General features: G+C 70.2%; 41 protein-coding genes and 2 pseudogenes. 27 read left to right on the plus strand and 16 right to left on the minus strand.

Going from position 1 to position 52,190, the window contains the following annotated elements; all coding sequences use genetic code 11:
* The 4 genes from ENSA5_RS22980 to ENSA5_RS22995 form a co-directional block, all read left to right on the plus strand.
* On the plus strand, positions 1–314 hold a 314-nt coding region (locus ENSA5_RS22980; protein WP_219906838.1), incomplete at its 5' end, for a hypothetical protein.
* Between the two features lie 119 nt (positions 315–433).
* Complete coding sequence (locus ENSA5_RS22985; RefSeq protein WP_106393836.1) at positions 434–1,267, plus strand: hypothetical protein; 834 nt, start codon at positions 434–436, stop codon at positions 1,265–1,267.
* Between the two features lie 87 nt (positions 1,268–1,354).
* Positions 1,355–2,392, plus strand: coding sequence for a DUF58 domain-containing protein (locus ENSA5_RS22990; protein ID WP_146156017.1), 1,038 nt, complete (start codon positions 1,355–1,357; stop codon positions 2,390–2,392).
* Positions 2,389–4,680: a transglutaminase TgpA family protein gene (locus tag ENSA5_RS22995; protein WP_106393838.1), complete on the plus strand. Its 2,292-nt coding sequence runs from the start codon at positions 2,389–2,391 to the stop codon at positions 4,678–4,680. Before ENSA5_RS22990 ends, ENSA5_RS22995 begins: the two co-directional genes overlap by 4 nt.
* An 11-nt stretch (positions 4,681–4,691) precedes the next feature.
* Here the strand turns inward: ENSA5_RS22995 and ENSA5_RS23000 are convergent, their stop codons facing one another.
* The gene (locus ENSA5_RS23000) at positions 4,692–5,054 is read right to left on the minus strand and encodes a DUF6122 family protein (protein WP_219906839.1); all 363 of its coding nucleotides are present in this window, start codon (positions 5,052–5,054) and stop codon (positions 4,692–4,694) included.
* Positions 5,055–5,162: 108 nt separating this feature from the next.
* Positions 5,163–6,377, minus strand: a complete 1,215-nt coding sequence (locus ENSA5_RS23005; RefSeq protein ID WP_146156018.1) for a DUF4215 domain-containing protein — start codon at positions 6,375–6,377, stop codon at positions 5,163–5,165.
* A gap of 378 nt (positions 6,378–6,755) precedes the next feature.
* Between ENSA5_RS23005 and ENSA5_RS23015 the strand changes: the two genes are divergently transcribed.
* A complete protein-coding gene (locus ENSA5_RS23015) occupies positions 6,756–7,322 on the plus strand; it encodes an endonuclease dU (protein ID WP_106393841.1) in 567 nt (188 codons plus the stop codon).
* A gap of 144 nt (positions 7,323–7,466) precedes the next feature.
* Here ENSA5_RS23015 and ENSA5_RS23020 read toward each other — a convergent pair whose 3' ends face one another.
* Together ENSA5_RS23020 and ENSA5_RS38095 are read right to left on the minus strand one after the other, a co-directional pair.
* Positions 7,467–8,129, minus strand: a complete 663-nt coding sequence (locus ENSA5_RS23020; RefSeq protein ID WP_106393842.1) for a hypothetical protein — start codon at positions 8,127–8,129, stop codon at positions 7,467–7,469.
* Positions 8,130–8,359: 230 nt separating this feature from the next.
* Positions 8,360–8,827: a MarR family winged helix-turn-helix transcriptional regulator gene (locus ENSA5_RS38095; protein ID WP_181198050.1), complete on the minus strand. Its 468-nt coding sequence runs from the start codon at positions 8,825–8,827 to the stop codon at positions 8,360–8,362.
* Between the two features lie 339 nt (positions 8,828–9,166).
* On the opposite strand from ENSA5_RS38095, the gene ENSA5_RS23030 reads away from it, so the two are divergent.
* The 4 genes from ENSA5_RS23030 (at position 9,167) to ENSA5_RS23045 (ending at position 14,438) form a co-directional block, all read left to right on the plus strand.
* On the plus strand, positions 9,167–10,372 hold the full coding sequence (locus ENSA5_RS23030; RefSeq protein WP_181198051.1) for an acetyl-CoA C-acetyltransferase: 1,206 nt from the start codon (positions 9,167–9,169) through the stop codon (positions 10,370–10,372).
* Positions 10,373–10,392: 20 nt separating this feature from the next.
* The gene (locus tag ENSA5_RS23035) at positions 10,393–12,549 is read left to right on the plus strand and encodes a 3-hydroxyacyl-CoA dehydrogenase NAD-binding domain-containing protein (RefSeq protein ID WP_106393845.1); all 2,157 of its coding nucleotides are present in this window, start codon (positions 10,393–10,395) and stop codon (positions 12,547–12,549) included.
* A gap of 522 nt (positions 12,550–13,071) precedes the next feature.
* Entirely contained in the window at positions 13,072–13,440 is a 369-nt protein-coding gene (locus ENSA5_RS23040; RefSeq protein ID WP_106393846.1) for a hypothetical protein, read from the plus strand.
* A complete protein-coding gene (locus ENSA5_RS23045; RefSeq protein WP_106393847.1) occupies positions 13,437–14,438 on the plus strand; it encodes a sterol desaturase family protein in 1,002 nt (333 codons plus the stop codon). Before ENSA5_RS23040 ends, ENSA5_RS23045 begins: the two co-directional genes overlap by 4 nt.
* 2 nt (positions 14,439–14,440) lie before the next feature.
* Here the strand turns inward: ENSA5_RS23045 and ENSA5_RS23050 are convergent, their stop codons facing one another.
* Positions 14,441–19,399, minus strand: a complete 4,959-nt coding sequence (locus ENSA5_RS23050; RefSeq protein WP_106393848.1) for a hypothetical protein — start codon at positions 19,397–19,399, stop codon at positions 14,441–14,443.
* Positions 19,378–21,201 (minus strand): ATP-binding protein, encoded by a 1,824-nt coding sequence (locus tag ENSA5_RS23055; RefSeq protein WP_106393849.1) that lies wholly within the window; start codon positions 21,199–21,201, stop codon positions 19,378–19,380. Before ENSA5_RS23055 ends, ENSA5_RS23050 begins: the two co-directional genes overlap by 22 nt.
* Before the next feature lie 278 nt (positions 21,202–21,479).
* On the opposite strand from ENSA5_RS23055, the gene ENSA5_RS23060 reads away from it, so the two are divergent.
* The 3 genes from ENSA5_RS23060 to ENSA5_RS23070 all read left to right on the plus strand — a co-directional run bounded on the left by ENSA5_RS23060 (position 21,480) and on the right by ENSA5_RS23070 (position 25,787).
* Positions 21,480–22,736, plus strand: coding sequence for an acyltransferase family protein (locus tag ENSA5_RS23060; protein ID WP_181198052.1), 1,257 nt, complete (start codon positions 21,480–21,482; stop codon positions 22,734–22,736).
* On the plus strand, positions 22,733–24,700 hold the full coding sequence (locus ENSA5_RS23065) for a hypothetical protein (RefSeq protein WP_106393851.1): 1,968 nt from the start codon (positions 22,733–22,735) through the stop codon (positions 24,698–24,700). The genes ENSA5_RS23060 and ENSA5_RS23065 overlap by 4 nt, the downstream gene beginning before the upstream one ends.
* Positions 24,701–24,791: 91 nt before the next feature.
* Positions 24,792–25,787, plus strand: a complete 996-nt coding sequence (locus tag ENSA5_RS23070) for a glutathione S-transferase family protein (RefSeq protein ID WP_106393852.1) — start codon at positions 24,792–24,794, stop codon at positions 25,785–25,787.
* Between the two features lie 83 nt (positions 25,788–25,870).
* On the opposite strand, the gene ENSA5_RS23075 is transcribed toward ENSA5_RS23070, so the two are convergent.
* The 5 genes from ENSA5_RS23075 to ENSA5_RS23095 all read right to left on the minus strand — a co-directional run bounded on the left by ENSA5_RS23075 (position 25,871) and on the right by ENSA5_RS23095 (position 32,442).
* Complete coding sequence (locus ENSA5_RS23075) at positions 25,871–28,189, minus strand: PAS domain S-box protein (RefSeq protein ID WP_106393853.1); 2,319 nt, start codon at positions 28,187–28,189, stop codon at positions 25,871–25,873.
* Between the two features lie 115 nt (positions 28,190–28,304).
* A complete protein-coding gene (locus ENSA5_RS38100) occupies positions 28,305–29,027 on the minus strand; it encodes a hypothetical protein (RefSeq protein ID WP_181198053.1) in 723 nt (240 codons plus the stop codon).
* Positions 29,028–29,101: 74 nt separating this feature from the next.
* The gene (locus ENSA5_RS23085; RefSeq protein ID WP_106393854.1) at positions 29,102–30,145 is read right to left on the minus strand and encodes a DUF429 domain-containing protein; all 1,044 of its coding nucleotides are present in this window, start codon (positions 30,143–30,145) and stop codon (positions 29,102–29,104) included.
* On the minus strand, positions 30,142–30,777 hold the full coding sequence (locus ENSA5_RS23090) for a UPF0158 family protein (RefSeq protein WP_106393855.1): 636 nt from the start codon (positions 30,775–30,777) through the stop codon (positions 30,142–30,144). The genes ENSA5_RS23085 and ENSA5_RS23090 overlap by 4 nt, the downstream gene beginning before the upstream one ends.
* 291 nt (positions 30,778–31,068) lie before the next feature.
* Positions 31,069–32,442 (minus strand): hypothetical protein, encoded by a 1,374-nt coding sequence (locus tag ENSA5_RS23095; protein WP_146156020.1) that lies wholly within the window; start codon positions 32,440–32,442, stop codon positions 31,069–31,071.
* 116 nt (positions 32,443–32,558) lie between these two features.
* Between ENSA5_RS23095 and prfA the strand changes: the two genes are divergently transcribed.
* The 8 genes from prfA (at position 32,559) to ENSA5_RS23135 (ending at position 40,374) form a co-directional block, all read left to right on the plus strand.
* Complete coding sequence (gene prfA, locus ENSA5_RS23100) at positions 32,559–33,632, plus strand: peptide chain release factor 1 (protein ID WP_106393857.1); 1,074 nt, start codon at positions 32,559–32,561, stop codon at positions 33,630–33,632.
* 10 nt (positions 33,633–33,642) lie between these two features.
* The gene (locus ENSA5_RS23105) at positions 33,643–33,957 is read left to right on the plus strand and encodes a cell division protein ZapA (RefSeq protein ID WP_106393858.1); all 315 of its coding nucleotides are present in this window, start codon (positions 33,643–33,645) and stop codon (positions 33,955–33,957) included.
* A 43-nt stretch (positions 33,958–34,000) separates the two neighbouring features.
* Positions 34,001–35,302 (plus strand): tyrosine--tRNA ligase, encoded by a 1,302-nt coding sequence (tyrS, locus tag ENSA5_RS23110; RefSeq protein WP_106393859.1) that lies wholly within the window; start codon positions 34,001–34,003, stop codon positions 35,300–35,302.
* A 205-nt stretch (positions 35,303–35,507) separates the two neighbouring features.
* Positions 35,508–36,524 (plus strand): hypothetical protein, encoded by a 1,017-nt coding sequence (locus tag ENSA5_RS23115; protein ID WP_106393860.1) that lies wholly within the window; start codon positions 35,508–35,510, stop codon positions 36,522–36,524.
* Between the two features lie 127 nt (positions 36,525–36,651).
* Entirely contained in the window at positions 36,652–37,749 is a 1,098-nt protein-coding gene (locus ENSA5_RS23120; protein WP_106393861.1) for a type III polyketide synthase, read from the plus strand.
* A gap of 12 nt (positions 37,750–37,761) precedes the next feature.
* The gene (locus ENSA5_RS23125) at positions 37,762–38,901 is read left to right on the plus strand and encodes an FAD-dependent oxidoreductase (RefSeq protein ID WP_106393862.1); all 1,140 of its coding nucleotides are present in this window, start codon (positions 37,762–37,764) and stop codon (positions 38,899–38,901) included.
* A gap of 46 nt (positions 38,902–38,947) precedes the next feature.
* Complete coding sequence (locus tag ENSA5_RS23130; protein WP_106393863.1) at positions 38,948–39,598, plus strand: signal peptidase II; 651 nt, start codon at positions 38,948–38,950, stop codon at positions 39,596–39,598.
* A 47-nt stretch (positions 39,599–39,645) separates the two neighbouring features.
* Positions 39,646–40,374 (plus strand): signal peptidase II, encoded by a 729-nt coding sequence (locus tag ENSA5_RS23135; protein WP_106393864.1) that lies wholly within the window; start codon positions 39,646–39,648, stop codon positions 40,372–40,374.
* A gap of 3 nt (positions 40,375–40,377) precedes the next feature.
* Here the strand turns inward: ENSA5_RS23135 and ENSA5_RS23140 are convergent, their stop codons facing one another.
* The 5 genes and pseudogenes from ENSA5_RS23140 to ENSA5_RS39920 all read right to left on the minus strand — a co-directional run.
* Entirely contained in the window at positions 40,378–40,689 is a 312-nt protein-coding gene (locus ENSA5_RS23140) for a polyhydroxyalkanoic acid system family protein (protein WP_106393865.1), read from the minus strand.
* Positions 40,690–40,789: 100 nt separating this feature from the next.
* Positions 40,790–41,491, minus strand: a complete 702-nt coding sequence (gene pgsA / locus ENSA5_RS23145) for a CDP-diacylglycerol--glycerol-3-phosphate 3-phosphatidyltransferase (RefSeq protein ID WP_106393866.1) — start codon at positions 41,489–41,491, stop codon at positions 40,790–40,792.
* Positions 41,488–42,192 (minus strand): hypothetical protein, encoded by a 705-nt coding sequence (locus ENSA5_RS23150; RefSeq protein ID WP_106393867.1) that lies wholly within the window; start codon positions 42,190–42,192, stop codon positions 41,488–41,490. The genes pgsA and ENSA5_RS23150 overlap by 4 nt, the downstream gene beginning before the upstream one ends.
* Positions 42,193–42,247: 55 nt before the next feature.
* Positions 42,248–43,513 carry a monooxygenase gene (locus tag ENSA5_RS23155; RefSeq protein WP_106393868.1) on the minus strand — a complete coding sequence of 422 codons (1,266 nt, stop codon included), beginning with the start codon at positions 43,511–43,513 and terminating at the stop codon, positions 42,248–42,250.
* Positions 43,514–43,795: 282 nt separating this feature from the next.
* Positions 43,796–44,230: pseudogene (locus tag ENSA5_RS39920) on the minus strand (lytic transglycosylase domain-containing protein); the annotation flags it as partial.
* 404 nt (positions 44,231–44,634) lie between these two features.
* Here ENSA5_RS39920 and nadB point away from each other — a divergent pair.
* From nadB to ENSA5_RS23195, 7 genes and pseudogenes are all read left to right on the plus strand, one after another.
* Positions 44,635–46,251, plus strand: coding sequence for an L-aspartate oxidase (gene nadB, locus ENSA5_RS23165; protein ID WP_106393870.1), 1,617 nt, complete (start codon positions 44,635–44,637; stop codon positions 46,249–46,251).
* On the plus strand, positions 46,248–46,952 hold the full coding sequence (locus ENSA5_RS23170) for a hypothetical protein (RefSeq protein ID WP_146156021.1): 705 nt from the start codon (positions 46,248–46,250) through the stop codon (positions 46,950–46,952). Before nadB ends, ENSA5_RS23170 begins: the two co-directional genes overlap by 4 nt.
* Positions 46,953–46,962: 10 nt before the next feature.
* Positions 46,963–48,150 (plus strand): SPL family radical SAM protein, encoded by a 1,188-nt coding sequence (locus ENSA5_RS23175; protein ID WP_106393872.1) that lies wholly within the window; start codon positions 46,963–46,965, stop codon positions 48,148–48,150.
* A gap of 406 nt (positions 48,151–48,556) precedes the next feature.
* Positions 48,557–49,054: a CarD family transcriptional regulator gene (locus ENSA5_RS23180; RefSeq protein ID WP_106393873.1), complete on the plus strand. Its 498-nt coding sequence runs from the start codon at positions 48,557–48,559 to the stop codon at positions 49,052–49,054.
* A gap of 149 nt (positions 49,055–49,203) precedes the next feature.
* On the plus strand, positions 49,204–49,647 hold the full coding sequence (locus ENSA5_RS23185; RefSeq protein WP_181198054.1) for a macro domain-containing protein: 444 nt from the start codon (positions 49,204–49,206) through the stop codon (positions 49,645–49,647).
* A 129-nt stretch (positions 49,648–49,776) separates the two neighbouring features.
* The gene (locus tag ENSA5_RS23190) at positions 49,777–51,165 is read left to right on the plus strand and encodes a hypothetical protein (protein ID WP_106393875.1); all 1,389 of its coding nucleotides are present in this window, start codon (positions 49,777–49,779) and stop codon (positions 51,163–51,165) included.
* Positions 51,162–52,190: pseudogene (locus ENSA5_RS23195) on the plus strand (hypothetical protein); the annotation flags it as partial. The gene ENSA5_RS23190 and the pseudogene ENSA5_RS23195, both read left to right, overlap by 4 nt.

Consider the following 52,190-nt stretch of genomic DNA (forward strand, 5'->3'; position numbering starts at 1 on the left):
GTCGAGGTCGCGGAGCTTGTCGGCGCGCTCGGGGTCGGGGGGCTCGGGAGCCGGGGCGCGCCGACAAGCTCCGCGACCTCGACGACATGTGCAAGGCGGTCGACCACGACTACGGCGACGGGACCCTCGGCGACTACTACCGCGGCCTGAAAGCGCGCACGGCCTGGGGCCAGGCTCAGCTCGCGGCTGGAAACGAGTCGATCACCCCGGGCCGCCTGCTCGAGAAGGCCGTCGCCGAGCTCGATCCCGGCGCAAAGGATCCGATCCTCGAGCACTGCCGGAAGTTGCTCGACTACCTCGACGACGTCGAGTGATGGAGCCAGATGTGAGGGCCCACCGCGAGGATATTCCACAAAGCGAGCAAAGAGTGACGCAGCGCATGTAATGATGCGGGCCCGACCCCGTCGAAGACCCCCAACGGAGCCTGACCCCAATGATGCGCAACACCATGTCTTTCCTCGCGGGCGCAGCTGCGCTCGCGACCGTGTCCCTCTTTTCGCCCACCGCCGACGCCGGAGGCCTCGACGCCTGCGGCGACATCTTCGTCGACGCTGGGGCCAACTGTGAGGTCCTGGTCGAGGGCGGCTGCACGGCCCAGTGCCAGCCCCCCGCGTTCACGGCCGCGTGCGCGGCCGAGGGCTCGCTGACCTGCTCGGGCGAGTGCAACCTCGACGCCGACGTCGAGTGCACGGCGAGCTGCCAGGGCTCGTGCGAGGCCGACTGCAACGTCGACCCCGGCTCCTTCGACTGTCGAGCCTCGTGTGAGGGCAACTGCTCGGCCGACTGTTCGGCCTCGTGTTCCGCCGCCAGCGACTCGGCCGAGTGCGAGAGCTCGTGCAAGGCGACCTGCTCGGCCGAGTGCGACGCGGGCTGCAACATCGAGCCCGGCCAGGCCGACTGCATGGCCCAGTGCCAGGGCTGCTGCGGCGGCGAGTGCCGGGCCGAGATCAACATGGACTGCCAGATCGGCTGCCAGGCCGATCTCTATGTCGAGTGCAAGGCCGACTTCCAGGGCGGCTGCGAGGCCCAGTGCGAGAAGCCCGAGGGCGCGCTGTTTTGCGACGGCCAGTTCATCGAGGCCAGCAACATCGACAGCTGCGTCAACGCGCTGCGTGACCTGCTCGACATCGAGGTCGAATTCGAGGCCTCGGCCTCGGCCTCGACCTCGATCTCGTGCGCGGTCACGGACGAGCCCGCCCGCGGTGGCGCGGCGCTGCTCGGCTTCGGCCTCCTGTGCCTCGCTGGCACCGGCCTGCGTCGTCGCTAAACTCGAAGACGGCGTCTGAACTCGGCGCAGATCCGCGCGGCCCGAACCACGGCCGCGCGCGCAACGAACGCTCACCGGGATCGTCGCTTGTCCACCGATTCGAGTCCGACAAAAAAGAAGCTGCCCTTCGTGCGGCGGATGCTGACCGCGCGCGGGCGCAGCCTCGAGATCACCAAGGCCGGCTACCTGTTCATCGTCCTGACCCTCGCGGTCGGCTTTGCGGCGATCAACTCCGGGGCCAACCTGCTCCACGTGCTGTTCGGCTGCCAGATCGGGCTGATCATCGCGAGCGGGCTGCTGTCGGAGAACATGGTCCAGCGGGCGATCGTTCACCGCCGGATCACCTCGCCCCTCCACGCGGGCGGCCGCGCGGCGCTGGCCGTCGAGCTGCGCAACAACAGCGCCCGCGGCGACATGATCTCGGTCAGCGTCGAAGACGACGACCGGATCGAGACCAGCGACACGACCGAGCCCGTGTTCAGCGTCGCGGTCCCCGGCGGCGGCTCCACGACCTTGCACTCGAGCGTGACGATGCAGCGCCGCGGGCTCCACCCTCTGCCCAAGGCCGTGGTCGCGACCCGCTTCCCCTTCGGCCTGTTCGTCAAGCGCCGCGAGCTGCCGGGGCGCGAGCGGGTCCTGGTCTACCCTCGCATTCACCCGGTCGACGCCACCGCCCTCGAGGAGGCCCGCGCCGGTCAGGGCGAGGCTCGCGGGGCCCGAGACCGCGCGGGTGAGTTCTTCGGGCTCGCCGAGTACCGCCAGGGCCAGGAGCTGCGACGGATCCACTGGCCCGCGACCGCGCGGCTCGGCAAGCCGGTCGTGCGCGAGTTCGAGGCCCGCGGCGAGGCCGAGCGGATCCTGATCTTGCCGCCGGGGGTCGCGGGCGAGCGCAGCTTCGAGGCCGCGATCGAGGAGCTCGCCTCGCAGGTCGTCGCGCTGCTGCGCGAGGGCCGGATCGCAACCGGGCTCCGCTACGGCGACGAGCTGGTCGTCGAGCCCGGGACCGGGTCGGGCCACGAGCGACGCCTGCTCGAGTTCCTCGCCCTCGTCGGGCTCGAGCGCGCGCCCGGTCCAACCCCGGCCACGAGCGGCGAGGCCTCGCCCGGATCGGAGCGCGCCGCGTGAAGTGGCTCGAGCGCCTCGCGGCCCTGTTCGGCGGCAAGCGCCACGGGCTCCTGCGCCTCCGCGACACCCTGAGCCTGCTCCAGGCCGCGATCGCGGTCACGGCGATCACCCTGGCCAACTCCGCGAGCCTGTGGGCCGTCGCGCTCACCGTGCTGCTCGCGGCCCTGGCCATGATCCGGCCGCTGCCCGAGGCGTCGAGCCCAGTCTCCCAGACCCTGGGGCCCGAGCGCAGCGAGGGTGTCGGGGCGCAGCCCCGAGGCGTCGAGACGACAAAGAATTTCTCGCAGGTCCTGTGGACCGCGGGCATCGTCCTCGCGCTCGGGCTCAGCGCGATCCGGGCGCTGGTGTTCGGCGGTGAGCTGCTGATCTGCGGGGTCGACTTCTTGTTGCTGATGATCGTCCAGCGCCTGTTCAACCGTCAGCGCTGCCGTGAGCACATGCAGCTGCTGATGCTCGGCGCGGTCTTGATGATCATCGCCGCGGTCATCGACGCCGAGCTCCACTACCCGGTCCTGCTCACGCTCTACCTGCCCGCGGCCACCCTCGCGCTGATCGTCAACCACCTCCTGTCCGAGGGCGAGCGCCTCGGCAAGCGGGTCGAGTTCGAGGTCGACCGCTACGGCACCCGCGAGCTGTCCCGGCTCGGGCGCGCATCGATTCAGGTCGCGCTGATCGCCGCGGCCGGGGGCCTCCTGACCTTCATGGCCTTCCCGCGCTTCGGCGTCGGCGTGTTCTTGCGCGGCAACCTCTACGGCGACGATACGGTCGGCTTCTCCGACACGGTCCAGCTCGGTGGCTTCGGCACGATCAAGAGCGACGCCACGGTGATCATGCACCTCGTGCCGCTCGACAGCGATCCGCCCGAGACGCGCCTGACCTGGCACCTGCGCGGCAGCGCCTTCGACAGCTATCAAGACGGCCGCTGGGGCCGATCCCACGACGCGCGCCCGGGCCAGCTCAGCCGCAAGCTCGGCTACTACCTCGTCGGCGAGAACGGCGAGCCGCCCGGCGAGGTCATCGCCGCGCCTTACCGCTTCGGCGGCAGCTCGGGCACCACGATCGAGCCCCGCCAGATCCCCGGCTTCGCGGGCGCCAACCAGACCGTGCGCGTGCTCGTGACGATGGAGGACATCGGCACCGATCTGTTGTTCGCGGCCGGCAGGCCCCTCGCGTTCTCGCTGACCCCGCGCGGGCCGATCGAAGCCCGCAACCGGCTCGGGATCGACGTCGACGACCAGGTCCGGGTCCTCGATCGTCAGCCCGGGCCGCTGCAGTACGAGTTCGTCGGGCGGATCGGCCGGCCCGATCGCAGCGAGCTCCGGGCGATCGGCGACCCCGAGGTCTCCGAGCTCTACCGGGCCTACGTCGAGCGCGCGCAGCTGCGCGACGAGTTTCACGACCTCGCCGTCGAGATCACGGCCGGCGCCGACACCCGCCTGGCCAAGGTCGAGCGCGTCCAGGCCTACCTCCTCAACAACTACAGCTACAGCCTCGACCAGCCCCTGTCCGAGCGCGTGCGCGAGGGCGAGCTCGACCCCGTCGAGGGCTTCTTGTTCGAGACCAAGGCCGGCCACTGCGAGTACTTCGCAAGCGCGATGGCCCTGCTCCTGCGCGAGGTCGACGTGCCCACGCGCAACGTCAACGGCTTTTACGGCGCGCACTACAACAACCTCGGCGACTTCTACGCCGTCCGCCAGGCCGACGCCCACTCGTGGGTCGAGGTCTACTTCGACGAGCTCGGCTGGGTGACCTTCGACCCCACGCCGCCCGCCGGGCGGACCGCGGGCGACGACGCCAGCTGGTTCCCGCGCCTCGCCAACGTCGCCGACGCCCTGCGCGACGCCTACCTCGAGTACGTGATCGACTACGACCTCCGCGACCAGCTCGAGGCCCTCGAGCAGATCGGCGTCGAGCGCCGCGATCGCGGGGTCTCGATCGACTGGCGCCAGCTCGCGCCGTGGCTCGGCGGCGTCGGTGGGCTCGGGTTCTTGGTCGTGATGACGCGACGCTGGTGGCGGCGCCGACGCGAGCCCGACCTGCCCGAGGTCAGGCTCTACGAGCAGCTGCTCGCGACCATGCAGCGGCGCGAGCGGGGGCGCCGGGACCACGAGTCCGCGCGCGCGTGGGCGGCGAGGCTCAGCGACGAGGGCGCGCCCGAGGCCGCCGCGCTGCGCGAGTTCGCGGCCCGCTACGAGAACCTGCGCTTCGCCGCCGAGCGGCCGAGCCCCGCGATGCTGCTCGAGCTGCGCGAGGCTGCCCGCGCGGTGCTCGACACGCCGCGGTCCTGAGGTCTGGGCAGCTACATTCGCTGGCAGTCAGCCCAGTCGAGCGCCATGTGGATCAACAAGCCCAGCCCGACGAGGTGCAGCGCCAACCCGACGCCCCGGAGGCCCCGGGCGTCGATCTTCTCCCTGCCCGCCCTTTGGCCCAGCACGAGCGGAAGCGTGAACAGGGCCACATAGAGCGCGATCGCGGGCCCGGTGTGCAAGGGGTGAAAACCGATCGAGCAGCGGTTGGGGTCGTAGATCGGGTCGGCGAGCAGGTGATCGAGGTCGACGAGCATCGTCGCGATCAGCGCGACCGCGGCCCGCATCCAGTGGCGACGGTAAAACGCGAGCGCGACCACCACGGGCACCGCGACATGCAGGGCGATGTGGACCACCGCGCGCAGCTTAGCAGCCCGGGGTCCGCCCTCACCGGTCCAGAGCCACGAAAAACAACGAGCGCCTGACCCACCGGGGCCAGGCGCTCGTTCAGCAGGCGCCCTGGATCAGGGCAGCGCGCCGTTGGTCGTCGTGATGTTGTCGACCCAGACCGTGTCCGAGCCGGAGCTGACGCTGCCGTCCTTGTCGTACTCCCAACTGAGGGTATGCTGGCCAGCGGCGACCGGGTAGGTGAACTCGGCCCAATCGTTGGTCCCGGACCACTGCTGCTGGAGGTTTCCGTCGATCCGGAACTCGAGATAGTCGAAGTTGCTCTCGGTCGAGGTTCGGCGCCAGAAGGTCACGTCGCCGTCCTCCGCGAAGTCGAGGGTGACCTCCATGACCGAGACCTGGCTGTTGCCAATGTTACCGCACTCGGCGTTGGCCGCCCCCTCCTGGGGCATCGTCGCGCTCACAAACCAGTTCGCGCTGCCCGACAGGTCCCACTCGGGCTTCATCATGTCGCCGCCCTCGAAGTCGTCAAACCATGAAACGACCGGGGTCGTGCAGTCGTTCTTGCACTCGTCGTCGTCGTCCATGTTGCCGTCGTCGCACTCCTCGACCATGGCCTGGACGAAGCCGTCGCCGCAGACCGCCGCGAGGCAGCCATCGACGCAGTCGTCAGTGTCGTCCATGTTGCCGTCGTCGCACTCCTCGACCATGGCCTGGACGTAGCCGTCGCCACAGGTCGCCGCCACGCACATCCCGACGCAGTCGTCGGTGTCGTCCATGTTGCCGTCGTCGCACTCCTCGACCATGTCCTGGGTGTAGCCGTCGCCACAGGTGGCGGCGACGCAGGTGTCGAGGCAGTCGTCGGTGTTCTCGAGGTTGCCGTCGTCGCACTCCTCGACCATCGCCTGGATGTAGCCGTCGCCGCACGTCGCGTTGAGACATGCGGAGGTGCAGTCATCGGTGTCGTCCATGTTGGCGTCGTCGCACTCTTCGCCGTCGTCCACGACGCCGTCTCCACAAACGCCGCCCGTGTCGCCGTCGCCGTCGCCCGTGTCGCCGTCGCCGTCGCCCGTGTCGCCGTCGCCGTCGCCCGTGTCGCCGTCGCCGTCGCCGTCGCCCGTGTCGCCGTCGCCGGGGTCGCCGTCACCGTCGCCGGGGTCACCGTCGCCGTCGCCCGTGTCGCCGTCCCCCGTGTCGCCGTCGCCGTCGCCATCGCCGTCGCCGTCGCCGCTGGTCTCGGTGTCCGCGTCGGTCGTGGAGATATCGTCGGTGCAGCCGATCGCCAAAGTGAAGGTCAAGGTCGTGAAGCCCAGAAGTAGCTTTTTGCTCATGACCGGGGTTGTATCCGACTCTTCGCTACACGCGATGGCCAATTTCGCCCAATCACAAAGACCCGATCATTTTAGTTCACCACGCTCCGTGCGCAGCCAATGAGTCAAACCATCAAAGGCGCCACCACAGACGGCCCTGGGTCGATCGCTGGCTCCCAACCCATCTTCAATTGTGAACGCAAAGTCACCAAATTGTGTGAGCACGGTCGCGCTCGGGCTGTAGGGCGGCCTGCGCGGCCCCGGACACGCGCAAGGTCCGCGATTCCACGTAATTTGGCGCTGGGAACGCTCTTATGATTCGCGCTCTTGGTAGCTCGTCGCCGTCGACCGAACCGGGCGCCTTGCGCGACGCGCCCCCCCCTGCTTCGATCCACCTTCGTGGCCCGACGCCTGAGCAACTCGATCGGCATCGACGACGCCCCCTTCGACCGGCGCCACCGCGGCGACGTGGCGATCGTCGGCGTGGTCTTCACCCGAACGCGGCTCGACGGCGTGATGACCGGCAAGCTGCGCAAGGACGGCGCCAACGCGACCACGGCGATCGCCAAGCTGATCGAGGGCTCGCCCTTCTCGGCCCACGCGCAAGTCGTGCTGCTCGGCGGCATCACCTTCGGCGGCTTCAACGTCGCCGACATCCACGCCCTGCGCGAGCGCCTGTCGACGCCGGTCCTGGTCCTCGCGCGCAAGCGTCCGCGGCTTCGGGTGATCCGCGAGACGCTGCTCGAAAAAGTCCCCGGCGGCGCACGCAAGTGGGCGCTGATCGAGAAGGCTGGCGAGATGGAGCCGTGCGCCGGGCTGTGGGTCCAGCGCGCCGGGCTCGAGCTCGACCAGGCCGCGCAGGTCATCGAAGATCTCGAGGTCCACGGCAAGCTGCCCGAGCCGATCCGCGTCGCCCACCTCGTCGCCGGGGCCTACGCCGAGGGCGTCAGCCGTGGGCGCGCCTGAATCGGGGGCGGCGATCGATCCCTTTGGAGTCGCGTCCTCAGCTCCCGACCCCGCGTCAGCCTGTCGGTCGCGCCGAATTCGGCGGACCGAGCCCCGGGCATCGCCCCACGAATATCACGCCCGCGACCACGCGAGCAGGCCGCGCTACGGCGACGATAGCCACCAGCGCGCCCCGTGAGCGGGCCCGTCGCACTGAGCGGTCCGCCCTTCGACCCGCCGCTTGATCCCCAGCAACATCTCGCGCACGAGGGCGAGGTCCGCGAGGCGCAGGCCTGGGAGCGCCAAAAAGCGCAGCGCCCGGGGCCCGATCTGCGCCCGCATCCGCAGGGTCAGCCGCGTGCGCCCGTCGTCGAGGCGCTCGAGCATGAACACCCAGCTGAACTCGCCGTACGCCGCCAGCGGCGTGTTCCACAAGAACTTCGGCGTCAGGTAGCGAATGTGGGTGGTCGAGAGCAGCGCGAGCACGCGCGACGCGTCGAGGAGCTCGACCGTGAAGTACGCCGACCCCGGCGGACCGTCCGGCACAATGTCGCCAATCTGCAGATCCTGGAGCGAGGGGTCGATGTGGTCGAGCGGCGGCCGGAAGGTCCCGCGCGCGTCCTTGGGGACCATCAATGGCCAGACGTAGCGCTGGATCGCGCGATCCCACCAGGTGTCGATGTACCAGCCCCCGCGGTGGTAGCCCATTTGAACCAGCCACGGCCACACGCCCTCGGGGCTGGCGCTCAAATCGACGCTGCGCTGGGCGATGTCCGTCGGCGCGGGCACCAGATCGTCACCAGGATAGTTCGCATGAAGGCTGGCCATATTTAAGCGTGGCCGCTGCCTACCCCCTCGCCGCCAGGGAAAGTTGCGGCGAGCCGCCCGCTCCGCCGAGAACTTTTCCGCCGCGCTCGGCACCACGCTCAATTACATCAACAGCAATTCCGCGACCTGAGCCCAACGCGCGCCCCCCCTCGACCCTACAATAGCGATTCGCCATGACCTCGTCATCGCCACATTCGCGTATTCGTCGGCGGACAGGATTGAGCCCGGGCTCACTCCTCGACGACGACGTTCATCCGTACTCGCTCGACGAGCCGGCCGAGGGTCTCGACCTCTTTTTTGGTGAACCCGTCGAAGGCGACGTCGAGCAGCGCGTTGCTCACGTTCAAGAACCTCGGGAACGCGCGGTAGGCCTTGGTCGAGGGCCGGATCAGGATCGCCCGGGTGTCTTTGGGATCGGCCTCGCGCTTGACCCAACCCGCGCCCTCGAGCGCCCGCACGAAGCGGCCGACGGTGACCTCCGACAGGTTCATCTGTCGGGCCAGCTGGCGAGCGGTCAGCGGCGCCTTCTCCTGGAACAGGATCATCATCGCGTTGGCCTGGGCCGGGGTCACGTCGCGGAGCTTCTCGCCGTCGAGGAGCTGGTGGATGCGGCGCTCGATCTCGCGATTGATGCGAGACAGCTCGAGCGCGGCGTCCGCTTGCTTGCGTCGCTGGGCGATGTCGGCGCGGCTGGCCATGGCGCGCAGCTTGCCGGGCCGGTGCCGGGTGCCGCAACCCTGGACGCCGAGGCTGCGAAGGCCGGCTCGGGATCCCCGGTCGGCAACAGCCAGGGGTCGATCGACGGCCCCCTTTGCGAGCGCCCGAGGAGGCTGGGCCGGGTTGCCGGGTCCGTGGCCCGGCGGGCTCCAGCGGCCACAGATCTGGCCGAACACGCGCCGCGGGCCCCAAGCACAGGGCCAGCGAAGCTTTGGGCGCCCCGCTTGCCGAGAAACGATGCGCGCGCATAGCATCTCGATCGACGCTGACGCCGTCGCCTCCTCAGGCCCCGGCCGCAGCCTACTCAAAGGAGCCCGATTGTGTCCGAAGCGATGATCTTCGACGCCGTACGCACCCCCCGTGGCAAGGGGAAGTCGAGCGGCAGCCTCTACACCGTCCGCCCCGTCGATCTGCTCGCGACCACGCTGCGAGCGATCCGCGATCGCAACGAGCTCGACGCGGCCGAGGTCGACGACGTGATCGCCGGCTGCGTGACCCAGACCAGCGAGCAGGGCTCGTGCATCGCCCGCTTCGCGGCGCTCACGGCCGGCTACCCGCTGGTCACCTCGGGCGTGACCCTCAACCGCTTTTGCGCCTCGGGCCTCGAGGCCTGCAACCAGGCCGCGGCGATGGTCGCGGCCGGCTACGAAGATCTCGTCATCGGCGGCGGCGTCGAGAGCATGTCGCGGGTCCCGATGGGCTCCGACGGCGGCGCGATCTGGGATCCCCAGACCCAGTGGGAGGTCGGCTCGGTCCCCCAGGGCGTGTCCGCCGACCTGCTCGCGACCTTGCGCGGCTTCTCGCGTGAGGACGTCGATGGCTTCGCCCTCGCGAGTCAGCAAAAGTGCGCGGCCGCGATCGAGCGGGGCTCGTTCGACAAGTCGCTGGTCCCGGTCACCGATCGCAACGGCCTGACGATCCTCGCCAAGGACGAGTACCCGCGCCCGAGCACCACCATGGAGGCCCTGGCCAAGCTCACGCCCAGCTTCGAGCTGATGGGTCGGCAGTTCGGCCTCGACGCGCTGACCAAGCCGGTCTACCCCCAGGTCGAGCGCATCGATCACGTCCACCACGCGGGCAACGCCTCGGGCATCGTCGACGGCGCGGCCGCGATCTTGTTCGGCTCGCGGGCCAAGGGCGAGTCCCTCGGGCTCACGCCGCGGGCCAAGATCAAGGCCCTGGCCACGATCGGCTCCGAGCCGATCCTGATGCTCGACGGCCCGATCCCCGTGACCCGCAAGGTCCTGAAGCGGGCCGGCATGAGCATCGAGGACATCGACCTGTTCGAGGTCAACGAGGCCTTCGCCGCGGTCCCGATGGCCTACATCCAGGAATTCGACATCGACCCGGCCAAGGTCAACGTCAACGGCGGCGCGATCGCCCTCGGCCACCCCCTCGGCGCGACCGGCTGCATGCTGCTCGGGACCTTGCTCGACGCCCTCGAAGAGCACGACAAACGCGTCGGGCTGGTGACCTTGTGCATCGGCGGCGGCATGGGCGTGGCGACGATCATCGAGCGCGTGTGAGCGCGGAAGGGACACTCAACATGAACGATCAACACCGCAACGACGCGCTGATCTGTGAATTCGACGCCGCGACCGGCGTCGCAACCTTGACCCTGGCGATGCCCGGTCGGGTCAACGTCATCAACGACAGCTACGGGCTCGGGCTCCGAGACGCGCTCGAGTGGGCCAGGGGCCGCGAGGGCCTCAAGGGCATCATCCTGACCTCGGCGCACAAGGACTTTTGCGCCGGGGCCGACCTCGACAAGATCTACCGGGTCCGCGACGCGGCCGAGCTGTTCACCGCGGTCATGGACATGGCCAAGCTCTACCGCGCGTTCGAGACCGCGGGGGTGCCGGTCGTCGCCGCGCTCAACGGGACCGCGCTCGGCGGCGGCTACGAGCTCGCGCTCGCCTGCCATCGGCGGATTGCGATCGACGATCCCCGGATAAAATTTGGCCTCCCCGAGGTCCAGCTCGGCGTGCTCCCGGGCGGCGGCGGGACCCAGCGGCTGCCCCGACTGATCGGCATCCAACCCGCGGCCGAGGCGATCCTGCAGGGCAAGGAGTTTCGCGCGGCCAAGGCCCGGTCGGCCGGCCTCGTCGACGAGCTCGTCCCCGACGCCGACGCGCTCCGGGCCGCGGCGCTGAAGTGGATCGCCGAGAACCCCAAGGCCAGGCAGCCCTGGGACGAGAACAAGCCGCGGATCCCCGGCCCGCGCCCGGGCTCGGCCGACGCCCGCAACCTGTTGATGGCCGCGTCGGCGATGCTGCGCAAGAAGACCGCGGGCGTGTTCACGGCGCCCGAGGCGGCCCTCAGCGCGATCCAGGAGGGCCTGAGCCTCGAGTTCGAGCGCGCGCTCGAGGTCGAGGCCCGCTACTTCGTGGGCCTCGTCGTCGGCGATCAGTCCAAGGACATGATGCGGACGCTGTGGTTCTTCCGTCAGGCCGCGCTCAAGCACGAGGGCCTGCCCAAGCTCGACGAGGGCCAGGACGCGGGGATCCGCAAGGTCGCGATCCTCGGGGCCGGGATGATGGGCGCCGGGCTCGCCTACGTCTGCGCCGACGCGGGCTACGAGGTCGTGCTCGAGGACATCAAGCAAGACGCCCTCGACAGGGGCGTCGCGCACTTCGAGGCCGAGCTCGCCAAGCGCAAGCGTCACCTCGACGACGCGGGCCGCGAGGCGATCCGCGCTCGGCTGACCCCGAGCACCGAGCTCACCGCGCTCGCGGGCGCCGATCTGATCATCGAGGCCGTGTTCGAGAACCTCGAGCTCAAGCGCAGCGTGACCAAGGAGGCCGAGCCGCAGCTGAGTGAGGGGGGGATCTGGGCGTCGAACACCTCGGCGATCCCGATCGCCGACCTCGCCGAGGTCTCGGCCCACGCCGATCGCTTCATCGGGCTGCACTACTTCTCGCCCGTCGAGGTCATGCCGCTGCTCGAGATCGTCCGGGGCCCCAAGACCAGCGACGAGACCCTCGCCCGCTGCCTCGACTTTTGTCGCCGGATCAAGAAGCTGCCGATCGTCGTCAACGACGGCTACGGCTTCTACACGACCCGGGTGTTCTCCTCGTACATCATGGAGGGCGCGCAGCTGGTCGCCGAGGGCCACGACCCCGTGTTGATCGAGTGGGCCGCGCGCCAGGCCGGCATGGTCGTCGCGCCGCTGCAGGTCTTCGACGAGGTCACGCTCACGCTGCCGCTCAAAGCCGCCGCCCAGAGCCGCAAGTACCTCGGCGACGCGTCGGTCGACACCGACGGGCTCGCGCTGGTCACGACCATGGTCGAGCACCATCAGCGCGGGGGCCGGGCCGCGGGCGCGGGCTTTTACGACTACGAGGGCGGGCGCCGGGTGGGCCTGTGGCCGGGGCTGGCGGACCTGGTGTCGGGCCCCCCCGCGCGCACGGGGGTCGACTACCTCGCCCGACGGCTGCTGCTCGTCCAGGCCGTGCAGGCCGTCCACTGCCTCGAGGCCGGGATCCTCCGCAACGCCCGCGACGGCGAGGTCGGGGCAATCTTCGGGATCGGGTTTGCGCCCAACACAGGCGGACCCTTTGGGTTCTTCGATCGCCAGGATCTGGGCGCGGTCGTCCGTGAGCTCGACGAGCTGGCCGCGACCTGCGGCGAGCGCTACGCGGCGCCCAAGCTGCTGCGCGACATGGCCGAGAACAACCAAAAGTTCTTCCCCGACGCGCCCTGAGGGGCCCGGGGGGTTTTGACCCCCCCGGCCGTTTGCGGACCTTGCCATGCACGGCCGGCTGGTTTTGACCCCCACAGGCGTTTTCGCACTTTGCCATGCACGGCCGCTGCGCGGCCGGTCGCTACGTCGCTACGCTCCTTCGCTCGATGGGCTGGTATGAGCTTAGCTGGTTTAGACCCCCACAGGCGTTTTCGCACTTTGCCATGCACGGCCGCTGCGCGGCCGGTCGCTACGTCGCTTCGCTCCTTCGCTCGATGGGCTGGTATGAGCTTCGCGATCTGGGTGCGTGGCCCCCTGGAAGGGGGCTCGTTTAAGTCCCTCAGCCGCTTTCGGAGCTCGTTGTCGTCTCCGAGACTCGGGGCTGGGGGCCGACAACCTCGCTCCGCGAGGTCCCCAGGTCCTGGGTGACTGTCTTTGTCGTCTCCAAGACTCGGGGTTGGGGGCCGACAACCTCGCTCCGCGAGGTCCCCAGGTCCTGGGAGACTGTCCTTCGGCAAGGTTCTCGTGGCACACTTTGGCGTCATGCGTAGCTCCTTCGCCATCATGGTCGTATCCCTGCTCATCGTGTCCTGCCAGGCCGAGCCAGCCGGCGCCGAAGATGCGGTCCAAGGTGGGATGCTGCACAACAAGGGCGCCCAAAAGCTCCCGCCCAAGGGCACCCAGAAGATCGTCGCCCCCGACATGGTCCAGCCCAGCAAGCTCATCGGTGAGGACGGCAAGAAGATCGTCGCCCCCGACATGGTCCAGCCCAGCAAGCTCATCGGTGAAGACGGCAAGAAGATCGTCGCCCCCGACATGGTCCAGCCCAACAAGCTCATCGGTGAGGACGGCAAGATGATCGTCGCCCCCGACATGATCGTCGCCCCCGACATGGTTCAGCCCGGCAAGTGAGCCCGGACAGCTGGGGCACCCAGGTGTGGACGACCGCGCGCGGCGTGGCCGGCCAGTTCACGACCCCGAGCTTCTCCCTGTTTTGGGCCTATGTCCTGGGTGCGGCGCTGATCGCCGCGCTCGTTCATGTGGTCCGGCGGCGCAGCGTGATCGGGCTCCTGCGCTTCTTGGCCCCGCGCGAGGTCTGGCTGCGCCGCAGCAGCCTCAACGATCTCGCGCTCTTCGTGCTCAACACCCTGCTCTATTCGTTTTGGCTGCTCGCCCCGCTGAGCGTCATTGGCCAGACTTTGGCCAGCAAGACCTGGCTGGCGCTGCACCACAGCTGCGGCCCGATCGGCGCCCCGCTCTCGGGCCCGGCGGCGGCGCTCGGCCTGTCGATCACGCTCTTCGTCGTCGCGGATCTGGGCTTCTTCTTGGGCCACCTCGCGATGCACCGGATCCCGCTGCTGTGGGAATTTCACAAGGTCCACCACAGCGCCCCGGTCCTGCAGCCGGTCACGGTCCTGCGTCGGCACCCGGTCAGCATCGTGGTCGATGGCGCGATCACAGGCCTGGTCCTCGGCCCGGTCTATGGCCTCGCCGGCTGGCTCGGCGGCGGCCAGCTGCAGCCATGGACGATCGCCGGCGTCAACGGGCTGCTGGTCCTCGGGCTCCTCGCCGGGTTCAACCTCCAGCACTCCCACGTGTGGCTGAGCTTCGGGATCCTCGATCGCGTCCTGATCAGCCCGGCCACGCACCAGCTCCACCACTCGGCTGACCCAGCCCACCACAACCGAAATTTCGGCAATTTCCTGGCGATCTGGGATCGCGCGGCCGGCAGCTTGTTGGTCCCGCGCGAGGCCGTCGAGCCCGGCGAGCCCGCGCAGCTGCGCTTCGGCCTCGGCGACCCTGGCGAGGCGTGGGAGCGGGACTATCGCAGCGTCTGGCGCCTGTATCTGTGGCCCTTTTGGCGCGTGCTCGTGCGAGCGCGCGAGCTGTGGACCCGGCGACTCGGGTGAGCTCAGCCGCCGAGCGGCGGCTCGGGATCGAGCAGGCCGCTGAGCAGGTGCTCGGCGTGACCGGCGTGAAACAGCAGCTCGTGCGCGTCGGTGATCTCTTCGAGCCAGCGGTTGAGCGCGGTGTAGGCGACCGAGGCCAGGAAGCTGACCCAGATCGGATCTGGATCGTCGAGCGCCCGGACGAAGCGAGGGTGCGCGCTGTCGAAGATCACCCGCCCGTTGATCGACACCAGCTCGCGCCCGCGCCCCTCTTTGGCGTCGATGCGGTCGAGCCGACCCTCGGCGAGCACGACCTGATGGCGCTCGCGCAGGAGTCGGAGCTCCTCGCGCACGCGCTCGAGCAACTCGCCGACCAGATCGGGCTGGGGCTCCGGCTGAGGCTCCGGCGCGAGCTCTTCGGGCGGTTCGAGCTGCAGCGGCGAGAGCTCGAGCGGTCCGAGCTCCTCGTCGGTGTCGAGAGGGGGCTTGTCCATGGCGGTCACTGCAGCGGCGAGGTCCGTGGGCTCCGGGTCCGGCTCGGACGCCGGGTCCGGGTCCGCCGTGGGCTCGACCTTTGCGACGCCCTCGCCAGCGTCATCGAGCAGCAGCCTCGCGCGCTCGCTGGCGTCGAGCATCGGCGCGTTGGGATCCCAGATGTCGAGATAGGCCAGCTCCTGCGGTCGAGCCTTGCGAGCCACGGACACGCTGATCAACCTGCCGGTGGCCAGCCGCAGCAGCGGCTGCGCGTTCAAGCCCCGCTCGAGGTTGCCGAGGATCGCGTCAAAGGTCTCGCCGCGCCTCCGCGCCTGGCCCAGGGCCACGGCCGCGGCCCGCAGAAGCTCAAAGCGCACGGCTCGGCGCCGCGCGAGCTCGGGATCGACAAAGTCGACCGTGTCGGGGCGCGCGAGCTCGCGGCGGTGACGCTTGAGCAGCTCCGAGTACAAGGAGATCACCCGCACGGCGAGGTAGCGGCGCGCGGCCCCGGTGAGCTCGACCCGCTCGAAGCCGTCGTCGGCCTCGAGCGCGCCCCCGATCACGCCCTGGGCCCCGAGCACCGAGACGGGGTCGATGACCTCGACGACCTTGCCCGCGGCGCCGAGGATCACCCCGCTGTCGAAGGGGGAGCGGTCGGGCAGCCACAGCTCGCCCTCCATGTCGTGGTGCGAGACCGGAGCCACAGACAACGCTTGTTTGGGCGCGCTCGTCGGCGGCAAGGCCGGGGCCGCGCGCTTGCGCTGCTCGCCGTCGGCCCGCGCGCGCCAGCGCTGGCTGAAGTCCTCGAGCTTGGGGAACAAGTCGGCGAGCAGCTCGCGCTCGGGCCCGCGGGTCTCGACGATCGCAAAGGGCGGCTCGACCCCGTGGCCGGGGTCGCGCTCGACGTACCACAGGCAGCCCTGCGCGCGGTTGCGATCGATGAGCTCGATGAGCGAGCGCGCGGTCCCGTCGACGTCGCGAAACAGCTTCAGCCTCGCGAAGCGCTCGCCGACCTCGCTCAGGCGGCTGGGGTGCTGGCCCGCGTGCAGGCCGCTGCGCCGCCAGTCCGCGGCGATCCAGGTCCGCGCGAGGCTGCGCTCGCGCGGCTCGAGGCTGCCAAAGCGCTCGGCCAACGCGGGCAAGAGCTGATCCGAGAGCACCTCGCTGAGGACCTTGCGCAGCGCGGCCATCCGCGGCCCATCGGTCTCGACCTCGCTGTAGTCGGCGCTGAGTTCGGCGTGGGGATCGTCGACGATGCCCACGACCGGGAGCCAGCCGCGAAGCTCGATCTCCTGCACGATCCGACGATCGTGACACAAGGTGATCTTCATCGTCCGGCCCCCGCCCGCGGTCCAGCCCGGGACGGCCAGCTCTCCCTCGAAGTCGTCGCGCTCAAACTCGACGCCCACGAGCCGGGTGTGATCGGGCACCCGGATCTGCTCGAGCGGGGCCCGGGCCTCGAACTGCTGCTGGTGGCGGCGCTCGTGGATCCAGCCCGAGACCTCGGTGAACGCGTCGCGGCCGAACAGGCGGATGAGCCCGACCTGATCGATCTCGTCGGCGCGCACGATCACCCGCTCGTCGCCGTCCCAGCGCAGGGCGGGATCCTCGACATGGGCGATCTCGCCGGTCGCCTCGAACACCCTGGTCAAGCTGACGAGATCGATCGCCTGGCCCGAGACCAGCGGGATCAACGGGACGGACTCGAGCAAGCCGTAGCTGGCGAGGATCTCGCGGTGAAAGCCGCGCCCTCCCCCCGGCGGCGCGCTCGTGCGTCCGAGCACCGAGAGGAGCTCGGCCTGGGTCGGCAGGCGATCTTCCTGGATCAGCAGCGTGATGGCCTCGCGCAGCTCGTCGAGCGGCACGACTGGGAACAGCTCCATGACCCCGAAGTAGGCCTCGACCGCCCCGGCGTGATCGTCAGCGTGATGCTTGCGAAGGACCCGCCACGCCTCGACGTGCTCGACGCTGACGAAGGGCGCGACCATGGCCAGCCACAGCAGCCGGCGGGCGTCGTCGTTGGGCCGACGCGACTCGGCCACCGCCGCCTCGGCCAGCCCGCGGATGATCGAGCTCAGCCCGGCGTCGACCGCCTCGCGCAGCGGCGCGCTCGAGCCACCGAGGCCAGTCCAATTGGCGTTGACCGGCGCGCCATCCCACGCGAGCTCGGCCTCGGCCCCGGGCACCCAGCACCGCTCCTCGGTCACGCACAGCTGGCGCCCCTCGGTGAAGACCTCAATCGTCACGCGGCGAGGGTCGTCGGGTCGCCAGTCGCGGACCTGTGAGGCCCCGACGCCGACGTGTCCGCGGATCTTGCCGCCGCCTCGCGCCGGGCTGAGGTCGAGCTCGACGCTCGCCGTCCAGGTCGCCTGCGGCGGGCTCGGGCCGCGCCTGGGCTTGGCCTCGAAGCTGCGCCGACCGAGCTCGCGCACGTAGGCCGCGGTGTCGTCGTGGATGAGGCTGGCCCCAAACAGGGCCTCGAGCAGGCGGAGGTCGGCGGGGGCCGCGTGGACGAGGAGCTCGGCCACGGCCTCGGAGCTCGGCGCCGAGCGGTCGACGACCAGGATCTTGCCCTTCTCGCGCTCGCGCTCGCGTCGATCGTGATCGAGCTCGGCGAGCGTGACCAGGCGGGCGTCGACGGTCGTGAAGCTGATCGCCCGGGCGACCGCGCCGAGCGGCTGCCCGGGGGTCAAGCCCAGCTTGGGCACCAGCGGCGGCGCGCCGAGGCGCGCGACCAGCTGCCTGGCCGCGTACGTCTTGTAGCCGAACTGCTCGAGCCAGCGGCTCGCAAACATCGGCTGGGTCAGCGCGACGAGGCAGCGCTGGACGACGTCGCCCGCGAACTCGTCGCTGGCCCAGGCCTCGACGAGGCGCGGGAGCTGGGCGAGGACCAGCATCAGCGCCGTCGCAAAGCTCCGATCCCGGCGCACGCGGGTGTAGTCGCGGGCCGGCTCGAGGGGCCCGGTGATCACGGCGGACAGCCCGATGAAGCCGAGGTCGAGCTCGACCTCCATCAGCAGGCAGCCGTCGACGACCACGCGCAGGTTGCTGAGCTTGCCGGGCCGCAGGGCCACGCGCCCGCGATACTCGCCCTGCTCGAAGGCCATGGGGTAGCGCAGCACGCTCCGCGGGAGCTCGATCTCGTGAGGCCGCGCCCGCCATGCCCGACGCGCGAGCTCCCAGGGGACCTCGCGCTCGAGCGTCGCGCTCACGTCCTTGGCCCCGGGGTAGACGTGTCGGATCGCCTCGAGCTCGGCCAGGCCATCGACCACGTGGATGACCGGACCCCAGCCGAGCGGAACCACGCCGTCGAAGTCGCGGCGGCTGTACATGATCCCGCGCTCGGGATCGGCCTGCTCGGCCAGGGCCCGCGGGCTCAGCCACTGGCCGTCGACGGTCCGCCACAGCGGCAGGGCGCCCACGCGCCCGAGCGGGCCCGCGTTGGCACCCAGCCAACTCGCGTCGGCCCAGCGGATAAAGCAGCCGCGGAGCAGATCGAAGACCTCGTCGGCGGTCGGGCGGCCGTGCTCGCTGAACTCACCGGCCGCCCACTGCTCGACGAGGCGCTCGAGGACCTTGTCGCGGGCCCTGCCCACGGCTTCGAGCGTGTCCTCGTAGGCCGGATCGCTGCGCACGATGTCGCCCTGGGAGACATCCTTGCGAAAGCGCGAGGAGTCGACCCAAAACCACAGGCCCTGAACGCTGTCGACGAGCTCGTGGGTTGCGATCTCGACCCCATTCGAGACCAGGACCATGGCCGAGCGATCACGTCGGCCGTCGTCGACCTCGATCCCTGCGACCCCGCGCAGGTGCTCGGTCTCGAAGCGGACCCCGGCGACCGGCGCGAGCGGCAGCCCGCGACTGACCTCGGCCTCGTCGAGGGTGATCGAGAGCGAGGCCCAGGCGCAGCGCTCGCGGATCAAGACCTCTTCGGGGATCGACCCGCGCACGTCGTGGATGAAGCGGACCAGCAGCCCGGGCCGGAAGCGATCCTTGACGTGGATCGTGGTCCACGCGTCGGCCATGCCTTGCGGCGGGCTCGCCGTCGGCTGCTCGAGGCGGGTGATCTCGTCGTCGGCCTCGGGCCGCAAGGTCGCGGCGACGCCGTGGAGCTGCCCGTCTTCGCCGCGCGCGAAGCTCTCGATCCGAGCCCAGCGCGGGTTGAGGGCCATGACCGCGTTGCAGGCCAGGGCCAGCTCGCGCCGCGCACGGATCTCGACGGTGCTGCGATCGACGAACAGCGAGGTGTAGAGCTCGTCGAGATCCGCGTAGGACAGCGCCGCGTCGAAGCGCATGCGCATGTCGTCGCTGTCGATGTCGAACACGATCGTGGTCGCGCCCGAGAGCGAGGCGGCCTCGACCAGCAGCAGCACGTAGCGGTGCGGATCGGCCAGCTGGAACTGGCGCATCTTCTCGCGGGCCTTGTCCCGATCGAGGGAGAAGGACCCGGCCGAGTCGAACTGCGTGTCGAACTCGAGCCCGGCGATCAGCTCAGCGGCTTTGGACATCGTGCCTCCCGGTAGCCCATCGCTACGTCGGCCAGCTCCGAGTCGGACGCGGCCGAGATCGAGCCACCGAGCAGCAAGAACAGCTTGACCAGCTGGTAGGCGGCGAGCTCGGGCTCGCGCAGCGCCAGGCCCAGCAGCGTGCGAACCGTTGGGTGATCGGCGTCGACGACCAGGACCCGCTTGCGCGCGAACAGGCCCTTGCCGAGCTCGCCGGCCTCGGTGACGGGCGTGGCCTCGCCGAATTCGCGCTGACTGATCGCCGCGCGCGCGCCGAGCAAGCTGCCGCTCTCGCCGAAGCGCCCGAACGAGACCCCGGCGATGCTGTGACCGGTGTCATCGAGCAAGCGCTGGGCGGTGGTCGCGAGCGAGCCCCACTGGCGGACCTCGGCGGGCTCAGGCGCGAGCGGCATGAACCACTGCTCAACGAGCCAGGTGGCGGCGCCCTCGAAGCCAGACACGAGCTTGCAAGCGTGGATCAGCGGCTCCAGGACGCTGCCCTCGAGCTCGCTGCCCTCGAGCTCGCTGCCCTCGAGCTCGCTGCCTGGCTCGTCTCCTGCCTTGGGTGGCTCGGGCTCGTGGCCCGCCCCCCTCGCTTCGCTCGGGCCCCCGGGCCCTGAGAGCCTGTGGGCCCCCTCGCTGACCCCGCCGTAGCTGAGCAGGACCGCCCGACCGAGGGCCTCGACGGCGTCGCTCAGAGGCGTGCGCGCGCTGGCGAAGAACAGGCCCTTCGCCGCGGCCTTGCGCAGCTCGGCCCAGGTCCAGATTCGCCCGCTCGGGCTGCGCGCGCACGCGAGCTTGGCGTGGGCGCGCGAGAGCTTGGCGTGGTCGCGCAGGTGCCAGCACGCGGCCTCATAGAGGACCTGGAGCCGGGTCGCCGCGTCGCCGGGCTCGCTCGGGTGGCCCGCGCGGATGTCATGGTCGAGCTCCTCGAGCACGCGCTCGCGCAGCTGCCCGCGCGCGAGCTGCTCGAGCCGTGCGACGACCTTGTCGAAGTGCCCGTCCTTGATCACGTCGTCGCGGGTCAGCGTGTGCTCGAGGTAGCGCGACGAGACCTTGAACGACAGCCCGATCAGCGCCTCGATCGCGGTGCCGTGGTTGTGGTCGGCCTGGACCAGGGTCAGCCCGCCGTTGAAGAACGCGTGCAAGGTCTCGCCCGCCGGTCGATGGCCAATGTGGATGTGGGAGAAGTCGTCCTCGTAGACCACGCGCACGGCCGCGTCGAGGCCGAAGGGCGCCGAGATCAGCTCGCCGTCGACGATGACCTCGCCCTTGGCGTGGCCGCACCAGTAGCGCACGACCTGCTTGGCCCGGACGACGAAGCGCTCGAAGTCGGCCCGGGTCGAATTCTTGATGATGCGGATCGTCGTGCCCTCGAGGGCCTGGTCGAGGCGCAGGCGCTTGAAGTTGCGCTCGCGGTCGAACAGCACCCGCCAGGCCTCGCCAGCCCGGGCCGTGTCAACACAGACCGCGTCGGGCTCGATCGCAAACACCGACACGAAGCCGATGCCGAACTTGCCGATCTTGGTCATGTCGCCGTCCTTGGCCGACGAGAACAGGCGCGTGAGCTTGTTGTCGATGATCTCGCGGTCCATGCCCTCGCCAAAGTCCTGGACGTTGACGATCATCGCGCCGCTGTCCGGGTCCTCGTCGCTGGGCTCGAACTCGAACTCGACCTCGACCTCCCCGCTGCCGGCGTCGAGCGCATTTTGGATCAGCTCGCGGAAGAAGGACATCGGGTCCGAGAACTGGTTGATCAGATCGTCGAGCGCGTCGCCGACATCAACCGGTGCAGGGCTACCCATGTGCTGGAAAGGTAGCGTGATCGAGGCGGCGGATGCGAGGCCCTTTGCGGCTCCGCGCAACCCACGCGCACCGCAACGATCGCCGCTCCGGCGCCGCTTAGCAGCCCGGGGTGCAATGCATCGTGTCGCCTCGCGCCGGAATTTTCGCCGAGGGCGCGAAGCCAAAACGCCGCTGTACCGGGCGTACTACAAGTTTTGGCGACAAAGCCCTCGGCGAAAAGGCCAAGCGAGGCGACGCGAGGCATTGCACCCCGGGCTGCTTAGGTATGCTCCGCCCGGTGCCCCAGGCCAAGACGAGCTCCGGCGCGGCCAGCAGCCTCAACGTCGCCTACGTCGAGGGCCTCGACCACCTGCGTGGCTTCGCTGCGTTCATGGTCCTGTTCCACCACGGCTTTTGGGTCTCGCTCGGCATGCACTACCCGCCGGCCGCGACCTGGAACAACTGGCCCAAGGCTCAAAACCCGCTGTTCGCCCCGCTGATCGAGACCCACGTGTTCGTCACGGTGTTCTTCATCGTCAGCGGCTTCATCTTCACCCTCGTCGGCTTCGACAAGAAGATCGTCTACGGCAAGTACATGCGCAACCGGGTCCTGCGGGTCATGCCCGTGTTCCTGACCGCGCTGTTCTTCGGCATCGCGCTGTTCCCCGAGCAGTTCGAGTGGGACGCGTTCATCACCACCGCGACGATCTTCGGCGACATGACCGGGGCCGCGCTGCGCCTCCACCCGGTCACGACCGCGTTTTGGACCGTCGCGGTCGAATTTCAATTCTACCTGATCTTCCCCTTCTTGATCGCGATCATGAACGGCCAGGGATCCAAGCCCCTGGTTTGGATGATCGCCCTGATGATCGGCCTGCGGACCGTGGGCTTCTTCCTCGGCGACAGCATCCGCGATCTCCACTACTGGCACCTGATCCCCGGCCGCCTCGACGCCTTCTTGATCGGGATGCTCGGCGCGCGCCTGTACATGCGGTGGAAGCACGACCCGCGCGTGGCCAAGCTCGGCCCGAGCTCGCCCTTTTGGCAGGGCATCGTCACGGCCTTGCGCGATCACCCCTGGGCCAGCTTCGGGTTCGGGCTCACGACCCTGCTCGGCTGGGAGTGGTTCTTGAGCCAAAGCGGCGGCTACCCCAAGCAGGCCTGGTGGAAGATCTGGGCGCCAACCTGGGAGTCGCTGGTCTGCCTGCTGCTGGTCCTCTCCTACCTCGCGGTCGCGCCCAAGCTGTGGCGCCCGCTCAAGCGGCTGTTCGCGTTCCTCGGTGATCTGAGCTTCTCGACCTACATCTGCCACTTCATGGTCGTCGGCCTCGTCATCGGAGATCCGCTCGAGCTCGAGCGGATGCCGGGGCTGATGCTGCCCTTTCACGAGTGGTTCCCCGGGATCCCCCCGATGGTCGACGCGACCCTCAACACCCTGCTGCTGGCCTTCCCGGCCGCGATCGCGCTCTCGATCCTGTTTTACAACGGCGTCGAGCGCCCGTTCATGCGCCTGCGGATCCGCTACACGCAGGCCTCGGACGAAGCGGCGCCATGAGCTTCGGCCGCGACGTCAGCCCGCGACGGCGGCAGCCGCCGTCCGAGCGTGAGCGGCGGCGCTACCTCGTGTTCCTCGGCGTGGTCGCGCTGATCGGCGTCGCCCTGCGCTGGTCGGCGACCCGCGTCGGCCCGATGAGCGACGACTTCATGCAGCACGCCATGATCGCCGGCCTCTACCCCGGCGAGGGCTACGCGCCCTTCGACCTCTACGGCTTCTTGCGCCCCGGGGTCATGGCCGCGCACGTCGACAAGGGCACCGCGCCGTGGTGGTCGGTCCCCGAGCTGCACGGGACCGTGCTCCGGCCCCTCGCGAGCCTGCTGCTGTGGCTCGACCACAAGCTGCTGCCCGGGCGCGCCGAGCTGTGGCACGTCCACACCATGCTGTGGTTCGCGGCCTCGATCGTCGCGATCGGGCTGGCCGCGCGGCGGCTGCTGCCGCGCTCCTTCGCGATCATCACGGTCTTGCTCTACACCTGCGACGCCGGCCTGGTCTCGCCGCTGGCGTGGCTCGCCAACCGCTGCGTGCTGGTCTGCGCGACCTTTGGGTTCCTCGCGATCTGGGCCCACGTCGAGTGGCGCAAGCCCGACCCCTACTCGCCCGCGTGGCTCCAGCGCCGCGGCGGGGTCCTCGTCGGCGTGCTGATGGCCGCGTCGATCAGCGCGGGCGAGTACGGGCTCGGCGTCCTCGCCTACCTCGTCGCCTGGGAGCTGTTCGCGGGCGAGGGCCCGGCCAGGGCGCGCGCGCGCGCGCTGGTCCCGGCCCTGATCCCCGTCGCCCTCTACCTCATCGCCCACAAGCTCCTCGGCTACGGGACCTTCGGGGCCGAGGTCTACGCCGACCCCTTCCACACCCCGGGCGGCTACCTCGGGTGGGCGGTCAAGCGCGTACCCAAGCTGATCACCGCGGGGTTTTGGTCGGTCCCGGGCGCGACGATCCACGTGTTTCGCTTCGGCTTGCCCGCGCGGCTCGAGCACCTGTGGGTCCCGCCGAATCCGAGCCCCGACGACTACCACGCGGCCCACGTGAGCATGGCGCTGTGGGGCGTCGCGCTCGCGACGCTGGCCTTGGTCCTGGCCCGGGCGAGCTGGTACGACGACGAGCGACGCGCGCTGCGGGCCCTCGGCGTCGGCGGCTTCCTCGGCCTCCTCCCGATCGCCGTGGCCCCGGCCCACTCGCGCCTGTTGATCGTCGCCCAGCTCGGCCTGTGTGCGCTGGTCGCCGCGGTCCTCGTCGGCTGCACCCGGCTGATCATCGGCCGCACAGGCGACGGCACGCGCGAGCGGACGCTGGCCACCCGACTGCGCGGGCTCGCTCTGGTCCCGATCGCCGGGCTGCTCGCGTGGGTCCACACCGTCGGAGATCTGCGCTGGGGCAACGCGTACATCGAGCACCTCGACCAGCTCCAGGCGTCCAACATCGCGGCCTTCACCCGCGGTGATCTGCTCGAGCACGAGCTCGGCGGGCGCGACGTCGTGATCCTCAACGCTCCGAGCCAGTCGATCGGCCTCCTCGGTGAATTTGTGCTGTCGAGCGCGGGCTGGCCGACGCCCGCGAGCTGGCGACCGCTCTCACTCGGCGGCGACTTTGCGATGGTCGCCACGCGCCCGGCCCCCGACACCCTCGATCTCTTCGCGATCCAGGGCGCGTGGATGCACACCGCCGGGGAGCTGTTCTTTCGCCGCGAGGATCAGCCCCTGCGCAAGGGTGACGTGCTCGACCACCCCCGGCTCCGGGCCGAGATCATCGCCGACCGAGACGGCCACCCGGTCCGCGTCCGCTTTCGCTTCGATCGCGACCTCGACGATCCCAGCTTGCTGTTCGTGGTCGCCAAGCCCGACGGCCTCCAGCGCTGGCGGGTGCCCGCGGTCGGCGGGCGCAGCGTGGTCCCGCTCCCGCGCTTGCCGCCGGTCGACGATCCCGACGCGATTCGCTTCCCGCCTCCGCCGAAAAAAAATCTGTGAGGCTCCGAGGGTGTCGGGCCGCAGGCCCTCGTCTTGGACACGAGAAAGAAAAGTAACGGACAGCGGCTGGTTCCCGTAGCATGCGCTGAACATGGGACAGCTCGTCGATGGAAAGTGGACCACCCAATGGTACGAACCGGACCCGGATGGCCGCTTTGTCCGGTCTGAGGCAGGTTTTCGCAGCTGGGTGCGCGCCGCGGGCGAGGGATCATTCAGCCCAGCTGATGGCCGCTATCACCTCTATGTCGCGTGGGCCTGCCCCTGGGCCCACCGCACGATGATCATGCGCGCGCTCAAGGGCCTCGAGCACGCGATCGACGTGTCGGTCGTCGCGCCCTTCATGGGCGATCAGGGCTGGCGCTTCAACGCCGAGGTCGAGGGCGCGACCGTCGACAAGGCCCTCGGCGGCGAGTATCTGCGCGACGTCTACCTCGCCGCCGACCCCCGCTGCAGCGGCCGGGTCACCGTCCCGGTCCTGTGGGACACGCAGCAGCGCACGATCGTCAACAATGAGTCACGCGAGATCGTGCGCATGTTCGACCACGAGTTTGGCGGCGTCGCCAGGCGCGACGTCGACCTCGCCCCGCCCGCGCTGCGCGACGAGGTCGAGCGGCTCATCGACTTCATCTACGAGCCGATCAACAACGGCGTGTACAGGGCCGGGTTTGCGACCAAGCAGGGCGCCTACGACGAGGCCGTGACCGCGCTGTTCGAGGCCCTCGACCACGTCGAGGGCCTGCTCGGGCAGCAGCGCTGGCTGGCCGGCGAGCGCATGACCGAGGTCGACATCTTCTTGTTCACCACCTTGATCCGGTTTGACCTCGTCTATCACACCCACTTCAAGTGCAACCGCAAGCGGATCGTGGACTACCCCAACCTGTGGGGCTTCGTGCGCGAGATCTATCAGCTGCCCGGCATCGCCAAGACCTGCAACTTCGACCACATTCGCAAGCACTACTATCAGAGCCACGAGACCATCAATCCCCATCGCATTGTTGCGATCGGCCCGCAGCTCGATCTCGACGCCGCCCACGGGCGCGAGCGGCTCGGCGGCGTCGCGGCGCGGGCGATGATCTTCGGCGAGTAGCCCCAGGCATCTCGAGTTCGTTGGTCTGGCTGGGTCGTGGGCGTCGGGTCATCCCCGGGCCGCTCAGCCCCGCTCAGCCCCGCTCAGCCCTCCGACGGCCGCGCCGCCCGAACCAAAGACCGCAGCGCCTTGATCGAGAACGGCTTCTCCAGCCGCCGCGCCGCCGCCCCGCTCGGCAGGCGCAGGTCCTTGGCCGAGAGCTCCCCACCGGTCATGAACACGAATTTCTCGAGCGCGTCGGGCCGGGCCTGCTCGAGCTCCCGGTAGACGTCGACACCCGAGAGCTCGGGCAAGATCATGTCGCACAAGATCAGATCCCAGTCCTGCGCGATGATCTGCTCGAGCGCGTCGCGGCCGTTGGCCACCGCCGTGACCTCGTGCTTGGCCAGCGCGTCGCAGACCATCTCGCGGATCAGCGGCTCGTCGTCGACCACGAGCACGCGGACCGCCGGGACCACGCGGACGCCCTCGGACTCGACCAGGATCTTCGGACTGGGCACGTCCTCGGTCGCCGGCGGCAGCCGCACGCGGAAGGTCGTGCCGCGGCCGACCTCGCTCTCGACCACGATCTCCCCGGCCATCGAGGCCACGATGTCGCGTGAAATAGCGAGGCCGATCCCCGTGCCCTCGCCGATCGGCTTGGTGGTGAAGAAGGGCTCGAAGATGCGCGCGCGGACGTCCTCGGTGATGCCACAGCCCGTGTCGGAGATCGCGATCTCCAGGCGGCCGTCGTCGAGATCGCGGGTCTCGACCTTGACGCGGTTTTCCCGGGGCGCGCCGGGCTCGATCGCCTGGCCAGCGTTGACCAGCAGGTTGAGGAACACCTGCCCGAGCCGGGCCTCGCCGCCGCGAGCGTAGCCGGCGCTGAGGTAGTTGCGAGCCAGGCGCGCGCGGTGGCGGATCTGCATGTCGGCGATCTCGATGGTCGAGTCGAGCAGCGCGTGGATGTCGACGACCTGGCCCTCGGCGTCGTCCGTGCGGCCGAAGCGGCCGAGGTCGCGGACGATCCTGCGCACGCGCTCGGTGCCCTCTTGCGCGCGGCCAAGCAGCTCGCGGACCCGCGCGCGCGAGGCCCCGACGGCGACCGGGTCGTGACCCGGGAGCTCGCGCATCCTCACCTGGTTGTCGAACTCGTCGGCGAGGAGCCCGAGGTTGCCGATGACCCACGACAGCGGGTTGTTGATCTCGTGGGCCACGCCGACGGCGAGGGTCCCGACCGTGGCCAGGCGATCGGCGAGGAACATCTGGCTTTGGATCCGCCGCTGCTCGCTGATGTCGCGGACGATGGTGATGATGGCCGCGGCGCCGTCGAAGCGGGCGGGGATCGAGACGATCTCGCCGACGTAGATCTCACCGTTGGCGCGCTGAAACTGGAGGTCGCGCGGGCCGGCTGGCTCGCCGCTGCAGATCATCTTCTGGATGCGGGCGCGGACCGAGTCGACCTCGCTCGATACGAGCTGCTCGTAGATCGACTCGCCGATGATCTCGGCGTCGTCGGTGAACCCGAGCTGACGCATCGCGGCCGGATTCACGAACAGGTAGCGGCCCTCGCTGTGAACGATGATCCCGTCGGGCGTCGCCTGGAGGACCGAGCGCAGGCTCGACTCGGACGCGCGCAGGGCAGCCTCGGTCGCGCGCCGCTCGGTGATGTCGACGAAGGTCCCGATCGCGTAGCCCCCGCCCTCGGATGGGATCCAGCGAGCCTGGGCCGCGACCCAGCGGGGTTGACCCACGCGCGTGCGCAGCTCCAGCTCCTGGTCGCGCATGCGCCCGCGAGCCTGGAGATCCGCGAAGATCTGCGCGAGGTCCTCGTTGGCGAACACCTCGGTCAAGGTCTTGCCGACGACCGCGCCCCGAGGCTGGTGGAGGGCCCGCTCGACCTCGCGATTGCACTGCAAGAACACGCCCGCGGCCGAGACGATCGCAACCGGCATCGGCAGGCTGTCGAACATCGCGCGGAGCTGAAGGCCGCTGACCTGGGGGACCACGCCATCGAGCTCGTCCCCGCTCGCCCCCGGGGCCGGACTCGGCGTGCCCGCGCCGAGGCTCCCGGTGCCCCTCGCAATCCGCAGGCGCTGCGCGACCTGGGCCGGGGTGACCGGCGTCGTCAGGCAGTCGTTGGCCCCGGCGGCGAGGGCCTCGTCGAGCTGCTCGGGCTCGACCAGGGCGAGGACGAAGCGGGCCCGCCGGGTTCGGCGATACAGCGCGCAGGCAGTGAGCGCGGGTTGCCCGGCGACAATCGCAACTTCGGCGCTCGCCAAGCTCGGGTTCGACTCCGGGACCCGCCCGTAGTCCTGGACCTCGTGCCCCAGCCGACGCAGCGCTGCCGCGAGCGCGATCCGGCGCTCGTCGTCGGAGTCGACGATTACGACCTGCGTCGAGGCGCGCATCTCGAGAACCACCTGGTCGACGATACCACCGCGGCCCCGCGCCCGGGTCGAGAGTCGGCGGAGCGCCCCCCTCGACCCGCCCAGGCGCCGCCCCCCTGTCCGCGAGGAGCCGCGGCGGTCGCTCGGGTCAGGGGTAGGTGCAGATGCCCAACCCCGGTTGGTCGGGCACCTCTTTGCAACTCGCCCCGACTGAGCAGGTGTCGTTCACGGGGTCGCAGACCAGCGCGCAGTGGTCGGGATCGACCATCCCGTCGAGGACGAGCGCGCAGGCCGGGCTCGTGCCGACCGGGCCCGCGGGGCAGTCGACATCGTCGACGCAAGGTGCCGAGCACGCGCTGCCCTCGAGATCCGTGACCGTGATCGGGATGCTCGGCATCACGCAGGTCAGCGGATCTGGATCCCAGGGATCGTCGTCGCCGTCTCCGGTCGTGTCGCCGTCGCCGTCGCCGTCGCCGTCTCCTCCGCCGAGCACGCACTCGCCGTTGTCGCAGACGAGCCCGGCGACGCACTGGCCGTTGTCACACGGACACCCAAATTCTCCGGGCGGGCAGCTCGTGTCGCCGTCGCCGTCGCCGTCGCCCGTGGTCTCGCCCGTGGTCGTGTCGCCGTCGCCATCCCCCGGCTCGCCGTCACCGTCACCGTCACCCGGGTCGCCGTCGCCGTCGCCGTCGCCCGTGGTCTCGCCGGTGTCCTCCTCCTCACCACTATTCGTGCTGTTGGTGGTGTTGAAGGTTGTCTGGGTCGTGAACGAGCCGAAGCTCAATCCGTCGTCGTCGCCGGCCGATGAGCAGCCAAACATGGGCAGGAACAACAATGATGCAGCGCTGAGATGGATGACGCGTTTAAACATGGTCCAGTCGACTCCAATGTGGAGCTGACACGATACCCCATTCTTTGTGCGGGCGGATCGAGTTCCCCCCGGAGTCAATCGCTGGAGGACGTGCCCGGGACGCGGCTCGGAGGCGCCCAGATCCAGCCGTCCTCGAGCCACAGGTCGCCGAGCTCGTCGACCGCCCGAGCGAGGTGGCCGGCTTGGTCCTCGGCCTTGGCGAGCAGGTCCTGCGGTCCGCACCAGCTCTCCTGGGCCCAAAAATAGGCCGTGAAGGCCGAGACGACCGCGTGAAACACATGGACGTTGCGAACCACGAGGTCGGGCCAGACACGGTCGAACTCGAGGCCCTCGACGAGCTGCCCGAGGCGCTCGAGCAGATCCTTGCGCCTCTCCCAGGTCTGCATGGCCGAGCCGTGCCGGGTCCGACGCTCCAGGCGAGCGCCGAACAGACGGATCAGCGTGGCCCGGGGGTGGACCTCGATCAGGTTCTCGTTGAGCCGAAGCCGCGGCGCGAGGGCCCGGCGCAGGTAGGCCGCGCGCGCGGCGAGCGGACCCATGCCCTGGCCCAGGGCCTCGCGCGGCTGCAGCGTGGCGCGCTCGAGCAGGAGCTCGGTCGCGCGCTGGGTGTAGGGCGTGACCCAGGGTTTGCCCGGATCGCTTCGGCCCTTGCGAATGACCAGGTGCTCACCGTGGCGTCGCATCCACGCGACGACCGGGACGGTGCAGGCTTCGACCCCTGGGCACTGAAGCTGACAGCGCACACAAGGCGGCAAGGTCAGCGGGGTGTCGAAGGCTGTGACGGTGTGTTCGTCGACCCAGCGATCGATCCAGCGCAGCAGCACGGCGTCGCGGAAGGGCGCCTCGCCGTCGCCGTCGCCGTCGTCGATCTCGCCGCCGCCGCGCTGCCCCCAGCGAGTCCGAGCCTCGGCCAGGGTCAGCTGACTCCTCGCGCCGCCGGACTCGGCCCCGGACTCGTCCGAGGCCGGGCCGAGCTCGAGGCGGGCGACGGCGGTGGTCTTGCCCCGGCCACCGCCGAGGCTGACACCGACGAAGCGGCGCAGATCTGCGCGCGCGCCAGACACGCCCGACGGCGCGCCCGAGACGCCCGACTTGGGGCCAGCGGGACGCTCGCTCACTCGTGAACCGAAGGCATGCGCTCGGCCAAGAAGCGCAGGTAAGCGATCGCCGCGGGCAGCTCCAGCGCCGGGAGCTGCTCGACGAGATCCTTGGCCTTGCTGCGCAAGGTCTCGGTCGGGCCCTCACCGCGGCGTCCGACCGGCTTCTCGAGCGGGATGTCGGGCTCGGGCGGCTGGTCGGGGCTGCCCCAGGGAGGGTTCTCGCCGAGGGTGATCTCTTTGGTCCGCAGCCAGTTGTTGATGTAGATGTGGAGCAGGGTCGCGCGGTAGCTGAACCAGCGGTCACGCTCGACCGGATAGGACAACAACACGTCCTTGAACCGCCGGAACGCGCCCTTGCCGTCGATCGCGAGGACCAGGCGATCGCGCAGGGCCGTGTCTTCGACGGAGGCGACGAAGCGCTCCATCCAGCGATACTGCTCGCGCGACGAGGCCGGATCGAGGTGGACGAAGCGCCCCGGGTGCCGCCGGATCGACAGACGCTTGTCGTCGTCTTCGGGCCGGCTGTCGACGATCGTCACGACCTGGCCGCTGTCGAGATCGAGATAGCTGTGGGTTTCGGGCGCGTTGTGCTCGAAGGCGGTCTCGAGCGCAGACCAATCAGGTTTGGATGCAGAGGGATCGACTCGCATGTCTAACGTTCTTCTTCCTCGAATTTCGAAAGTCCGAGCAGGACCCGCCCCGCGTGCGAGGCTCGACGAATCCCATTGGTCAGACAGGACTCGTCAGTCAGCCGCGAACGGCTGACAACGAATGTTCAGCTGCGGGGGCAGCTGAGTGGAGCGTGCTCGGTGTTTGAGTTTGCCGCTGGTCAGGCGACGGGTCGGTGCTGCGCGGATCTGGCCCGCGCTGGGTCAGCATAGACCCTGACTCCAAGGGCGGGCAAGCGCACGCGCGCTAAATCCGCCGCGGCCGCCGGACACTCACAGCAGACGACGCAAGCTCGACAGCTCGCGGTGGAGCTCGAGCGCCGACAGCCGCCCGCCTCGCTCCAGCTTGCGCAGCAGGTGCTCGAGCTTGGCCCGGGCCTTCATCCACTCTCGGGCCTGCGCAGGTGTAGCGTCATCGTCCGCGAGCAGCCGCGTCAGCTCGCTGAGCGCCGCCTCGTCCAAGTCGCCCCGCAGCTCGCCCTCGAGCTCGTCCACGTCCTCGGCCTCGTCGAAGTCGGCCTCGGCGAGCTCGGCCTCGGCCTGCGCGAGCCGGGCCCGCAAGCTGGCGACCTCGGCCTCGAGGGTCTCGACCGGGCGGACCCGGAGGTTCTCGAGCTCCCCGCGGACGCGGTCGAGCTCCCAGCGCAGGGCCTGCTCACGGGCGAGGGCCTCGTCGAGGCGCGGGCCCTCGGACGCAGCCGGGCCACCGGGTCCGCCGCCTTGCTCGCGCAGCGACTCCAGCTCGTCGTCGAGCTTGGCGATCCGATCTTCAGCTTGCTCGAGCTGCTCGAGCAGCGCCTGGCGCTCGATCGCCTGCATGTCACCCCGGCGCTGGGCCTCGGCGAGCTGAGCCCGCGCGGCGGCGAGCTCTTCGCTCTCGGCTCGCGTCGCCCCGGGCCCGGCGGCCGTCCGCTCGCGGGCCCCCGCGCGCGCAGGCAACTCGACGAAGGTCACGCCCTCGCTCGGCAAGGTGGCGCCGACGACGGCGACGAAGGCCTCGAACGCGGGCGCCTCGCTGCCGAGGCTGTTGTCGACCTCGATCCCGACCTCGTCGGGGGCGTCTCCCTCGGCCCCGTCGCCCTCGAGCTCGAGGACCGGGCCAAAGTCGTAAAACGCGACCATACCCGGCCGCGTGAGCCCGTAGATGCGCCCGTCGCTGAACACCTCGTCGACGATCTCGGCGAGCTCCTCGTAGCAGGCGTCCTCGTCGTCGCCGCAGGCCAGGGTCAGGATCACGCTGCGGGACGCGTCGTCCTCGGCCCGCTCGCCAAGGATCTCGATGAAGGCCGCGAGCTCGTCGCGCGACGGCTTCGCCAGCGAGGACAGGTTGACCAGCGCGACCTGCCAGCCTTCGTCGCTGGCGAGCTCGGCGGCGTCGTCGAGGTCGACGAAGACCGTGCCGCTGCGGTCGCGGGCGAAGCTCGCCGCGCGCCGGGCGTTGTGAAGCGCGACCCAGGCCCGGGCGTCGCCGCCCTCGGCCGGGATCAGATCGCTGAGCAGTCCGGCGAGCGGACCCTCGATGCCTGCGTGCAACACGGCCTCGATCTCGGGATCGCAGACGATCCGATCTCGCCCGCGCCACAGTTGCTCGAGGAACTGGTAGCGCGCGGCCCAACGACGCTCGTCGCCCATGGCGCTGGGAGTCATACCTGGCCCCTTCTCGCGAGGCAATCGCGGCCGCGAGCGTGACCGCCCGCACCCGTTGCTGGGCCCCGAGCGCGATGCTAAGCCTGCCGACTCGCGGGCCGGGAGCTCGCGCCCCCATGCAACCCAAGCTTCGTGCCAAGATCGAGAGCATCGCCGAGCGCCATGAAGAGCTCGGCGAGATGATCTGCGATCCCGAGGTCATGGCCGACAAGTCGCGCTACCTCGGGCTGTCGCGCGAGCACGCGGACCTCAGCCCGGTCGCGCTCGCGTTCGGGCGCCTGCTCGACATCGAGCGTCAGCTCGACGAGGCCCGCGAGCTCCTCGCAGATCCAGACATGCGCGAGCTCGCCCAGGCCGACGCCCGCGAGCTCGAGACCCGCGTCGACGAGCTCACGACCGAGCTGACCCGGCTGCTGACGCCCCGAGATCCCAACGACGGCAAGAACGTGATCCTCGAGATCCGCGCGGGCGCCGGCGGCGACGAGGCCGGGCTCTTCGTCGCCGATCTCTGGCGCATGTACAGCCGCTTCGCCGAACGCCACGGCCTGAGCATCGACCAGGCCGAGTACTCCGAGAACTCCGCGGGCGGCTTCAAAGAGGTCAGCGGGCGGGTCAGCGGGCGCGAGGTCTACGCTAAACTCAAGTACGAGCGCGGGGTTCACCGGGTCCAGCGGGTCCCGGCGACCGAGTCCCAGGGCCGCATCCACACCTCGACCGCGACCGTCGCCGTGATGCCCGAGGCCGAGGACATCGACGTCGAGATCGATCCCAGCGACCTCGAGTTCACCGCGATGCGCTCGAGCGGCTCGGGCGGCCAGCACGTCAACACGACCGACTCGGCCGTGCGCCTGATCCACAAGCCGAGCGGCATCGCGGTCCGCTGCGACCAGGAGAAGTCTCAGCTCAAGAACCGCGAGCTCGCGCTCAAGCGCCTCCGGTCCAAGCTGCTCGAGATCGAGATCGAGAAGGCCGAGTCCGAGCGCGCCGCCAACCGCCGCGAGCAGATCGGTACCGGCGAGCGGTCCGAGAAGATCCGCACGTACAACTACCCCCAGGACCGCGTCACCGATCACCGCGTCGGCCTGACCCGTCACAACCTGCCGGGGTTCATGGACGGCGACATCGACGACGTGCTCTCGAGCCTCCGCCAGGACGAAGAGGCCGCGCGCATGGCCGAAATTTCAGGTTAGGCTCCCCGCCATGAAGCAGTCGGTGAACGTCGAGATCGCGGGCCAGACCCTGTCGATCCGCAGCGACGAGGGCCCCGACTACGTCCAGGAGCTCGCCGACTACGTCGACGCCCACCTCCGCGAGCTCGGCGGGACCCGGCGCAGCTTCTCGCTCCAGCGCGTGGCCCTGCTCGTCGCCATCCAGATCGCCGACGAGCTGTTCCGCGAAAAAGACCTGCGTCGGCGCGACCGCGCGCGCATCGAGGCCCGGCTCCAGGCGCTCGAAGTTGCGATCGCCGCCCACGAGGCCGACCTCGCCGCCCTCGAGCACGCGCCGCCGGCCTGAGCCCCGCGCGACATCCCGCCCAAACCAGTTATTCTGGCCGCCCATGCCCGTCCCTAGCGAGGCAATCAAGGTCGAGTCCTCCGCGCTGGCGGTCCTCGTCGAGCGCGGCTTCGTCGAGGCCGCGTCCGACATCGGGGCCATCGACGCCGCCATGCAAGCCGGCATGGTGACCTTTTACAACGGCTACGATCCAACGGCGCCGTCGCTCCACGTCGGCAGCTTGCTGACGATCATGGCCGCGCGCCACCTCCAGCAGCACGGCCACCGGCCGCTGATGCTGCTCGGCGGCGCCACGGCCGGCGTCGGCGATCCCTCGGGCCGCAGCGAGACCCGCAAGATGCTCGACGAGGAGCAGATCGCCGCCAACCTCGCCGCGCTCAAGCGCCAGTTCTCGCGCTTCTTGCACTTCGACAGCGGCGCGGCCAACGACGCCCAGGTCATCGACAACAACACCTGGCTCGCGCCGCTGCGCTACATCGAGTTCCTCCGCGACATCGGCCGCCACTTCACCGTCAACCGGATGATCGCGGCCAAGACCTACCGCGAGCGGCTCGAGTCCGAGCAGCCCCTGTCCTTCCTCGAGTTCAACTACCAGCTGCTCCAGGCCTACGACTTCCTTCACCTCCACCGCGAGTACGACTGCACCCTCCAGGTCGGCGGCTCCGATCAGTGGGGCAACATGATCTCCGGTGTCGAGCTGATCCGCCGCGTCGGCGCCGACCAGAGCCACAGCTGCGACGAGCGGCCCGACACCGCCCACTGCCTGACCTACCCGCTGCTGACCACCGCCGACGGCAGCAAGATGGGCAAGACCGCCAAGGGCGCGGTCTGGCTCGACCCCGATCGCTTCTCGCCCTTCGACTACTACCAGTACTGGGTCAACTGCCACGATCGCGACGTCGAACGACTCCTGCGTCTGTTCACCGAGCTCCCGCTCGAGCAGGTCGCCGAGCTCGCCAGCCACGAGGGCGCCGCGCTCAAGCACGCCAAGGCCGCGCTCGCGTTCGAGGCGACCAAGCTGCTCCACGGCGAGGACGAGGCCGAGCGCGCGCGTCGGGCCACCCAGCAGGCCTTCGGCAGCGGCGAAGACTGGAGCGCCCTGCCCTGCATCGAGATCGACGCGCCCGAGGTCAAGCTGCTCGACCTCGTCGTCCACGAGTCGATCGGCGGGTTCAAGTCCAAGCGCAACGCTCGCGAGCGGATCAAGTCGGGGGCCGTCCGGATCGACGGCGAGCCCGTGACCGACGCGAGCGAAGTCCTGACGGCCGAAGCCTGCGGTGACGACGGGCTGCGCCTGCAGATCGGTCGCAAGAAACGCTTTCGCGTGAAGCTCTCGGGCGCCTGAGTTGGAGCAAGACGGCGTCCGCGTCCTGGGCGCCGCCACCGTCGGGGCGACGCTTGGAACATCCGGGCGTGCGCCACGTAGGTCTGCTCGAGCGACTGGTCGAAGGACCAGCGGTGCACCCAAGGGTCCCCAAAAGGCCCTGCGGGCCCGATTGAAACGCAGGCCTTGCGCCCTGCGAATGCCGACTTAGAAAGCCTCCCTGACCATGGATCCTTCGATTACGTCCACCGTCGTACGCGCGCTTCCGACCCAAGATGGGGTCGATCTCGGGCCTGGCGTCGACCTCGCAGAGCTCAAAGACGAGCTCGAGCAGGTCGCCATCGAGGCCCTCGACGCGCGGATGCGGGGCGTGTCCCTCGACGCCGCCGTCCATGACGAGCGCTTCCCTCAACTGGTCGAATTTCACGAGGGCCTGCGCGACGCCTTGCTCGTCGAGATCCCGCGAGAGCTCCAGCCCTGGGTCGCCGCGATCGGCGGCGAGGCCATCGAGGGTCGGCTCCCGCAGGCGGCCAAGCCCAAGAGCGCGCGCAAGACCGCCGAGCTGCGCGCCGCGTCCGAGGCCGTCGCCGGGCGCCTGTCCAACCTCCACACCGATCTGTTCGCACGGGCGTTCGGGGCCGATCCTGCCAGCGCAGGAGACGGCCCCGAGCAATTGCAGGCCGCGCTGTCGGAGCTGCTGCTGTTCGAGGCCGTGCGCCTCCACCTGCTGGTCGCGGCCTGGAGCTCGACGGACTTCGAGTCCCTCGGCGGCGACGAGCGAGCCGTCGACGAGATCGCCTGGATCGAGGTCGAGGCCATGCTGCTCGAGCCCGCGCTGGTCGACGAAGACATCCGCGCGCTGCCGGTCATGGTCGCCGCGGGCAGCGTGGCGCTGGCCCGCGACGCCGCCGACCGAGCCGAGGCCCTGCGCATGGTCGCCGAGGACAAGCGCGAGACCCTGCGCATGCGCGCCCGCCTCCGCGCGGCCCTGCGCGAACTACGGTTGCCCGAGTCGGTCCTGCTCGAGAACGCCCTCGCCGGGTTGCTCGGTGAGGATCGGGTCGAGCTCATGGATCTGCAGGCCGGGCGCCCGGTCGCGCTCGACGGCCTCTCCCGACAGGCGATGGACCAGCGCGTGTCCCGGGGTCGCCGGGCGCTGACCCAGGGGCCCGACAACTGGCCGAGCCGTCGGCGACCTGCGCTCTTCGATCTGCTTCGGCACCAGCGCGACGAGCCGGCCTGAGCGCTCGCGCTGTCGGCAACCAAACGTCGAGAAGCTCACCGGGCGACTGGGCGGCGACTGGGCGGCGACTGGGCCACCGGGCGGCGACCGGGCGACCAGGCATGGGAGGTGCATCCTCGCTGCCTCGATGAACCACCTTTGGACCCCGTCGACGGCCCACGCTGCCCCGGCTGTGGTCGGGACCTCGACGACGCTGCCCCGCCACCACTATCGCCAGCAAGATCTGCTCGACCTGGCCGCGGAGATCTTCGCGGAGGCGAGCGTTTCAACGCAAGACTTGGCGCGCTTCTTCACCCGGACCGGGGTCCATGAGCGCTTCTTGGCTCTGCCCGCCGACGGCTACCGCGAGCTCGACGGCTTCGCGGCCCGAAGCCGGGCCTGGATCGAGGTCGCGACGGAGCTCGGCGAGCGGGCCCTACGCGAGCTCCTCGACGAGGCCGAGGTCCCGCCCGCCGAGATCGCGGAGCTGATGACCACGACGGTGACCGGCATCGCGGTGCCCACGCTCGACGCCCGGCTGATGAACCGCCTGCCCTTCTCGCCCGCGCTCAAGCGCGTCCCCGCGTTTGGGCTCGGCTGTGTCGGGGGCGCGGCCGGGATCGCCCGCGTCGCCGATTACCTCCGCGGCCACCCCGACGAGCTAGCGATCTTGCTGGCGGTCGAGCTGTGCTCGCTGACCGTGCAAAGAAGCGACGCCTCGATCGCCAACATCATCTGCGCCGGGCTGTTCGGCGACGGGGCCGCTGGCGTGCTGATCGCCGGGGCCGAGCACCCACGCGCGCGCGGGCTCGGCCCGCGGATCCTCGACAGCCGCTCGATCTTCTTCCCACAGACCGAGCGCGTCATGGGCTGGGACATGGTCGACACCGGGTTCAAGATCGTGCTCAGCGCCGACGTCCCGACCCTGGCCCGGACCGAGCTGCCCGGAGCCGTCGACGCCTTCCTCGGCGACTGGGGCCTCGCGCGCGGGGACATCGCGACCTGGGTCACCCACCCGGGCGGGCCCAAGGTCATGGACGCGATCGAGCAGGGGCTCGGGCTCGCGAGCGACGCGCTGCGTGCTGCACGCGACGGACTCGCCGCGCTCGGAAACCTCTCGTCGGCGTCGGTCCTGTTCTTGCTCGACGCGATCCGCCGCGACGCCCGACCGCAGCCCGGAGCCTTCGGCCTGTTGATGGCGATGGGGCCGGCCTTCTGCGCCGAGTTGGTGCTGCTGCAGTGGTGAGCGAGGCGGTCCATGCTCGAGGCCTTGATCGTCGGAGCCGGGCCGGTCGGCCTGTTCCTCGCCTGTCGCCTCGCGAGCCTCGGTGTCGAGGTCGGGCTGCTCGAGGCGCGCCGCGACGGCTCGGGCGACTCGCGGGCGATCGGCGTCCACGCGCCCGCGCTCGAACGCCTGGCCCGGATGGGCTTGGCCGAGCGCTTCCTCGCCGACGGCGTCCGGATCGAGCGCGGTCACGCCTTCTCGTCGCGCGGATTTTTGGGCAGCGTCGACTTCACCCGGGCGCCGGGGCTGTTCGGCTGCGCGCTCTCGCTCCCGCAGAGCCGCACCGAGGCCCTGCTCGAGGACGCGCTGCTGGACCTGCAGCCCTCGGCCTTGCGCCGCGGGCAGCGGGTCGTCCACGTGCGCACCAGCGCTCGGGCGGCGTCGCTGACGAGCGTGGACGAGCACGGCGCCTGGTCGATCACCACAGCCCGCTTCGTGATCGGCTGCGACGGCAAGCGCAGCGTCGTTCGGCGCTCGATCCCGGCCCGGCTGCGCGGCGGCCCGCGGCCCGGTCGCTACGTGATGGGCGACTTTTGCGACGACACCAGCTTCGGGCCCGACGCGATCCTCTATCTGTGTGACGAGGGCCTCGTCGAGAGTTTCCCGCTCCCGGGCCGTCGGCGCCGCTGGGTCGTCGAGATCGACGAGGCCGTCCGGAGCCCGGGCCCCGAACAGGTGGTCGAGCCGGTCGCGCGGCGGACCGGGTGGCTGCTCGACGAGCGCGGCGCCACGATGGTCAGCGCCTTCGGTGTCGAGCAGCGCCTGACGACCCGCTTCCACCGCGGCCCGCTGGTCCTCGCAGGCGACGCGGCCCACGTCGTGTGTCCCTTCGGTGGCCAGGGCATGAACCTCGGCTGGCTCGACGCCTGGGATCTCGCGCGCACGCTGACGAAGGTCCTGCGCGAGGGCCACGACGCCGACGCGGCCCTGTCTGCCTACGCGCGCCGACGACAGCGGTCCGCGCGGGCGACAGCGAGGCGCGCGGCGATCAACACCCGCCTCGGCCGTCGCCCGAGCTGGCCCCGGGCCCGCAACGCAGCCCTCACCGCGGCCCTCACCATGGTCCCGCAGGCGCTCCTCGCCGCGGCCTTCAGCATGCGCGGCATCGGTTGAAGTCCTCGCTCGCGGGCCGGCCCTCGATGTGGTCTCGTCTCGGCCCATGAGCGCCTCGATCAGCCAGACGCGCCGCCTCGCCCTCGCCGGCCTCGTGGTCGCGCTCGGCCTCGGCCTCGATCAGTGGACCAAGCGCTGGGCGTTCACGACCCTGCGCCAGCAACCCGCGAAGGTCCTGGTCGAGGACTGGCTGGAGCTCGACTACGCCTTCAACCCGGGCTCGGCGTTCGGAATGTTCGGCGACGAGCCCGGTGCGCGCACGATCTTCATCGTGACCACGGTCTTCGCGCTGCTCTACATCGCGACGCTGCTGTGGCGCCCACCCGGCGAGGCGCGCACACGCCGGGTCGCCGCGACAGGGACGATCTCGCTCGCGCTGATGGCCGCGGGCGCCCTCGGCAACCTCATCGACCGGCTCTGGCGACTCGACGAGGTCCGTGTGCGCATCGCCGACGAGCTCCAGTTTTGGCTCCTGATCGAGCACCCCGTGAAACTGTCCGAGTCTCTCCTGCGCGGGCGCAACTACCTCGACCTGCCCCGCTACGGGGTCGTCGACTTCATCGTCGTCTACTACTGGCCCGAGCGGCGCTGGCCCTCGTTCAACGTCGCCGACACCTGCCTGGTCGTCGGCGTGGGTCTGTTCCTGATCTACCTGGCCCGCCTCGACGCCAAGCCAGGCCCCGACGCCGACGCGTGACGCCGCGCAAAACCCGCCCGCATAGTCTGCTAGGCTCCGCGCCACCAATGAGCGCGGACAATTCCAAGCCCTCGGAGCCCTCGCGCGCGAGCCGACTGATCGTCGTGGCGGTCGTGTTCGCCTTCGCGCTGGGCGTGGATCTGTGGTCCAAAGCCTGGGCGTGGGAGAACATCAAGGATGGCCCCCCCGTCGAGGTCATCGAGCACGTGTTCTACCTGAAGTTCGGGTTCAACACCGGCTCGGCCTTCAGCTTCTTGCGCGACGCGTCCTGGGCCCGCTTCTTCTTCATCACGGTCACCTTCTTGGCCCTGGGCTACATGGGCTGGCTGGCCTGGAAGATGCCGACCACGCGCCTGTACGGGTTCGTCGCGATCGGGCTGATCGCGGCCGGGGCCGCCGGCAACCTCCACGATCGCTTCGTCCGGACCATGCCCGTGTGGATGAACGGCGAGTTCGTCGAGCGCCACGGCGTCGTCGACTTCCTCCAGTTCTATTACAACTGGGGTCAGGGCAAGTACTGGCCGATCTTCAACGCCGCCGACTCGGCCCTCGTGTGCGGCGTCGCGCTGCTGTTGATCTTCTTGCACTACCACGGCGCCGAGGGTGAGCTCGGCGACGCCAAGGCCACGAAGTCCGACGCCGAGGAGACCGAGGCGGCCGAGGAGGCCGAGGCAGACGACGCCGAAGAAGCCGAGTCAGACGACGCCGACGCCGACGCCGACGCCGAGGAGACCGGCCCGGCCAGCGTCGAGCCCTCGCCGGCCCCGGCCGGCTGAGCGCTACAGCTCGCCCTTCTTGGCCTTGAGCAGCCAGGCCTTGGCCTCGCGCTCGATGATCTCGAGGGCCTTGCCCCGAAAGGGCCGGAACATGAAGGGCACGTCGAGCTCGAGCTCGAGCTTGCGGGCCCGGACCGTCATCGCGCCGGTCAGGCGCTTGCCCATGACCGAGAAGCCCAGCTCGACCCGATCGTTGCTGACCCATTTGGCCGAGTAGTCGTACTCGGTGAAGCGCTCGGCGTAGGACTCGGCGGCCTTCTCGGCGGCGAGCTTGGCGAGGTCGAAGTCGAGATCGTGCGGGATGTCGTGAGTCACGGGCCGACAGCCTACTCGCGGTGATCAGTGCTCGCAAAAATCCCGAGCGCGACCCTCGTTGCGCTCACCCCGGCGCGCAACCTGGTGCGAAGCCAGCTGCTCACCCCGCGCGTTCTTCGTCGTCGTCGCTGACCTCTTCGGTCTGGCCCGCCAGCGCAGCGATGAACCCGCGCGTGTAGGTGACCGCGCTCCACACCGACAACACCGCCGAGACATAAAGGAACAGCAGGCCGATCTCGTTGAAGCGCACCCACCCGCCCCAGGGCGCGAGGTACGGGAAGTAGATCAGCACGCAGGCGATGCCGATCACCTGAAAGCTGGTCTTGGCCTTGCCCCCCGCGCCCGCCGAGATCTCCACGCCCTCGTTGAGCGCCATGATCCGGAGGCCCGAGATGTAGAACTCGCGCCCGAGCAAGACCGCGACCAGCCACGGCGGCATGCGGCCCTCGGCGGTCAGGTAGACCAGCAGCGCCATGACCATGATCTTGTCGGCCAGCGGATCGGCGAACTTGCCGAAGAAGGTCACGAGCCCCTGCCGCCGCGCGAGCCAGCCATCGAGCAGATCGAGGCCGCCAGCGATCAGGAACAGCGCCATCGCGAGCACGCCCTTGAACGGATCGGTCTTGTCGACGAGCAGCAAGATCGGCGGGATCATCAGCAGCCGCCCGACGGTGATCAGGTTGGGCGCGTTGAGGATCTCGCGCTTGAAGCCCTCGAGCCGCGGCCGACGGCGACGCGGCCGCGATCGCGGACCCGCGCGCCCCCACGCGTCAGCGCCTGGTTCCTGCTCGCCCGCGCTCAATCTGCTTCCTCGATCAGGTCCGCGGTGCGGGGCACGGTGTACGCGCCGCTGCGCTCGGCGCCCGAGTCAGCGCGCGATCGGCCGCCGCCCGGGAGCGCGATGAACACCGCCCCCTCGCCCTCGCAACGCAAGAAGGGGCTGCCGCGCTCGGCGGCCGGGACCACGTTGCCGACCCAGCCGACGAACCCGCTCGCGTGGACGCGGTGGGGCCGCTCGGGCGAGACCTTGACCGCGACGAGCTCGCCCCCGACGCGCAGCGCGACCATCCCCTCGCCCGCGACGCGCACGAGCCCGATCGGGTTCGCGTCGCGCGACCCCGGGAGCATGCCCACGTCCCACATCAAGGTCGCGTCGAGGGCCCAGACCAGGGGCTCGACGAAGAAGCACAGATCACGCTCGAGGCGCAGCGGGTAGAAGCGCTCGTCCTCGCGCGAGATGATCAGGTAGCCCTCGCCCTCGAGCGAGGCCAGGCGGCGAAACACGTCGGGGACGGCGCGGCCTTGCATGCGCCGGTTGAGCGGGCGGATCTCGAGGTTCTCGCTGCAGATCAGCAGCGAGTCCGTGCGCGTCATGGTCTCGCCCGCGACGTTGACCAGCAGGTGACCGTCGCGCGTGAGCGAGAGCGTGTCGGTGCCCGGCTCGGGCGTCAGCAGCCGGCCGAAGGCGAAGCTCGTCACGCCGGGGATGTCGGAGGCCGCCACTTCGGCCACGCTACCCCGGGGGCAGGCCCCGGGGCAACGACGTGGCGGGTCGCAGCTACGGCTTGCGCGCCGCGAAGACGATCCCGAGACACATCTCGTCGTAGCTGCCGTCGCCCCAGCCGACCTCCTCGGGCTCCTTGCGCTCGCCATCGATGATCGGCTGGTTGGCCGCGCTGTTGTCGTACCAGCAGTCGAGCTGCATGGCGTCGCCCGCACCGAAGCTGATCGGCTCGCGCAGCATGTAGTCCCCCTGCCAGTTGAAGTCCCAGTCATCGATCTGGAGCAGGCAGCTCTCGTCGCCCCCGGACTCGACGACCGAGAGCCGTCCGCGCGAGCCGAGCGTGTGCATGTGCAGGGCGCTGCGCCAGATGTCGACCTCCTCGTCGGGACCCACGCCGAGCTCGCTGAGCGTGTACACGAAGAAGTCGTCACTGCGCGGGAGCGTCGCCGAGTGGTGGACGTCGGGGTCGCCGGCCGGGATCGTCATCGGCTCGAGCCCGAGCACCCAGCGGTAGTCCAGGACCGGCACGAACGCGCCGGGTTGCTCGACCTCGTCGGCGATCTGGAAGCCAAAGCTGGTTTGATCGGGCTGCTGCGCGTGGCTGAGCGTGTTGTAGTGGACCTGGACGACCAGCGAGGCGCCGGGCCGGACCTCGACGCCCGTCCCTGGGGGCGCCCGCCACGTCGCCGCCCCCGGGACCCAGTCACCGAGCCAGCGGGCCGTCCAGTCGAGGGTGCCGGGCCCGCCGAAGCACTCGTAGCCCGGGCCCGGATCGGCGTCGTCGAGTGCCTGGAAGACCCCGGTGTCCTCCGCGTCGGCGACGAACACGACCACGTGATGGACGAGATCGAGCTGCCCCGGATACACGGCCTGCGCCGTCACGTAGGTCGGCTCGCTCAGCGTCGTCGGCCATGGGATCAAAAAGCAGCGGTAGTCGTCGGGCTCCTTGGTCGGCGTATAAGGCTCGGCCATCGTGAGCGTGAAGTCGGGCTCGAAGGCCGCCGGCGCCGGAGCGGGCGACGCGTCAGCGGGGTCGCCCTCGACGCACCCCTCGTCAATCCAATCACGCAAGAGATCGCGGTCCCCCTCGCTGAGGATGCGCTCGTGTTCATAACTGTTGCAACTCGGGTTGGGCTTCCACGGCGGCATGGTCTGGTCGTCAATTGAGGCCCGAACGAGCTGGGATGTGGCCTCGACCTGGGCCCAGGTCTCGAGCGCAAAAGGCCCGATACCACCCTCTAGGTGGCACCCGACGCAGTGTTCATCGAGGATCGGCTTGGCGTCCCTCCAGTAGCTCAGCTCGCTTCTCTCGACAATCAATTGGCCACCGTCCGAGTCGCGTGAACAACCAAGCAGACCCGGCGGGGTGAGCAAAACCAAACACACAATAATGTTGGTACATTGTTGATTCGACATCGGCATATCATTATGACGAATCGAGCGGCGCGAGCCCGTCCGGGCCCACGCTCACGGCTGCGCAATTTGGCGCTTCGAGATCCCGCGGACGCGACGCCAGCGAAGCGACCACGTCTAGTCCCCCGAGAACGACGATTAAAAATCGAGCGACGCGTAGTTTGCCAATCCGAGCCCAGCGAACCGCCGCTATTGCGCGATGTTGCGGGCGGGTCCGCGTCGAAGTTCGGCCCCGCCGAGCTGAGACTGGCGCTCGTAAGCGTAGTACCGCCGGAGCACGCCCTTCACATAGGCGCGCGTCTCGGTGTAAGGCGGGACGCCATCGTACTTGACCACGGCCCCAGCCCCGGCGTTGTAACCAGCCGCGACCAGGACCATGTCGCCGTTGAAGCGGTTGGCGAGGAGGCGCAACAACTTGCAGCCCCCGTAGATGTTCTGGCGCGGATCGAAGGGCTGCGCGACGCCGAGGAACTTGGCGGTGCCTGGCATCAGCTGCATCAAGCCCATCGCCCCGGCCCGGCTGACCGCCCCGGGGTTGTAGCGGCTCTCGGTGTGAATCACCGCGCGCACGAAGGACTCGGGCAGCTGGTAGCGGCGGGCGGCGCCGCGGATGTAGGCGTCGTAGCGGTGGGCCTTCTCGCTGTCGAGGGTCAGCTTCTTCGACCCCTGGCCCGGCCCGCGCGGGATGTCCGAGAGCTTGGTCCGGTTGGCGGCGATACTCTTGTAGAGCTTCCAGTCGCCCCGCTTGCCCCGCGGACGGTTGGTGATGTGGATGACGCCGTCTTCGTCGACGTACTTGAAGTAGTTGTTGCTGTTGCGCTTGGGCTTGCCCGCGTCGACCGGCGCCGGGCTGGCGAACAGCGCGACGGCGCTCAGGCCCACGATCGCCGCCGCCACGCGCCACTTTCGCCTCGCGCTCCGCATCCGCCAAGTCTAACAGCAGCCCCGACGCGCGCCGAATATTCAGCGCCCTGACCGGCATTTCAGCCCTACACCGGGCTGGAACAAAGGGCTAAGCTCCCGGGCACGTGCCCGAGTCGCCCCAAGTTCACCACGTCGACACGCTGGTGCTCGGCAGCGGCCTCGCGGGTCTGTACTTCGCGCTCCAGGTCGCCGAGCGTCGCCAAGTCACGATCCTGACCAAGCATCGGCGCGAGTCGTCGAACACGCGCTGGGCCCAGGGCGGGATCTCGGCCGTGTTCTCGCCGACCGACACGATCGAGGCCCACGTCGCCGACACCCTCCGGGTCGGGGCCGGGCTGTGCCGCGAAGACATGGTCCGCCGCGCGATCGAGCTCGGCCCGCGGCTCGTGGCCGGGCTCGCCGACGAGTTCGGGGTCCGCTTCGACCGGGCCAGCAACGAGGCCGACGCGCCCTTCGAGCTCGGGCGCGAGGGCGGCCACTCGAACCGTCGCGTGGTCCACCACCGCGACATGACCGGGGCCGAGGTCGAGCGCGCGCTGATCGAGGCCGTCGAGGCCCACCCCAACATCCAGATCCTCGAGCACCACGACGTCATCGATCTGCTGAGCTTCGCCAAGCACGGCGGCGGGCCCCACGACCGCGGCTGCTTCGGCTGCTACGCCCTCGACATCGCCAACGACCAGGTCCATGCCTTCGTCGCGCCGATCACGGTGCTCGCGACCGGCGGCGCGGGCAAGGTCTACCGCTACACCTCCAACCCCCACATCGCGACGGGCGACGGGATCGCGATGGCGTACCGGATCGGCGCCGAGGTCGGCAACCTCGAGTTCATGCAGTTCCACCCGACGATCCTGTTTCACCCCGACGCCAAGAGCTTCCTGATCTCCGAGGCCCTCCGCGGCGAGGGCGGGATCCTGCGGACCGTCGGCGGGGCGGACCTGATGAAAGATCGCCACCCGATGGGCAGCCTCGCGCCGCGCGACGTCGTCGCCCGCGAGATCGACGCCGAGCTCAAGCGCAGCGGGGCGAGCAAGGTCATGCTCGACATGACCCACCTCGACCACGACTTCATCGTCAGCCGCTTCCCGGCCATCCACGCCCGCTGCACCGCGCTCGGCCTCGACATGCGCAAGACCCCGCTCCCGGTCGTCCCGGCCGCGCACTACACCTGCGGCGGCGTGGTCGTCGATCCCTGGGGCCGCACGACGATCCCCGGGTTGATGGCGATCGGCGAGGTCGCGATGAGCGGGATGCACGGGGCCTGTCGCCTGGCCAGCAACTCGCTGCTCGAGGCCGTGGTCCTCGCCCACGGCGCGGCCGAGGTCTGCGACGACTTCGGGCTCACCCCGCCGACCACCGTCGACGCCTGGAACGAGGGCGACGCCGTCAACTCCGACGAGGCCGTGATGGTCAGCGCCAACTGGGAAGAGGTCCGCGCGCTGATGTGGAACTACGTCGGCATCGTGCGCTCGGACAAGCGCCTGGCCCGGGCCCGGCGGCGGCTCGAGATCCTCCACCAGGAGATCCGCGAGTACTACTGGCACTACCGGGTCACCCGCGACGTGCTCGAGCTGCGCTCGCTCGCGCTGGTCGGCTATCTGATGGTCGAGAGCGCGTCGCGGCGCAAGGAGAGCCGGGGCCTGCACTACACTCTCGACTACCCGCAGACCGACCCCGGCCAGCCGCGCGAGACGATCTTCACCCGCCAAGACGGACCATGAACGAGCCTGCTCGAAATTTTGCCAGCGTCCGCAGGGCGCCGACGCCCTCGCTCGTGTCGAGCCTCGCCCTGCTCCTGCCGCTGCTGTCGGTCGGCGCCGCGGGTGGCTGCGCGGCCGCGGCCAAGCGCAGCCCCGAGGGCCTGCGCGACGCCTACGCGGCCGCGCTGCGCTCCGACGATCCCGACGCGGCCTACGACCTGCTCGCGCCCGACGTCCAGGCCCGGACCGACCCCGCCAAGTTCCGCGAGCGCTGGGCAAAGAACGCGTCGCAGCACGAGGTCACCCTCGAGGCCATCCAAGCGCTCGACGAGGATCGCAAGACCCCGGTCCTGACCGGCACCACGACCCACGAAGGCGGCGTCGTGCTCCACTGGGCCTACACGAGCGCGGGCTTTTTGGTCGTCGACGGGCTGCCCGGGATCCCCGACACCTCGACGCCCGCGGCCACCGCTCGCGCGCTCATCGCAACCTTGCGCAGCGTGTCCGAGGTCCAGCTCGAGCGCGTGCTCGCAACCGAGATGCTCGAGCGCCTCGGCGAAGACTGGATCGCGCGCGCCGACGCGATCGAGGCCGCGCTCGAGGAGCCCGGCGCGATCAGCTACTCGGCCGACAACTCCCGCGCCGTGCTCCGCTACGGGGCCGGCCGCGCGGTCACCTTCGAGCAGACCTCCCAGGGCTGGCGCGTGGCCGAGCTGCGCTGAGAGACGCCGCGTGGATCTGCGTGACTACCTCCTGGCGCTGATGGAGCCGCTCGCGCCCGGCGACGAGCTCGAGCCGGGCCTGCGCTTCACCGGCGCCTCGACCGAGCTCGGCCTGCGCCTGAGCTTCCTGGTCGAAGAGCGCGACGAGGTCCACGTCGAGGTCGGGCCGCGCGAGCTCGGGCTCAAGTACGCGGCCCGCAGCGAGCGGCTGTCCTTCGCCTATCGCGACGGCGGCGCCGATCACGTCGACCAGAAGCTGGGCTTTCGCGTGTGTCAGACCGTCGCGGCCCACGTCGGCGCGCGCGAGGCCGAGGTCCTCTCGCGGCTCGCCCTCGACGTCGAGGCCAAAGCCGAGCAGGCCGAGGGCTCCGCGCGCATCCGCGAGCTCCACGGCACCCGCCTGCTCGAGCTCGCGGGGGTCCCGGGCGAGCGCTTTTACACGCTCAGCCCCTACCTCGGCTGCCTGATCGGCTGTCGCTTCTGCTACGCGCAGTCGCGCCTCGATCCGATGCGCGCGCTGCTGCGGCTGCCGCAGATCCCCTGGGGCTCCTACGTCGACGTCCGCGTCAACGCGCCCGAGCTGCTCGAGCGAGAGCTGCGCGAGCTCCCGCGCCACGTGATCAAGTTCTGCCCGATCGTGTCCGACCCCTACCAGGCCGTGGAGAAGCGCTTCGAGCTCACCCGCGGCTGCCTCGAGGTCATCGCCCGGGCCGACGATCCGCCCCCGACCCTGATCATGACCCGCTCGACGATGATCCTGCGCGACCTCGAGCTCTTGCGCAGCATCCCCCACGCGTGGGTCGGCGCCTCGATCCCGACCCTCGACGACTCGGTCCGCAAGCACTTCGAGCCCCGGGCCGCGAGCGTGCCCGAGCGCCTCGACATGCTCCGGCAATTCAAGCGCGCGGGGGTCCAGCGCTGCGTGGTCGTCCAGCCGATGCTGCCCGGCGATCCGATCGCCCTCGCCGACGCCCTCGCCGACGTCGTCGAGTCCGTGAGCATCGGGGTCCTGCGCGGCGAGATGGGGGCCGAGCAAGACTTCGCCGACCCCCGCTTCGCCCACGCCCGCGGCGAGGACTGGCAGCGCCGCGAGGCCTTCGCCCTGCGCGACGCGCTCGAGGAGCGCGGCGTGAGCGTGTGGGTCAGCGAGCTCCCGCCTCCGATCGCCAAGTGGCGACCCGCCGCCGCGCAGGCCTGAGCGCGGGCCGGGTCTCCCCATCCCCGTGTCCACCGAGTCGCTCGACGCGTCTTCTCCGCAGCCGACAGCCACGAACAGATGAACAGCACGAGCCGCGAACGCGACATCGAAGCTCACACAGCGTCGTGGCTCGCACACCGCGCCTCCAAGCCGCCAGCTCCCCCCCGGTCGCGCTGAGCCAGCGCCCAGTGGCCAGCTACGGACGATAGCCGCCCGCTCACGGGCCCTCCAGCCGGCCCGTCTGGACACCCTCCCCGCCTCCGAGCTAACCTAGGGGCACTCTGCGTAGCACCGCAGGGGCCAACGCGGTCCAGAACGCCGTTCACATCCCAGAAAGGCCGCTACGGGCGACCTGGCTCGAGCGCGATCTTCGCGCAGCCCGCCCGTTCCGGACCCAGACGAAGCGATGATCGACAACGAGAACTTCGAGATTGGTATGACCGCGGTCTACCCAGCCCATGGAGTGGCCGATGTGGTGGGGCTGGAGACCAAGCAAGTAGGCGGGCAGGCCCTGCGTTTCTATCACCTGCAGGTCCGCGGCAGCGGGCTCAAGATCATCGTCCCGATCGACAAGGCCGGCGAGAACGGCATGCGGCCCCTGGCCGGTCCCGACGAGATCGACAAGATGTTCGAGATCCTGCGCGACCGAGACGTGCCCATGGATCGCCAGACCTGGAACCGACGCTACCGCAACTTCATGGAGAAGATCCGGACCGGCTCGCTCCACGAGGTCGCGGAGGTCTACCGGGACCTGTCGCTGCTCCGCTCGCAAAAGACGCTGTCCCACGGCGAGCGCGAGATGCTGCGCACAGCACGCGACCTCCTGGTGGGCGAGCTGGCGGTGGCCCGCGAGACGAGCGAGTCCGAGGTTGCCGAAGAGCTCGATTCGATGTTTAAGAACTAGCCGCGCCAACGTGGCCAAAACGGCCGCGGTCGGCGCAATCCAACGCTGTCTTTGAGCCTGCGCAAGCGTCGGCTCGTCGCCCAGAGGGCCACGTCATCGAAATTCAACTGTCCAACGAACCCTGGGAGCAAGTCGAGGTTGACGCCTTCGTGTGCCCGGTCAACTCGGCTTGTGAGTACTCGAGCTACCCGGCCTCACGGATCAAGGAGCTGTCCGGGCTCCCTCTCGAGCAGCTCCTGCGACCGCACACGCCCCTGGCGATCGGGGCGGCGTTCGTGACCGAGGGTGGCCGGCTCCGCGCCCGCCACCTCATCCACGTGCCCAACACGGGCACGTCCGGCGAGCAAGTCCAGGTCGAGGACATCGCGCGGGCGACCGCGGCCGTGATCGTGACCTGTGAGCTCAAGGGCTACAACAGCGTCGCGGTCCCGCTGATGGGCGCCTTCGACACGGGCATCCCCGCCGAGGAGGCCGCGCGGGCGATCCACAGCGAGTTCCGCAGCCACCGCGGTGATCGGCCGTCTCGCGTGCTCTTCGTCGCCCGCAGCTCCGACGAAGTCGACGTGTTCGAGATGGCGATCGAGGGCCTCTAGCAGCACTCTGGCAGCCCCTCCGCTCGCCTCAAACGCTCGCCTCTCGGCTCGTACTGGTCCGAAACCCAGCGCGCTCTGGGGTCGGGCCCTCTTGGATCCGGAGGGGGAAACTGCTACGTCCAGCCCCCCATGGGCTGGGCCTACCTCGTCTTGGCCGCGATCGCGGCCCTCGGTCTCGCGCTTGGCTGGCGGCTGACCCCCGCGCCGCGCGAGCAAGCCGACACCGACGCCGACGGTCTCGCGCGTCTGCTGCAGCTCGGGATCGCGATGACCGGACTGACGGTCCTCGCCCTGCTGCTCGTGCCCTGGTTCGGGGGCCTCGCCGAGATCACCTGCACGCCCGAGTCCGAGCGCGCGGGTGAGTGCATCATGGGCCTGCGCGACCGCGGGCTCCTGGGCGCGTCCGCGTTCGCGTGTCTGGTCGGAGCCGCGTTCGCGTTCGTGCTGCGCAAGGGCGTGCTCGACTTCTCCGCGCCGAAGCCGATCGACGAGTCCAAGCGCGAGGCGGGCGTCGGCGATCTGGACACGATGGCGAGCGCCCGGGATCTCCGGCGGCCCGCCTCCGAGTCCGCGCCAAAGCCCGAGCCCGAGCCGAAAACCAAGCCCAAGTCCGAGCCAACGCCCAAGCCCGCAGCCGACGCGACCGAGCCGGCCCCCGACGCCGCCGAGCCGGCCTCCGACGCCGCCGATGCGGGCCCCGACGTGGGCCCCGACGCCGCCGATGCAGACCCCGACGCCGCCGAGCCGGCCCCGGCCCCCGACGCCGCCGAGCCGGCCTCCGACGCCGCCGAGGGCGAGGACGACAAGGACGAGCCGGCCTCCGACGCCGCCGAGGGCGAGGACGACGAGCTCACCGCCGACGCGCAGCCGAAGGGGCACCGCCGCCTCGAGGGCCCGGTGTTTCGCGCCTTCGTCGATGACGAGGCGGTCGAGCTCGACGTCGCGATCTCCACGGCCGTGAAGCGCCTGCGCAGCGAGCGGGTCGCCGTGGTCTTTTCTCGCGGCGCCAGCCCCGACGCCAACCTCGCCTTGCTCGAGCTCGCGGAGGCCTTCAACGCGCACCGCTACGTGCTCGAGGGCACGGCCGCGGCGACCGAGGGCATCCCGACAGGCGAGACCGTCGACCCCAACGCCGTCGACGCGGTCGCCGGACCCGACGCCCGCCACGCTGGCGAGCTGGCCCTCGATCTCGCGGGCGCCTTCATCCAGACCGTGTTCTTGCTCGACACCCGCGTGGCCTTTCCGGAGTTTGTCCTCGGCAAGCTCACGACGATGCAGTCGGTGTGCATCGCCCACGCCCACGACGACGTGAGCGCCGCGTGCCAGGTCGTGCTCCCGGGCACCAACCCGGGCGAGCGCGAGGGCGAGCTGATCGACAGCGACGGCGGCACCAACTCGCGGCGCCCCCGGGAGTGGCTGGTCTCCCAGATCGTCCAGGCTCTGCGCGCGGCCGAGGGAGACGCCGACGCCGACACCGACAGCGCAGACCGCTCCGCCCCCAACGAAGAAGACACGTGAGCGCCGGCCCCCCAGCTCGAGCGCCGCGCGGCGCCTGGTTCCTGGTCCTGGTCGCCATGTTGGTCTCGCTCGCCTGCGCCGAGACCGGGGACGCTGGACCGCTGTGGGCCGATCCTGGCGTCGTGCGCCTCGACCCCACGCACACGCGCACCGAGGTCGAGATCCACAACCGCAGCGGCACGGTCCGACCGATCGGGCAGTTCTCCCTCGGCGGTGACGACTGGGACACCCTGCGCTTCGTCGACGACACCCTCCCGCGGACGATCCCGGCCCAGGACTCGGTCGTGATCGATCTCGAGCTCTCGCGCGCCGCCTTCCGCAGCGCGCCGGGGGTCTACCGATCTGGCGACGCCACGCTGAGCTTCAGCTCGAATCAGTTCGCCTACGAGGTCCCGATCGAGTTCGTCGGCACCGAGGTCGATCGCGCGACCCCGGGCGCCTTCGGTCTCGCGCTCGCCGGGCTCGCCGCACTCGTCGGGCTCCTCGCCTGGGGACCGCTGCGCCGCGGCCCTTCCACGCCCGGCCCGAGCAGCCTACGCGCCGCGGTCGGCGCAGCCTTCGCGGCCCTCTTGCTCGCCGCCGCCGCGACCCCCCTCGGGCTCGGGCTGTGCCGCGGCCGGCTGGGTGTTCCCGTCGGTCCCCGCGAGCTCGCCCAGTGCCGCGACGCCCTCGGCGGCGCCGAGCTCATGGCCCTGCCCGCGACCCCGGGCCTGTGGTGGTGGCTGATCGCCCTCGCGATCGCGACCGCGATGCTCACGCTCGTCCGCGCCTCCCTCGCAAGGAGCGAGGACCGGGGCCTCGCCCTCGCCGGCCTGCGCCTGCTCGGCTTCACCCTGCTCTTGTCCGCCCTCTCGTCCGGCCTGTCACCAAGCGACGCCTCGACCACCGCGCTCGTCTTGGCCCAGACCGGGACCACCGCGTTGGGCGGCCTCGACCTCCCCCGCTGGGGCCTCGTCGCCCAGCCCCTCGGCTTCGCCCTCGCCCTCGCCCTCGTCGTTGCGACCCCAAGCCCCCGCGCCCACGCC

The sequence above is a fragment of the Enhygromyxa salina genome (assembly GCF_002994615.1).
Classification (GTDB): Bacteria; Myxococcota_A; Polyangia; order Nannocystales; family Nannocystaceae; genus Plesiocystis; species Plesiocystis salina_A.

Excerpts from the sequence above, each read along its gene's own strand:
- ENSA5_RS22985 (WP_106393836.1), top strand. The coding sequence starts at position 434 with ATGATGCGCAACACCATGTCTTTCCTCGCGGGCGCAGCTGCGCTCGCG.
- ENSA5_RS23005 (WP_146156018.1), bottom strand. The coding sequence starts at position 6,377 with ATGAGCAAAAAGCTACTTCTGGGCTTCACGACCTTGACCTTCACTTTG.
- ENSA5_RS23020 (WP_106393842.1), bottom strand. The coding sequence starts at position 8,129 with ATGGCCAGCCTTCATGCGAACTATCCTGGTGACGATCTGGTGCCCGCG.
- ENSA5_RS38095 (WP_181198050.1), bottom strand. The coding sequence starts at position 8,827 with ATGGCCAGCCGCGCCGACATCGCCCAGCGACGCAAGCAAGCGGACGCC.
- ENSA5_RS23035 (WP_106393845.1), top strand. The coding sequence starts at position 10,393 with ATGAACGATCAACACCGCAACGACGCGCTGATCTGTGAATTCGACGCC.
- ENSA5_RS23040 (WP_106393846.1), top strand. The coding sequence starts at position 13,072 with ATGCGTAGCTCCTTCGCCATCATGGTCGTATCCCTGCTCATCGTGTCC.
- ENSA5_RS23050 (WP_106393848.1), bottom strand. The coding sequence starts at position 19,399 with ATGTCCAAAGCCGCTGAGCTGATCGCCGGGCTCGAGTTCGACACGCAG.
- ENSA5_RS23055 (WP_106393849.1), bottom strand. The coding sequence starts at position 21,201 with ATGGGTAGCCCTGCACCGGTTGATGTCGGCGACGCGCTCGACGATCTG.
- ENSA5_RS23065 (WP_106393851.1), top strand. The coding sequence starts at position 22,733 with ATGAGCTTCGGCCGCGACGTCAGCCCGCGACGGCGGCAGCCGCCGTCC.
- ENSA5_RS23070 (WP_106393852.1), top strand. The coding sequence starts at position 24,792 with ATGGGACAGCTCGTCGATGGAAAGTGGACCACCCAATGGTACGAACCG.
- ENSA5_RS38100 (WP_181198053.1), bottom strand. The coding sequence starts at position 29,027 with ATGTTTAAACGCGTCATCCATCTCAGCGCTGCATCATTGTTGTTCCTG.
- ENSA5_RS23090 (WP_106393855.1), bottom strand. The coding sequence starts at position 30,777 with ATGCGAGTCGATCCCTCTGCATCCAAACCTGATTGGTCTGCGCTCGAG.
- ENSA5_RS23095 (WP_146156020.1), bottom strand. The coding sequence starts at position 32,442 with ATGACTCCCAGCGCCATGGGCGACGAGCGTCGTTGGGCCGCGCGCTAC.
- prfA (WP_106393857.1), top strand. The coding sequence starts at position 32,559 with ATGCAACCCAAGCTTCGTGCCAAGATCGAGAGCATCGCCGAGCGCCAT.
- ENSA5_RS23105 (WP_106393858.1), top strand. The coding sequence starts at position 33,643 with ATGAAGCAGTCGGTGAACGTCGAGATCGCGGGCCAGACCCTGTCGATC.
- tyrS (WP_106393859.1), top strand. The coding sequence starts at position 34,001 with ATGCCCGTCCCTAGCGAGGCAATCAAGGTCGAGTCCTCCGCGCTGGCG.
- ENSA5_RS23115 (WP_106393860.1), top strand. The coding sequence starts at position 35,508 with ATGGATCCTTCGATTACGTCCACCGTCGTACGCGCGCTTCCGACCCAA.
- ENSA5_RS23120 (WP_106393861.1), top strand. The coding sequence starts at position 36,652 with ATGAACCACCTTTGGACCCCGTCGACGGCCCACGCTGCCCCGGCTGTG.
- ENSA5_RS23125 (WP_106393862.1), top strand. The coding sequence starts at position 37,762 with ATGCTCGAGGCCTTGATCGTCGGAGCCGGGCCGGTCGGCCTGTTCCTC.
- ENSA5_RS23130 (WP_106393863.1), top strand. The coding sequence starts at position 38,948 with ATGAGCGCCTCGATCAGCCAGACGCGCCGCCTCGCCCTCGCCGGCCTC.
- ENSA5_RS23135 (WP_106393864.1), top strand. The coding sequence starts at position 39,646 with ATGAGCGCGGACAATTCCAAGCCCTCGGAGCCCTCGCGCGCGAGCCGA.
- ENSA5_RS23170 (WP_146156021.1), top strand. The coding sequence starts at position 46,248 with ATGAACGAGCCTGCTCGAAATTTTGCCAGCGTCCGCAGGGCGCCGACG.
- ENSA5_RS23180 (WP_106393873.1), top strand. The coding sequence starts at position 48,557 with ATGATCGACAACGAGAACTTCGAGATTGGTATGACCGCGGTCTACCCA.
- ENSA5_RS23190 (WP_106393875.1), top strand. The coding sequence starts at position 49,777 with ATGGGCTGGGCCTACCTCGTCTTGGCCGCGATCGCGGCCCTCGGTCTC.